This is a genomic window from Psychroserpens algicola, assembly GCF_014526325.1.
GTDB classification, from domain to species: domain Bacteria; phylum Bacteroidota; class Bacteroidia; order Flavobacteriales; family Flavobacteriaceae; genus Psychroserpens; species Psychroserpens algicola.
Window position 1 is genome coordinate 980099 of the sequence record NZ_JACNMJ010000001.1, and the last position, 57671, is coordinate 1037769.

The window sequence follows — 57671 nt, forward strand, 5'->3', positions numbered from 1 at the left end:
TGCTTTTGTTCCATCAGGCATCCAAATAAAACGTTTTTTATGAGCATAATCTGTAAACAATGGGGAATTTAAATCGTAAGGAATCACTCCAAATACAGGATCTAAATCTTTCATAACACCTTCAAAAAAGTTGTATTCTGAAAGTGTGGCATAAGGAATTTCACTTAAATCAAAATTAACAGGAGACACAGGAGTTACTGTTATGGTAACTGTTCCGGTAGCACAATTGTCATTAGCATCACATATGGTGTACTGTAAACTGTCTGTACCAACAAAATCTGTACTTGGTGTATATAAAACAACATCGTCAGATGGGTTATCTGGTGTGGTATTAGGATCTAAAACCTGAGTAGTTCCGTTTAGAGAGTTTTGAGCAGTAAGCGTTCCGTTATCTGGGATATTAGTATCATTTGATAGAACGTCTATAGTAAGAGAACTGTTTTGAGAAACCTCAACAGTATCACTATTAGCTTCTATCGAGATAGGAACATAGGTATTGTCATCATTACTACAAGAATAGAATGCAGCAAGTAGAGCTAGAATGCTAAATGATTTTAAGTAATTTTTTAACATTTACAGTAAAATTTGGATAGTAAATATAATTACAAAGTGCACATCTAAATAATTAATTAGTTGTAATACACTTTTTATCAGACAACAAGGCTCTAAATACAGAAAAACAGATTTGTTTTTTTGTATACTTATAGGCCATGTTACTTTCTACTATCTAAACAACTTTAATGCTTAAAACCCTACCCTTAAATGTAGAAATGTTTAAAGTAATTTACTTTTTAATAAATATTCGGCAATTTGAATGGTGTTTGTTGCAGCACCTTTTCTAAGATTGTCGCTTACAATCCACATATTCAAGGTGTTTGGCTGAGAACCATCACGTCTAATTCTTCCAACGAAAACATCATCCTTACCATTAGCATAAATTGGCATTGGATAGGTATTGACATCAATGTTGTCTTGTACAACAATTCCATCTGAAGCATTGAGTAATTGTTTTACTTCTGAAATATCAAAATCGTTTTCAAACTCAACATTTACAGATTCACTATGTCCACCTGAAGTAGGAATTCTTACTGCTGTAGCGGTAACAGCAATAGTGCGATCATCTAATATCTTTTGAGTTTCTCTTACCAGCTTCATTTCTTCTTTGGTATAGCCGTTTTCTTCAAAGACATCGCAGTGAGGAATAGCATTTTGGTGAATTGGATACGGATAAGCCATTTCGCCTTTAATGCCTGCAAGCTCATTTTCTAACTGCTTTACAGCTTTAACACCAGTACCAGTTATAGACTGATATGTTGAAACTACGATACGCTTGATTTTATATTTTTTATGAAGTGGCGCAAGAGCAACAACCATTTGAATGGTAGAGCAATTTGGATTTGCAATAATTTTATCTTCGGAAGTAAGATGATGCGCGTTAATTTCGGGAACAACCAATTGTTTTGATTGATCCATACGCCAAGCTGAAGAATTATCAATTACTGTGATACCAGCCTCAGCAAATTTTGGAGCCCATTCTAAAGAAGTTCCTCCACCAGCGGAAAATAATGCAATGTTTGGTTTTAAATTAATGGCATCTTGCATACCAACTACTTTATAATCTTTTCCTTTGTATGTAATCAACTTTCCTATAGATCGCTCTGAGGCTACAGGGATTAATTCTGAAACAGGAAAATTGCGTTCAGCAAGAACTTTCAACATAACTTCGCCAACTAAACCAGTGGCACCAACGACAGCTACTTTCATTTTAAAAAAAATTAGAGTGTAAAATTATAGTTTTTATTAAACTTAAATCGTTTTATTAGGCTCTTTTTTTGTTAAAAATCTAGAGGTTAAAACGGTTATTTTTTAATAAAGAAACTTTTTTTTATGAATTCAATAAAAAAACCGCCTCTGTGAAGAAGCGGTTAAAGTTAAAATATATAGTGTAGCGGTTACGTTACGACTTATTTTTTTAAAGCGTCTCTGATTTCAGTTAATAAATCAATTTCAGATGGTCCTGCTGGAGCTGGTTCTTCAGCTGGAGCTTTAGTTTTATTATATGCTTTTACAATCATAAATAATACAAAACCAACGATAATTAAATTAATGATTGCATTAATCCATTTACCATACATGATTGCATTTTCTGGAGTTGTAACAGTACCATCGGCTGCAACAACTGCTGGTGATAAAACATGCTTCATGTCTTCAAAGCTTACGCCACCTGTAAAGTGACCTACAATTGGCATCATAATGTCAGTAACAAATCCATTTACGACTAATCCCATTGCACCTGCTAGTAATACAGCAACTGCTAAATCAATGACATTTCCTGTCATTATAAAATCCTTAAATTCTTTTAACATAATGTTTAAATGTTTATTAGTTAGTTATATATAATAGGACTCTAATTTAGTTAAAAAGTCACAAAAGACACTAAATTTTTTTTAATTATCTATAAATGTACGTTTTACACGTTGAGAGATAGCTGTAATAATTTCATAAGAAATTGTATTGGCAGTACTGGCAAACTGAGATGCATCTGGTTGTTTTCCGAAGATAATAACTTCATCTCCTTCACTACAATTAATGTCTGTAATATTAACCATAATCATGTCCATACATACATTGCCTATAATTGGTGCTTTTTCACCATGAATTGTAACATATCCTTTTTGATTACCATACTGTCTGCCAATGCCATCAGCATGTCCTATAGGTATTGTCGCTGTTTTCTCTATACGTTCACTTTTATAAGCGCGATTGTAACCTACAGTTTCTCCTTTTTTAATATGATGTATTTGAGAAATTACAGATTTAAGTGTTGCTATGGGTTTTAGATGTGTATTTTCAGATTCAGAATTTCCAAAACCATATAAGCCAATTCCTGTTCTTACCATATCTAAATGGGCTTCGGGATAATTGAGAATTCCAGAGGTGTTTGCCAGATGAAGTATCGGCTTGTAATCAATTGCTTCGGTAAATTTTTCTGAAATTTTATTGAAACTTCCAATTTGGCTTTGAGTGAATTTCTTTTCCTCCAAATCTTCACTTGCGGCTAAATGAGAAAATATAGATTTAACTTTTATAGCTGAGGTGTTTTTTACTTTTGAAATAATACCATCGACCTCGTCTTCTCTAAAACCTAAGCGATTTAATCCAGTATTAAACTTAATATGCACAGGATAGTTGTGTTGTTGTTCTTTTGTAGCAATACTGATAAATTCATTTAAAATTTTAGTATTGTATAAACTGGGTTCTAAACAGCGTTCGATTAAGGTTTTGAAGTTTACTGCCTGAGGATGCAATACTAAAATGGGCGTTTTAATACCAGCATCTCTTAAAGCCACACCTTCATTAACATAGGCTACCGCAAAATAATCGACATTTAAATTTTGAAGATAATTAGCAATTTTACTAGCATCGCTTCCATAAGCAAATGCTTTGATTACTGCTAATAGTTTAGTATCACTTTTAAGTTTCGATTTTATATACTCAAAGTTATGTTTGAGCGCTTTTAAATCGATTTCTAAAACAGTTTCTTTAGCTTTGGGCATTGGACTTACTGTCTTTGTTAGAAATTTCTTGAGCGTCATTAACTTTCATATGTCGAATTTTATCACGCAACATTGCTTTATAATAAGCGGCACGACTTAACGGTTCATACTCATCAACTTCACCTAACAATACTAATGCTTCACTTGTTGTTTTTCGGTAACTGTATTGTGCAAGATTTCCAGTTCTTGTACAAATAGCATGCACTTTGGTTACATACTCAGCTGTAGCCATAAGATTTGGCATTGGACCAAATGGATTGCCTTTAAAATCCATATCTAATCCTGCAACAATTACCCGAATACCTTTATTGGCCAGGTCATTACAAACACGTACAATCTCATCATCAAAAAACTGCGCTTCATCAATACCTACCACATCACAACCATCTGCCAAAATAGGAATATTTGCAGCAGCAGGAACAGGTGTAGAGCGAATTTCGTTAGAGTCATGAGAGACTACCATTTCTTCATCATAACGCACATCAACAGTAGGTTTAAAAATTTCAACCTTTTGTCTGGCAAATTGCGCACGTTTGAGCCTTCGAATCAATTCTTCTGTTTTACCAGAGAACATTGAACCGCAAATGACTTCAATCCACCCAAATTGTTCTTTATGATTTACTGTATTTTCGAGAAACATTTTGTAATTTTAACACTAAAACCAACCTGAAGTTCGTTTTGTATAAAGGTGGCGTAAATTTAGTAAAAAACAAAAATCTATTTTAGATAAAATATAAAAGTTATGAAGAAGAAGTTGGAAGCAGAATTAATCAGTATTGCACACAGAATTTTGAAACTTAAAGGAAAGGAAGATGTTGTGAAATTACATGCTGAAGCTGGAATGTTATATGAAAAACTGAGTGTTTTAAAATTTGCTAATGAGAACTTTGAAGGAGATCTTCCAACAATAGGAAGTGATTCTTCTTTTTTTGGGATGCTAGATACTGCATTTAATAATAAAGTGAGTGATAATATTGAAGTTGAAGATAAAATATATGTCAACCTAGACGAGAAGGAAGATGATCATATTTATGAGCCTGTTATGGAAAAAATAAAAGACATGGTTGCTCAAATGCCTCAAGAATCTCAACACGTTGATAACATCGTTGAAACTGTAGTAGCTGAACCAAAAAGTCAAGAACATCTTGAAGATATTACTGCTGGCTTTGAAGATATTCCTGTATTTGAACCAGTAACTGAAGTTAATGAGAATTTCAGAAAATCCTTAAATGACAAACTCAAAAATGGCGGATTAAATATTGGTCTTAATGATAAATTAGCCTTTATCAAACACCTGTTTGATGGTAAAATTGAAGATTATGAACGCGTATTGTCTCAGTTAAAAACAACAAATTCATTTCAAGAGGCATCACATCTTATTAAGGATATCGTAAAACCTGATTACAATAATTGGGAAGGCAAAGAAGAATTTGAAGAACGTTTCTTAGCTGCTGTTGAGCGCAAGTTTCAATAGTAATTTAGTAGTTGAGATACACCCAGCCGATAATAGGTTTTTCACCGGTTTTTAAATCTAAAATATAAAAGTAAGTCCCAACGGGAAGTCGTCCTGTCGTAGTTGGCATTCCCATATTTGGTCTGCCATCCCAATCCCCTTTGTAATTTTTTTGTTCAAAAATCTGAACACCCAAACGATTATAAATTTTAATGAGATTATCGGGATACTCTTCGATACATTGAATATCAAAAACATCGTTTAAACCATCATCGTTTGGTGAAAACCCTTGAGGGATTAACAAACAAAAGTTCACGATCACCTCTGCATCATCTGTATTATTAGACTCATCTCTGTCTGGTTGACGCACATTATTTAACAAAACAACATTTAATAAATTACTACTAGAATCCACTTGAGCCACTATTGTCAAGGTTTCAGATTGACTACTTAATAGTGAATCAATAGACCAGGTAAATGTTGAGGCATCAAATGTGCCTTGTGTTGTCGTTGCTGAAATAAATGTCATTCCGAGAGGAAAAAAATCAAGGATTTCAATTTCTGTTCCTTCTGTAGTACCTAGATTGGTAGCTGTAATTTCAAAGGTTACTAGATCTCCAATAATTGCTTCCTCAGGAAATACACTTTTGAGTAATTCGATATCAACATCTGATGTGTCTTCTAACACCGTTAAAGTTGCGTTCGTTTGAGAAGTATCAATATTATTTTGTTCTATAAAATTAGTTGTGTCATTGAGATAAATTCCAGGAACATCTGATGTTACCACAACGCTAAAGCTACAAGAAGCAACACCTTCGGGAAACACCAAATCGGTTATACCTGCAAAATTATCACCCGTAGCTCCAATAAAAGTTGCAGTACATCCATTACTCATAATCCATTCTGGAGCTGATACAACGGTAATTTCTGATGGAAAAACATCTGTAAACGAAATATCGCTCTGTGCTGGATTTGATGGTAAATTTGAAATGGTAAATGTTAAGGTACTTTCTTCGCCAACAATTATAGTTTCAGGATCATAGTCTTTTAGAAGTTCAGGAGCAACAATTTGTACATTACTAATAGATGTGTTTGTTTCGGGTGAAATTTCTAAGTTATCATTTTCGTCAGGAGTTGCTACTGCAATATTGTTATAAGCACCTCCAAAACTTGGAGCAGTTACAGGAATTCTAATTTGTATGGTTGAAGCAGCATCCATATTGGTAATCGTTCCTGTTACCAGATTTCCAGTAGTAGTGATATTGGTAATGCAGGTAGCATTTCCGTTGGTAGCCACACATGTAGGAGTGCCAGCAATTGTAAACACATCGTTAACAGTGTCTTCAAATAAAATATTAATGGCATTAGAACTCGTTTCACTATTGGTAATGTCGATAATCCAGTCGAAATTTTGGTTGACATTAACTTGTGTAAACTCTGGGTAGGTTTGTACCACTAAGTCTACACATGGAGCAAAATATGTGGTAACACTAGCTTCATTGTTTATTGGATTATTATCAGATGTGGCGTTGCCATGACTAATTTCTACTAAATTAAAAACAGGAATTGCATCAATAGAACAATCGGTTTCCCATGCTACAGTAGCTTGAAATGTAACCGAACTGTTTGCTGGTAATATCCAGTTATCTTCTGGTGTGATTTGCCAAAACATATCATCAACACCATTCTCTGCAATACCATCAAGCGGCACATTTAAATTTGTATTATTGATTGTAAAACATTGAGCAGTTCCTGTTGATGAGATACATTCTACCGAAAGTAATGTACCTGTATAACTAACATTTCCGATGTTTTCAGTAAAGTCAATTAGCTCAATAATTGTGTCTTCATCACTAAAATTTGAAGCTGTAATTTCATAGGTAACATTTCCGGCTTGCGCTGGATTTCCAGCCGATCCACCTTCTGGTAAAACAGGATCAATTTGGGTTTTGGTAATTCCTAAATCACTGCTAGGACATTCCTCTACTGCAGGAAGCATGACATAATCACTCTGAGCGCTATTTTCAATAACATTATCAAAAATATCAGGCTCGAGTACATTCGTTCCGCTTCTTATATGAGCGAGAATAGGCTGCGAATTGAACGAACATTCAGGTTCAATAAAAACAACAACTGTGGTAATGGTAACAGTAGATCCTACAGGTAAAATAAAAGCATCACTTACCCAGAAAATCTCTTCAATATTAATGGTGACGTCATCGCAAGTAATAGTGCCTGTAGTTGCTGTACATGTTGCTGATAAAATATCCCATTCTACTCCTGACAAGTTTTGCAGAAAAAAGGCAATACTGGCATCTAGTGGCCCATTATTACACACTGTTGTTTCAAAAGTAACTTGTTGATTCCAGTTAACTTGTGTTAGAGGATCAGGATCAATTTGTACCGTATCAATACAGATATCTGTAACCTGGCATAGTTCACTTTCAAGTAAACTCGTATCGACTATGTTAGACACATTAGAGGATAGATTAGCATGAGATAAAGATATCGAAATCGAACTGGCAACTTCAATAGTATCTAAAACAACAGCACATGACGGATCTAAATACCGATATACAATTTCAAAGGTTGCTGAACCACCAGCCGTGTATAGGTGTGATGATCCAAAAACAAACATATCTACAGCACCACTAATTAAAAGTGGAGTTTGAGTACCAATACCTGATACGTCAGGACAATCGGTACCTCCTGTTGTACCAATACATGTAATAGATTCTAATTGGGCGTTAGGCCTTCCAAAGTCCAAATTAGACGTTCTAGCAAGCGTTCCTTTAAAACTGTCTAAAGGATAATCTATAGCGCTATTATTTGAAATCGTAAACCTATAGGTTACAGTGTCATTCCAAGCAGAAATCCCAGTGCCTTCAGCAGGTGAAATTTGAGAATGGGTTACAGTAAAATCAATATCAACGTCAATAACATCAATAGATATTAGCGATTGATTGTTAGATTCGTTGGTATCTGTAGTTCCGTTTGGAGGCGATATAATGGCATTAATGGCAATTCCACCTACAGTGGAAGGCGCTGTCACATCAATTTTTAATTCAACACTAGAATCTGTTGGTAAATTAGCAACACTACCCGTTAGAACTGTTCCGTTTAAGACCAGATTTGAGGCATTAGAGGCACCACCTGTATTATTTTGAGAGCTTATAGAATTGATGTCTAAGTTTTGTAAACTAGATGACATTGTAATGACAAAAGTGGCATCAGAAACAGGGTTTCCGGAGTTAATAATAGTAACTATATATTGAAAATCCTGAAAAATCTCAACTTGAGAAACACTCGTCCCGCTTGTGTTTTGTGCTTGAGCTACAATAGATAAATCTGTAGTTTGACTATGTAATTGGGTGCATACGAGAAAGAAAAAAAATAAGCGGCATAATTTCCCAATCATAAAGTAATAGTTTAAATAAAGTTTTAGCAATAAAAAAAGAATCTCAAGACTATAACAGTTAGATATAGAATTTTCCTACTACAAGACCTGATTTATTAAAAGATACCAAATATCATAAAAGGTTGCGTCAATATAATTAGAAACATTGTAAATTTGAAAAGAAACAACTTATAATGAGTAAACTCTATATTGTACCTACACCTATCGGAAATTTAAAAGACATGACCTTTAGGGCTGTAGACGTTTTAAAATCGGTCGATTTAATTTTAGCTGAAGACACACGCACTTCAGGAAAATTACTCAAGCATTACGACATTGGAACACAAATGCAAAGTCATCATATGCATAATGAACATAAGATGGTGGATCACTTAGTACAGAAACTAAAAAGTGGCATATCAATTGCCATGATTAGTGATGCAGGAACTCCTGCCATTTCAGATCCTGGGTTTTTACTCACAAGAGCTTGCGTTGAAAACCAGATTGAAGTAGAGTGTTTGCCTGGAGCTACTGCATTTGTACCTGCACTTGTAAATTCGGGACTCCCAAATGATAAGTTTGTTTTTGAAGGTTTTCTTCCAGTAAAAAAAGGACGACAAACACGACTTAAATTACTTGCTGAAGAACCACGAACGATTATCTTTTATGAAAGTCCGCACAAACTCATAAAAACACTTACTAATTTCTGTGAGTATTTTGGAGAAGACAGACTGGTTTCAGTATCTCGAGAACTCACAAAATTATATGAAGAAACTATTCGAGGAACTGCAAAAGAAGTTTTGGAGCATTACACCAATAAACCACCAAAAGGTGAAATTGTTATCATTGTAGGAGGACGTAAATAGCTTTTTATTACATCATGTCATTCTGAACTTGTTTAAGAATCTCATTATTATGGAAACACTTTTAAACGATATACGACAATGCCGAATTTGCGAAGCGCATCTGCCACTTGGTCCACGCCCAATCGCAACAGCTCATCAAAACTCAAAAATTGTCATTATTGGTCAGGCACCAGGAACTAAAGTGCATGCTTCTGGAATTCCTTGGGATGATGCCAGCGGAAAGCAATTACGCAAATGGTTAAATGTATCAGACGACGAATTTTATGACGATTCCAAATTTGCGATTATTCCGATGGGATTTTGCTATCCAGGAAAGGGAAAAAGTGGCGACTTACCACCACGACCAGAATGTGCACCACAATGGCATCAACCATTATTTGACCATATGAAAAATGTAGAATTAGTGATTTTAATCGGCATGTACGCTCAAAAGTATTATTTACAAGACAAAGCTGAGCGCACCTTAACCGAAACGGTTGCCAATTATAAAGCCTATTTACCTCAGTATTTTGTACTACCACATCCCAGTCCGAGAAACCGATTTTGGTTGAGTAAAAATCCTTGGTTTGAGACTGAGGTTTTGCCTGAGTTGGCACGTGTCATCCATAAAATTATATAGACATAATTGTCACGCCAGATCGTTGAAAAAAAAAGTTAAAGCAAATTTTTTCAATAAAACTGTCATATTTTTCTAATTTCTGTCACTAAAGTAATAGCGTATAAAACATACTAAGTGCAAAACCAAGATTTTCAAAAAGTACTGGAGAGTAATAAAGAAAAAATTTATAGAATTTGTCGTGTCTATGCGGTAAGTCCTATTGAACCACAAGATTTATTTCAAGAAGTTATATTTCAAATTTGGAAATCTTTTTCAAGTTTCAAAGGAAAATCTAATATAGATACTTGGGTATATCGTATTGCAATTAATGTTTGCATGCGATCAAAATTAAAGCTTGAAAAGCAAAGTAATAAAACACTGAGGTTTGAATCTATAAAGTATATGATTTCAGATACGCCTCCAGATGAATCCCAAGAAGAAAAATATAAACTTCTTAAAGCGTGTATTTTAACTTTAAACGAAAGTGATACCTCAATCATTATTTTGTATTTAGAAGATTTATCGTACAAAGACATAGCTATAATTACTGGTTTAACAGAAAATCATATTGCTGTAAAAATGAAACGCATACGCAAGCGTCTTTTTGATTGTATTAATCCAAAAATTAGTTGATATGAAAGAGCAGGATATAAAAAACATTTGGAAAAATACGTCACAAATGAAAGCTATAAAATTTGATATGGAACATTTATTAATAGACTTCAAAAGCGGTATGGAGTATAGAGAACGCATTGTACGTAATAGAGACCGAAGAGAAATTATTGTTGCATTTGTAGGTATAGTAGGTTTTTCTATCCTAGCTTTTTACTTACCTGTTTCGGTATCTACAATTGGTGTTGTGTTGACGATACTAACCTACATCAATATGATATATAAGTTGAGAAGTAATCGTAAAAGTAAACATACTCAAGAATTGTTTTTGCCAATCAAAGATCAGCTCCTACATCAAAAACAATTTATGCTCAATCAGGCAAAATTATTAGATACTGTTTTATATTGGATGGCATTACCTCTTTTTGTTGGAATTATGATATTTTTCTGGGGACTTGAATTCTCAGATTCATCAGATTTACTCTCAATTTTAACCTCGAGCTTTACAAGTAAATTACTATATAGTTTATTAGTTGGTGCCTGCTTTGCTTACATCGTTTGGACTAACAAAAAAGCCGTAAAAGTTAATTGGGAGCCACTCATTAAACAAATTGACACCATTTTAGATAGCCTAAAAAAAGAATAAAATATAACGGTCACATTTCTTACACTCTTGTCACTAAGATAGTAGAAACATAAAATAAAAGTAAAATGATAACACATTCAAATTTTAAAAGCAAAAGATTGATAAAAACATTACAGTTTGTTATTGCAATACTGATATCGTCTACTATCTCGGCACAAGATTACACAAAACAAATAGAGGCTTTTGCTCAGAGCTTTACAGAGAAAAACACAAATGCAATTCAACCTTATTTGAGTGATGAGCTTATGTTTGGAGAAATTCCGACGACAAATACACCTGCAATAATGAAAAATATCGTCACTAATCTTCCTAAACTTAATAGTATGACAATTATTAAAACTGAAAATGGGAAGGCTTATGTTGCATACGACTTTGAAACTTTAGGCAAAAGAAAATCTCATATTCATTTTAATACCGATGGAAAAATCATTAAAATAGAATTAATCGAAAACCTGATTAAAATGGAGCAAGAGGCTAGACGCCAACAACAGAGCGTTCAGTTGCCAAACCCAGGAGAATTAGGGAACAAACACCAATCAGAAACAATTGAATTTCCTTCTCAGGATGGATTAATTATCCATGGGAATCTTTACGAAGTAGCTAAGAATAAGCCTGTGATATTATTACTACATCAAGCAGGTTATAACAGGATGGAATATACCGATATTGCTCCAAAACTTAATGAACTTGGTTATAATTGCCTTGCAATCGATTTGCGATCTGGTGGACGTTTTGCCGAAACACCTAACTATACCAATCAAAACGCATTAGAAAAAGGACTTGAACCCAAAATGATAGATGCACAACAAGATATTGTAGCAGCGGTTAAATATTTAAACAAAAGATATGATAAAAAAGTAATTGTTTTTGGAAGTTCTTATTCATCGAGTTTAGCGCTTCTTGAAAGTGTAAATAATACTAAAATAAAAGCAGTTATCGGATGTAGTCCAGGAGATTATTTCCAAAATGACGCACCATCATTAGCAACCGTTTTTTCTAAAATTAAAACACCTTACTTAGTGACTTCATCTAAACAAGAAGCATCAACATTAAGTGGTTTAATTAATGGATCAAAATTACATATACATCAATATCAGTTTATACCAAAATCTGATGGTTTTCATGGTTCTAAAGCACTTTGGAACGGTCAAAAAGGCGCCGAAGATTACTGGAAAGCCGTAACAGAGTTTTTAACTAACATTAAGTAATATATAGGATTAATCCTAATGCGATACTGTTTAAGCTATCTTAATACTGCGAGCCATCATGTTTCCCAACCTCATAGCCATGCTTGCCTAAATACTTATTACCACTTTCTACAGCACCTTCTTCGATATCGGTTCCCATAGAATCATTCCAGCGGTTGAGGTAGCCAAATAGTGAAATAACACCTAACATTTCTACAATCTCACCTTCATCCCAATGCTCATATAAGCGTCTTTTAATATCGGCATTTACGGCATTCGGAACTTGAGAGGCAGCTAAGCTAAAGTCAAGAGCAGCACGTTCGGCATCCGAAAACGCTGCATGTGTTCTATATTCCCAGATGTTATCGAGTTGTTCTTGCTCAGCACCATAACGTTCCGCAGCACGAATAGCATGTGCCTGGCAATAGCGACAGCCGGTTGCATTACTAGAAACCCAGGCAATCATCCGTTTTAAAGCAGAAGTTACGCGGCCTTCATTAGCCATGACTGCTTTGTTTAAATTGATAAATGCTTTCGAAATCGCTGGGCGACGTTGCATCGTTAATACCGAATTTGGGCAAAACCCAAGCGTTTCATTAAAAAACTCAGCGAGTTGTTTTGTTTCTGGATCGTGTTCTGCAGATAAAGGAGTTACTAATGCCATATATTGTGATTTTTAGTGGTATTTTTGAGTTAACAATAAACGAAAAATTCTTTAGATATGTCTCATAAAGTAGTCACACATTGGAAAGGAAACTTACAATTTGAATCTGATAATCCGAGTGGAAAATTACTCACTATGGATACGTCGTCAGAACATGGAGGCCACAACTCAGGATTAAGACCCAAAGCAATGATGTTATCATCTCTTGCTGGTTGTTCAGGGTTGGATGTCGTGTCTATTCTTAAAAAAATGAAAGTTCCTTTTTCAGATTTTAGAATTGATACCTATGGTGAGTTAACCGATGAGCATCCAAAATACTATCACACTGTTTCGATTGAATATCATTTCTATGGCGCAAACCTCGATGAAACTAAAATTAAAAAAGCAGTCGATTTGTCTATTGATACCTATTGTGGTGTTATGGAAATGTTCCGAAGATTTGCAGATGTAAAAACATCGATTCATTATCATAATGTATAGCGAAAATTTTCTATATTAGTACATGCGTTGGACACTCAAACCAAAACCAGACTCTAAAACTGTTGAAGCTTTACAAAAGGCACTTCAGGTTGATGCAAGTGTTGCTACCTTATTGGTTCAAAGAGGTATCGAAACTTTCGAAGATGCTAAAACATTTTTTCGTCCGAGTTTTAAAGATTTACACGACCCGTATTTGATGAAAGACATGGACCTTGCTGTTCAACGTATTGAACAAGCAATGGCAAACGATGAAAATATATTAGTGTATGGTGATTATGATGTTGATGGTACAACCTCTGTGGCCTTAATGTCTTCCTATTTAAAAACAAAATCAAACCGTATTGCGACTTATATTCCTGATCGTTATGACGAAGGGTATGGTGTCTCTTTTAAAGGTATCGACTTTGCCCACGATAACGATTTCACCTTAATAATTGCTCTAGATTGTGGTGTAAAAGCTATTGATAAAGTAAACTATGCTTCGGAAAAAGGTATCGATTTTATCATTTGTGATCACCATAGACCTGGAGACGAACTTCCCAAAGCAGTGGCGGTTTTAGACCCTAAACGCGAGGAATGTGAATATCCGTTTAAAGAATTATGTGGTTGTGGTGTTGGGTTTAAACTCATTCAGGCTTTAGCATTAAAAGACCATAAAACAGTTGAAGATTTAGGGGAGTATTTAGATTTAGTCGCCACAGCTATAGGTGCTGATATCGTTCCAATTATTGGTGAAAATAGAGCATTGGCTTATTTCGGGTTACAAGTCATTAACAACAATCCTCGTCCCGGAATTAAAGCTATTATAGAGCAAACCAAAAAACCAGAACTCACCATTACTGACGTTGTTTTTATAGTGGCACCACGAATTAATGCCGCAGGTCGAATGAAACATGGTAATTATGCTGTGACCTTACTTACTGAAACAGACGATTATTTAGCTGAAACATACGCTAAAGAGATTAATGAATTTAATCTCGACCGACGAGAAGCAGATCAACAAATTACTAAAGAAGCCTTAGCCCAAATTGAAGACAATAACGAGCAAGACCGGTTAACTTCGGTGGTATATCATGAGTCGTGGCACAAAGGAGTTATAGGTATTGTGGCTTCACGACTAACCGAGACTTACTATAGACCAACGTTAGTATTTACCAAAAGTGGTGATATGTTAGCGGCTTCGGCACGATCGGTAAAAGGTTTTGATGTTTATAATGCGCTGCAAGCATGTAGTGAACATATTGAACAGTTTGGTGGCCATAAATATGCAGCAGGCTTAACTTTAAAAGCAGAGAATTATGAGGCTTTTAAGCAAGCATTCGAAGATGAGGTGTCAAATACCATTGACAGAAGTTTGCTAATTCCAGAAATTAAAATTGATGCTCAAATAGAAATAAGTGATATTACGCCTAAATTTTACAGGATTATTAGACAGTTTGCACCTTTTGGACCTAGAAATATGACACCAATATTTATGAGTCAAAACTTACAAGATACTGGGTATAGTAAATGCGTTGGAGAAGATGATAAACATTTACGACTATCAGTGAAACAAGGTGATAGTAAAATTTCAGGAATAGGGTTTAACTTAGGTGATAAATTAGAGATGATTAAAAACTCTAAGCCATTTGATGCGGTTTATTCAATTGATGAAAATCATTGGCAAGGACAAGTGAGTTTACAATTAAGATTACGAGACATTAAAGCTTAGATATGGAAAAGAAAGATCCCTACGCTGCATTGCGATATCGAGAATTTAATATGTTTCTGGTGGTGCGCTTTGCATTAATTTTTGGATGGTCTATGCAATTTGTCATTATTGAATGGCAAGTCTATAAGTTAACAAGCGATCCTTTATATATTGGATTAATTGGTTTGATGGAAATCATTCCTGCGTTAACAATGGCACTGTTTGCAGGTCATATTGTCGATCAAAAAGAAAAACGGAACCTCTTAGCAATTTGTATTGCTGCATTTTCATTAATTAGTTTTGGCTTGTTTTGGTTGACGTCAGAAAGCATCTCACAAAGTTGGTCTGTTAAAACCATTTTATACTGCATCTATGCACTCGTATTTTTTGGAGGCTTACTGCGTTCTTTTTTTAGTCCGACCATATTTTCATTAGTTGCCCTTATTGTTCCCAAAAAAATATATCCTAACGCAGCCACATGGAACAGTTCAACCTGGCAAATGGCTCGTGTTTTAGGTGTTGCTTTTGCAGGATTTTCAATTAGCTGGCTAGGTGGAGGCGTCGATGATCAGAGAGGTGTACATTGGTCCTTGTGTATTGTTTTTGGATTAGTTTTGTTTTCGTTACTTATGCTTTTTCAAATAAAACGAAAGCCTATTTTGAACCCTAAAATTGGCGAACCTGTCATGGAAAGTTTAAAAGAAGGTATCAATTTTGTGATTAAAACCAAAGCCATTTTAGGCGCATTAACTTTAGATATGGTGTCGGTATTATTTGGTGGTGCGATTGCTTTAGCAGCTGTTTTTGCTGAAGATATCCTAAAAGTAGGATCTCAAGGTTTTGGTCTTATCGTTGCTGCGCCTTCGGTTGGTGCATTTTTAACCATGTTGGTTACGGCTTATATTCCGATTAGTAAAAAGGCTGGTTTAAAACTTTTGGTTGCCATTTTTGGCTTCGGTCTGTGTATTATCATTTTTGGACTTTCTTCTGTGTTTTGGATTTCTGTAACGGCACTATTCTTTAGTGGTGTGTTTGATGGCGTGTCTATGGTGATTCGTCAAACCATTCTTCAGCTAAAAACACCAGATCATATGAGAGGTCGTGTGTCGTCTGTAAATTCTATGTTTGTTGGATCGTCTAACGAATTGGGTGCTTTTGAGAGCGGTGTTACAGCTAAATATATGGGAACTGTTAGTGCTGTTGTTTTTGGAGGAACTATGACTTTGTATACCGTTTTAATGACAGGAGTGGTTATTCCATCCTTTCCAAAATTAGACTTAACAAAGGATATCGAAGAACATGAAAAGGAAGATGAGGTTTAGTAGGTTTTTAATTCAAAACGCTCACCGTCAAACACACCATAGGTATAATATTGAATCCAGTCGCCCAGATTGATATAACGCGACCTGTCATTGAGGTCAATTTCCATCGGTAAATGCCTGTGACCAAACACAAAAAAATCGCGATGCTTGGTTTCTAGCTTTCGTTTACAATACTGTACCAGCCACTCGTTGTCTTCACCTAAAAATTTAGCATCTTCGTCACCAGAAATCATTTTGTTTTTTACCGACATATAATGTCCAATACGCATCCCAAAATCAGGATGTATCAAGCGTCTAAATAACCATTTACAAACAGGGTTTGTAAACACTTTTTTCATGCGTTTATAGCCTTTATCTCCAGGCCCTAAGCCATCGCCATGTCCAATAAAAAAAGTTTTGTTGTTAAATGTAAATTCTTTTGGCTTATGATATACCGGAATGTTGAGTTCTTCTTCAAAATAGCCATTCATCCATAAATCATGATTGCCAACAAAGTAGTAAATAGGAATTCCTGAATCTGAAATTTCGGCTAACTTTCCGAGGGTTCTTGTAAAGCCTTTCGGAACCACACGTCTGTATTCCATCCAGAAATCAAACAAATCGCCTAACAAAAAAATAGCAGCAGCATCTGTCTTAATTGCATCAAGCCAGGCAACAAATTTCTTTTCACGAGGTAATGACGCTTCTTTTGTTGGTGCACCTAAATGATTGTCTGAAGAAAAATAAATTTTCTTTCCCTTCGGAATGGTTATGTTGGTAGGACTAGTCATTATCTGAAGCAAACCACTGTGCATAAGAGGTTGCTGTTTCCTGTAACTTTAATGAATGTAATTTGATATTATGGGGTAAGCGTTGTTTTATTTTTTCAGCAAAATCAATCACCATCATTTCACTCGTTGGCTGATAATTTACCAAAAGCACATTATGGCCTCGATCTTCCAGTTCTTTGGCTAATTCAACATGAGGTGTATTTTTATTAAATACAGTAGCATGGTCAAAAACATCGACGATTTCTTCTTTCACGATTTTTTTTAGATCGCTAAAGTCAATCACCATCCCAAATTTCACATTAGAATGATCGCTTATAGGTTGTCCAATAACAGTAACATCCAATCTGTAGCTATGACCATGAACGTTTTTACATTTTCCGTCATAACCGTAAAGCGCATGACCAGTTTCAAAAGAAAACTGCTTTGTGATACGAATATTGCTCATTAGCGTCTTTTATTGCGGTTGTAGAAATAAACAATAACTAAAACGATTCCTAAAATAAGAAATAAACCGTTTCCACTTACAAATGACATGATGTCCATAGTACTAATTTTTAAAGTCGAATTTAGACCAAAGTTACGTCTTTTGTGAAAGGGACAAAAATAGTTGTCTGAATTTTATAATTAGTGGCACACCTCTGGCGATTATCCATATAGTTAAAGCAATAAAGACAGCATATAATTTCAGCTCAAAATAGTCTAGTAGAAATAAGATAGGTATAAACACCAAGCCTGTAGAGAGCAGCAGTAAGTTTCTTAAAAATTTCATTTTACCCATGCCTTTAAACATGCCGTCAAAAATAAAGGCGAGCGCACATAGAGGTTGCATGAGTAATACAATCCAGAATACCTTATAAAACTGTTCTAAAACAGCCTGTTCTTTAGTGAAAACACCTCCAATGCTATTATAAAAAAGGAAGCCAGTAATGGCCAGAAGGACTCCAACGCCAATACCACATTTAGTTAAAAACCGGCTTAATTCTATAAGTTTTGAATAGTTTTTTGCACCTAAAAGTTTTCCAGAGAGGATATTACCAGCACTGGCATAACCGTCGATAATAAAAGCGCCTAAAAACCATAAATTGATTGCAATGGTGTAGGCTGCAATATATTCTGTTCCGTAGGATGTTGCGAATCTGGTCGCAAAATAAAGTGTTGCATTAAGTGCTAAGGTTCTAACAAAAAGATTAAGAATCATGATAATGAAATTCTTAATTTCTGTATTAAACGGAAATGTAATACATAATGAAATATCTGTTTTTTTTAGCAAATAATAAGCAGAACATAATGCCATAACGATTTGAGCAATGACACTTGCCCAAGCGGCTCCTTTGATGTGCATCGGACTTACAATACCTTCAATTCCATAAACAAAAGCAAAATCCAGAACAATATTAACGACTGTACCAATGATGGCTATAATCATAGGATAAAAGGTATTTTGGAGCCCTCTGAATGTTCCGAAAATCGCAATCGTAAATAAGGTAAACGGAAATCCGAAAACACGAATACCATAATAATCAACACTATAATCCAAAATTAAACCTGAAGCATTGTAGAGTTTAAAAATTCCAGAAGCAAAAGGTAAGGTTGCTATAATGATTAAAATGCTAATTGATGTAATGATAAAAATGGCCTGAGCAGGAAGGTTTTTTACCTTATCTAATTGATTGGCACCTAAATGTTGAGACACGATTGAGGATATGGCGCTTCTGGTTTGCCCTAACACCCAAATGAGCATCGAAATAAAGGTTCCAACAATACCAACAGCAGCCAAAGATTCGGCAGCATTATAATCGACATTTCCAATAATAGCGGTATCGGTAAGCGACAAGATTGGTTCGGCGACTCCCGAAATTAATGCAGGAATGGCCAGTTTATTGATATTTTTTAACGTGATGTCTGTTTTCAAATGATTAATTCGTAGCAATAAAAAGGATGTTCACTTTGCTTCGGAAAATAAATATTTCCCAGGCGTTGATATCCTCGAAGTTCATAAAATATTTGGTTGCGTTTGTTTTGAGAAAATGTATCTAAACGAATAGAAGTCGCTTTTTGTTTTTTAGCAAGTCCTTCAGCAAAATCCATAAGCTTTTGAGCATAGCCTTGTCTTTGAAATTCAGGATGAATAGCTAAGCGATGGATGTACATATTATGCTCATTAGGCGTTAGCCATCTCACAGGACTATATTCTTCGTCCATTAAAGTTGACACAACCACACAACCTCTAATGGTGTCTTCTATATTTAGAACATAAAGTTCGTTTCTCTGAATATCATTTTCAAAAGCAGTCGGATTTGGATAGTGTTCGTTCCATTGAAAAATACCATTGCTTATCATATGTTTCGCACACGCTTTGGTCATATTTATAATATTCTCTACATCATTAAAAGTTGCTTTACGAATCATTTACAATTATAATAAAGTCATAATTAGTTACCTTTGCCCAATATTTATACAAAGTTACTTTTAAATATTTTATTATGAAGTCTATTCTTGTTCCTGTTGGTTCCTCTAAAAATGCCGAAAGTCATTTACAATATGCTGTTGATTTTGCTAGAGCTTTTGGTGCTAAATTATATGTTGTGCAGATATATAATGTTTATACTAAAGCTGGTACCATGATTAAGGTAGATCATATTTTAGAGCGTGAAAGTCTTGCCTTTTTAAAAGGACATGTTTCTAAAATAGACACCAAAGGCGTTGATGTTATTATTAAAACATTTAAAGGAAAACTTGTAGATACTATAGAATTGGCTTGTAAAGCTTTAAACGTAGACCTAATTATATTAGAGCCTAGAACCAACTCGATTAAAGATGAAGTGTATTTAGGTAAAACATCTGGAAAGATTGTAAAGCAAACTAATATACCTGCATTGATTGTTCCGGAAGGGTATGTTTATAAACCTATTGTTAAAATATTATTAGCGGTTAAATCGGCAGTTATAAAAAAAGAAAATGCTTTAGATCCGCTGAAAGCTATTAAAAATCAATTTAAAGCGGTTTTAAATTTACTATTAGTAAAGACACCATATCACAATGAAGGTGATTTTGATATTAACGACGACTTGTCCCGTTTAATCACGAATACTACTATTGCTGAAAATGCCACAACCTATCAAGGTGTTCTAGAACACTATAAAAATAATAACCCAGATTTATTATGTGTAGTGAGGCGAAAACGTGGGTTTTTCGTAAAAAAATGGGAAAAGAACACCATCTTAAAAAAAGATTTTAGTAGCGCTTTACCCGTTTTAGTTTTAGGCGGGTTAAAATAATATAAATTGGGGCATTAGCTCATTTGGCTAGAGCGCTACGCTGGCAGCGTAGAGGCGATCGGTTCGAATCCGATATGCTCCACAGTAAACAGATCACCTGAACATTTGTTCTAGTCTTTTTCATTTTGAAACGTTACTAGTATCATTTTATACAAGATGTTCTCCTTTCAGAAGCAAACAATTTCAAAACAACAATTATTATGTTGTGCTTTACAACAATTAAAATCAGCATGTCCAAGCTTGGTTTTGTATTCTTAAATCAAATACTTTTAAAGGTATTAGGGAGTAATTATTGTGTTTTTTTGCAGCAAGAAAATGAATTACATCCCATAAATAGGTGATTTGTCGATTTTTAGCCTATTAAAAAAGCTTAACTGTTTTTTTTCTCGTATGTTGTTCACAGTTAAATGCCCCAAACATGAAACTAACACTACTATTTACCTATTTATTAGGTCTTAGCGTTTATGCTCAAGACTTACCATTCAATCCGCAAAACAGTAAAGGTCAACTTTACGAGTACGCCGAATTTATTAACATCCAGGATCGTGAACTTAGTATCGATGAATTAATCGAAGATAGATCATTAGAATTTGCTACACTTCAGTCAGAAAATCAAAGTGTCGGATTTACATCTGATAATTTCTGGGTTCGATTTCAACTCGAAAATACGTCTGATGAACAAGAAACGTATTATTTAGAGACGGCAAGACCAATTACAGATATTGCAAATTTGTATCATGTTTCAGAATCTGAAATTGAAGTATTTAAAAGTGGCGATCAAATTAATTTTTCTGAACGCCAAGTAGCACACAGACTTACCGTTTTTAAAATTACGCTGCAACCCAATGCGGTACAAGAGTATTATTTGCATTTTAAAAGTGATGGAGAAACTATTAATATGCCTTTAAACCTTTATGACGAATCGTCTTTTTGGATGATGAATTATAAACAACAATTGTTTTTAGGACTGTTTTATGGACTACTCTTTTTGGCTAGTATTATTTACTTATTCTTTTATTCAAGCCTCAGAGAAAAAACCTTTTTATACTATGGTATTTATGTGTTTTCTATTGGATTAATGCAGGCAGCACTAGATGGTTTTATTTTTCAATACATATTACCAGAAGGCGGGTTTTTAAATAGTAGAGCTGTTCTGATTACAGCATTATCATCTAATTTTTTCCTATTAAAATACTGTGAGTATTTCTTAAAAATAGATATGCAACTGGCATCATTTAAAAGAGCCTATAATGTTATTTATGTCGTTTTAGCCGTTCTATTTGTAATGGTATTTATAAGTCCGAAAACATTAGAATTAGTTTACCCAATAAGTAATGTGAATGGTTTATTTAGCTTAATTCTAATTTTAGCAACAGTATTAAAAATGCGTTTTAAACGTATGTCTATTGATCCTTACTTTTCTGTTGGAATATTTTTCTTAGTACTTGGTTTATTAGGGTTTGTGATGAATAATTTAAGTTTAATTCCTAATAATTTCTACACTTTAAACAGTGCTAAATTTGGTTCTGGTTTTGAGGTCATTTTCTTATCCTTATCCATGACAAATTTACTGAGAAGATTACGGGAAGAAAAAGAGCATTCACAAGAAGAAGCTCTTCGGAAATCTGAAGAAATAAGTGAGTTAAAAACTTACTTTATGTCTAATATTAGTCATGAATTACGTACGCCTATAAATGCAATTATGGGCATTGCCGAATTAGAACTAAAAAGCCCCAAACATGCTTTAGAAGACAGAGAGCAATATCAAGTTATTAAAAATGCCTCATTAAGTTTATTGAGCAATGTTAATGATATTTTAGACTTTGAAAAGATAGAAAAGAATGAACTTAAGCTTAAACATGAAGTGTTTAACCCGTCGTTATTAGTGAATCAAATTAGTAATAACTGGAAATCTGAAGCAGAGAAAAAAGGCCTAAGTTATAAGTTTGATATCGATTATGAAATTCCTACTACAATTATTGGAGATGCTGAGCGCTTTATACAAATTATTAATAATGTGTTGAGTAATGCTGTAAAGTTTACTGAAAAAGGGCATATTAAGTTTAAATTAAAATGCTCTACCCAACCCAATCAGATCTCTCGTTTTTCAATTCAAATATCTGACACAGGAATTGGTATGGACGACAACAGTAAAAAGAACGTTTTTGATAGTTTCAATCAAATGCGTTTAAATCACAAGCGTCAATTTGGTGGTATAGGTCTGGGATTAACAATCGTTAAACATTTAGTTGAATTATTTGAGGGTTCCATTCAAATTGAAAGTAAATTAGAACAAGGAACCAATGTGTTTATTGAGTTACCATTACAGTATATAGAAGACGTTGAAGCACCTAATGCACAGATTAGTCAAAACGCTAAACTAAAGCAACATGTTTTAGTGGTTGAAGACAATAAGATGAATCAAATGGTGATAAAAAAGTTGTTGGCGACCAATTCTCAAATGAGCTTTTTTGTTGTAAATAATGGTCAGGAAGCATTAGAAGCATTAAAAAATGATGTTTTTGATATCGTATTAATGGATCTTCAAATGCCTGTAATGGATGGCTATGAAGCCACTAAAATTATTAGAAGCGGACAATTAGGTCTTACTATTAGTGAGATACCAATCATAGCTGTTACTGCTGATGCTACGGAAGAAACTCAGCAAAAAGTCATGGCTTTAGGTATGAATGATTATATGACCAAACCTATCAATAAAGACGTGTTATTTAAAAAGATGGAAGCCTGTCATGTACAACCGAAGCTTAAAATTGCTTAATTTTTAATAAAGCTGATACTTTCTTCAACCACGAGTTGTAAGGCTTCCGGCAGCTTATCTTGTGTCCATGGATGTCTAGCATCAAAGACGTGATTTGAACCTTCAATAGGAAAAAGGTTATGGTTAGAGTTACAGGCTTTTAAAATTTCAGCTTCGTCAAATGCTACCGTAGGATCCCCTTTTGCATGAATGATAAGCACTGGAGTTGTAATGCGTTTAACCGCTGCTTCTATATCCAAACGCTGTTCATTAGCTTTAAAATCTTCATAAAATTGATAGTTATGCGGCATGTGTTGTTTTGTCCTTCCGTTTAAAACGTACTTGACACCATCTTTTTTCCACTGTTCTAAACCTTCTGTTGTTGAGATTCGTTTTCCAAAGCTGCTGACACTTGCCCAAGTGATTAATCTAGTAATGCGTTGGTCTTCGGAAGTTTTTAATATCGCTATTCCGCCACCTCTGGAGTGTCCGATCAGTGTTATATCATTAATATTTATTTCATGATTAAATTCAAATGCTTCAGAAGCGATAAAGTTTAGCATGTCATCTAAGTCATCAAGTTCTTTTGAATAATTATTTTCAGCAAAAGCTTCTAAATCTGGAAAATCAATAGGATTGTCGACTGTTCCTCCATTATGAGAAAAGTTAAATTTTACAAAGAAAAAATCATGTTCACTAAAGCATTTAGCAACTAAGTCCCAGGCGCCCCAATCTTTGAAACCTTTATAACCATGACAAAATATAACAATGGGTTTTGGTGTTCCGTTAGATTTAAAAAATGCATCCCATACAATGGGCTTTTTATGGTCTCGATATAGAACTTGATTTTTTGTTTTCATCATACCTCTTTTTCAATAAAATCTATATCAGGATTATAAAGCTCTGAAATTAGTCTTTTGAGTTCTATTTCAAAAGCATCTAATGTTTCAGAAGTAATGGCATAATCTTTAGAATTACTTTGAGGAATCTTTTTAGCAAATTTTAATACTCCAGAACTTAAGCTTTTAAAAGAAATTATACCTGCTTCAACAGGTAAGGAAATGAAGTTACTTTTATACATCATATAAGCGTACATCAATACCTGAAAACTTTTACTGTATTTATCATAATCTGTAGTGATATCTTCCCAATTAGTGACATGAACTTTGCTTGGCTCAACCCGTCCTGTTTTGTAATCTATAATTCTTAAGGTGCCATCATATTCATCTACGCGGTCAACTTTGCCAGTTAGAGATACAGTTGTTGTGATATCATCTATATGTATAGCTACTTTGTTATTAGTTTCAATCGCTATAATTTTAATCGTATGACCTTGTTTGAGGTCATCAATTTCAAGGTTTAAAAAGTTCGAAATATAACGCTGAGCAATTTCAAAAATGATGAGGTTTTTGCCTCTTGTAATATCACCTTCTTTAAATTCGGCTTTGAAATGATGAGACACAGTTGCCGAAATTTTCGATTTCATACCTTTTATCAATTCTATACTGAGAAATTGTCCTTCTAATGGTTTATAGAAATCCTCAAGTGTATTATGAATAACAGTACCTAAAGTGTTGTAAGCGACATTTTCTTCAACCTCTTCATACTGCTTAATTCCTAAAATTTTATCGTAATAAAAATCGATTGGATTACGAATATAATTGGTTAATGACGATGGCGAAAATCCTTTTTCAGCCACTTTTTTTAGCGTGTTGATTATTTCAGGTGTTTTCTTAATTTGTCGCAATTTTTGTTCTATGGAAGGCACATGTGCTGAAATTATATAAGATTTTATATTGTGAATGTCTTCAACCTCTAATTGTGTTATAAATCTACTTTTTTCACCTCCATTTAGAACGTCAGGTTCGGTATTATATAGAATATAAGCTGTTTTAGCACGTTGTAAAAGATGATAAAAGTGATACGTATAAACAGCATCTTTTTCTTTATAAGTTGGCAATTTTTTTTCTAGTTTAACATCAAAAGGGATGAACGAATTATGACTTTTACCAGCAGGTAACACGCCTTCATTTACCGAGGTGATTATTACCGTTTCGAAATCTAAAACCCGAGATTCAAGCATCCCCATGATTTGTAAACCTTTAAGTGGTTCACCTTTAAAGTCTAAGGTTTCGCTTTTAAGGAGTTCACGGTAAATACTAAATAGTGTAGCAATTGTTGTTACATGAGAAAATGAGGCATTTAAAGTTTCTAATGTATTAAACACTTGCTGAAATCGGTATAAATACTCTAGTGGTAATAGATTATCAGATTTATTTTTATCCAGATTTGTTTTGAGTATAGCAATAAGCCTGATACAGTTTTGAATTGCTAATTTGGGTTGATTTTGCCATGAACCAAATAGTATTTCAATTAGTAATTTATAATTGGGAGATAATGATTTTAACTCTTCAAGTGTGAGGTAAACTTTATTTTGTTGTTGAATATGGTTTATAATATGTTCTGCCTCATTTGAGGTTTCAGTTTCAAAGACAGCATTGATATATTGGTTTGAAAGCACATCAATGACATTTTTGTAATACACTGTTGAAGATACTGACTTATGAATGTCAAATAAGGATTCAAATAAGGATGCTAAAGGAATTACTTTTAGCGGTAATCCCATGGTTATGTTGATAGCTCCTACATGTTTTGGTATTGAATTGAGTAGCGGTAATAAAAGCGTCTCATCGCCTAAAACAACAGCTGTATTTTGTAGCGTGTTTTTTTGTTTATAAATAGTACCAATGAGTTCTCCAATATATTTGACCTGACTTATATTTTTTGGTGCTCCAATGACATGGATGTCTTTATTTTCTGAATAATAATCAGTGATCCAGTTAAAATTTTGCTTTTCAAAGTATTTCCAATTAGATTTATGATACCTTGTAAAAAGTCCGGCATCATGAAACGAACTATCAATAAAGTGTTGGTCTATGTCCCAGTAAATGTGAGCCATATCCTGATGTAATAACTCTTGAATAATTAGTTCTTCAGCTTTATTTAAGGCGTTAAAACCAACAAATACAAATGTTGTATCCGCGTTGAGCGCTATGTATTGTTCTATAGCGTTGACGGCTTCTCTGTAAACCAGTCCTTGATATGCTTTTTTCTTAGTAGTTAATTGCTTTTGAAACTCGGTATAATAGACTTTTAAACGATTCCAGAATTGTAAATAATTTTTGATGTATTGGGTTGGTTCATCATCTAAAGACCAGTGATGATGTTCTATTTCTTTAATTGCAGTGAGATAATCAAACACCTCATTGGGAGGTATGAGATATCGATCTATTTCATTAAAGTCTTGTAATAGCAATTGTGCCCATTTAGAAAACTGATCAAATGATTCAATATGTTGTTTGGGTGTATGTTTGAGATAAACATCATAAAATTCAAAAAGTAATTCGGCATTTGTAGCATATTGAAAATCAGAAAGTGTTTCAACGAATTCTTCAATAGAGATTATTTCAGGAGAAAATAATGTTTTTTTAACGTGTTTAGGAATGGCATATTTAAGAAAAGTTCCTGCTCGTTTGCTGGGTAATACAAAGGTAAGTTGAGAAAGGTCGTGGTTCTTTTTTATTAAATCTAAAATGACGTCATCTATGAAAGTTCTCATAGTATAAAAATAAAAAACGCTCCGATAATTCGGAGCGTTTTTTTAGTTATTTATGTTTGAGAGTGAAACTTAATTATTTAAGTTTTACTTCTACACGTCTGTTGTTTTTTCTACCGTTTCTAGTTTTGTTAGAAGCGATTGGATAATCTTCACCGTAACCGTTAGCAGTTAATCTATCAGCGTTGATTCCGTTAGCAATTAAGTAATCTCTAACAGCGTTAGCTCTTCTTTCAGATAATAACTGGTTAGTAGATTTAGAACCTACACTATCAGTGTGACCATCGATAGAGAAATCAGCTTGTGGATATTCTTTGAAGATAGCAGTCATTGCAGCTAATACTTCCATAGACTCTTCTTTGAAAGATGCTTTACCAGTATCAAATAAGATAGTTCTAGCGTACTCATTTAATTGCTTCATTACTTCTTCAGTTGGAGCAACTTCTGGGCAACCATTGTTAGCAACAGTACCAGCTTCTTCTGGACATTGATCATCTTTGTCTAAGATTCCGTCACCATCAGTATCAGGCCAAGGACATCCTTTGTTAGCAGCAGGACCTTTTTCGTTAGGACAGTTATCATCTTTATCAGCAACACCATCGCTATCAGCATCTGGACAACCGTTTAAAGCTTTTAAACCAGCAACTGTAGGACAATCATCATCTTTATCAGCAACACCATCACTATCAGAATCTGGGCAACCGTTAAATTCAGCTAAACCAGCATCGTTAGGACAGTCATCTTTTGAATCTTCGATACCATCGTTATCAGAATCTGGACATCCGTTGAATGCTTCTAAACCAGGAACATCTGGACAAGCATCGTTTTTATCATAGATACCATCACCATCTGTGTCTTTTCCACCAAATTTGATAGAAACACCAATAGAGTGTTGCCAGTGCTTAGGTAAGTAATCTTCAAATGAGTGCTTGTATGAAGACTGAGCTGTTAAACCAACATTTTCAGAGAACCAGTAGTTAACTCCTACTGTTCCGTTTAATGTTCCAGCACCAATTTCATCAACCCAAGTGTAACCACCACCAACACCTAAGTAAGGGTCGATTGTTTTAGAGTTGATTAAATTCATCAATCCATAAGAAATAGTACCATCTAATCCATAGTAAGATAAATCATCAGCTGAAGAATCTCCAACTTTGTCAATTCTGTTAATTGTACCTGCAGCAGAAATAGTAAAACCATCGCTTAAGTATCTAGATACAGAAACTTTTGACAATGATGGTAAAAAATTCCAATGGTCAGTTACGTTATAGAATTCATCGAAGTACTCACCTAATGGAGCGTCTTCACCAACAGGATAGAGATCAACTGCATTAGCTCCAATCTCAATTTTCCATGGGTTGTTTTCGTCTTGTGCATTAACATTGAAGCTTACTACTAGCAACAAAGCGAAAAATAATCTGCTAAGATTTTTCATATTCTAAATAATTTTAATTTTAAGTGTTAATTAAAGGCAAAAGTAAGTTGTTAAATTTTATTAACAAAGACAAATATATAAAAATATTGATTACTTGTACTAAAAATAGGGAGTTTGGACTGATTTTAAATAACCTCCAGTGTTTTCCCTACCTTAATAAACGCAGCAATAGCTTTATCTAAATGGCTTTTCGTGTGAGCAGCAGATAGTTGTACTCGTATTCTGGCCTTTTCTCTCGGCACCACAGGAAAAAAGAAACCAATGACATAAATACCTTCATTAAGTAGCATTTTAGCCATAGTTTGCGATAGTTTTGCATCATATAACATTACAGGGACTATTGCAGAGTCTCCATCAATAATATCAAAACCTGCCTCTTTCATTCCTTTTTTGAAATAGGCTGTATTACTTTCTAAAGTATCTCTGAGTGCTGTGTCATTTGCTAGCATATCAAAAACCTTAATTGAAGCACCGACGATTGCTGGAGCTAAAGAATTAGAAAATAAATATGGCCTAGAACGTTGGCGTAAAATTTCAATAACTTCCTTTTTTGCCGTGGTGTAGCCACCCATAGCGCCACCCATAGCTTTACCTAAGGTTCCTGTAATAATATCTATGCGCCCTAATACACCTTTTTCTTCAAGTGTGCCTCGACCAGTTTCTCCTATAAAACCAGTAGCATGACACTCATCAATCATCACTAAGGCATCATATGTATCTGCTAAGTCACAAATTTTATCTAAAGGCGCTACTAATCCGTCCATTGAAAACACACCGTCGGTTACTATAATTTTGAATCGCGCACCGTTTTCATTGGCAGCAATAAGTTGCTGCTCTAAATCATTCATGTCATTATTTGCATAGCGGTAACGTGCTGCTTTACACAAACGAACGCCATCAATAATTGAAGCATGATTTAAAGAGTCTGAAATAATAGCATCTTCTTTTCCTAAGAGCGGTTCAAAAACACCACCATTAGCGTCAAAAGCTGCAGCATATAAAATAGTGTCTTCAGTGCCATAGAAATCAGCAATTTTTTGTTCTAATGTTTTGTGTATGTCCTGTGTTCCACAGATAAAACGTACAGACGACATCCCAAATCCATGGGTGTCCATCGTGTCTTTTGCTGCCTGAATCACATCTGGATGAGACGATAAGCCCAAATAATTATTAGCGCAAAAGTTTAAAACGGTTTCACCTGTATTTAAAGTGATTTCAGCACCTTGAGGAGACGTTATTATTCGCTCTTCTTTAAAGAGACCATCATTTTTGATAGTGTTAATTTCGTTTTGTAAGTGTTCTTTTATTTTTCCGTACATAGTTGGTTTCGTTTATACAAATTTAAAATTCTTTTATCACAATGTCATCATTGATATAAATAAGAACTTTTTTAACCACATCAAATCCCATCTCTTCTAAAACGTATTGATAATCGAAGAGTTGTTCTTTGTGTTTAGAATCTTTAAGTCCTGTTTTATAATCTATAATAGTAGCTTCGTTGTTGGTGTTTATAACAACACGATCTGGTCTTAATATTTTACCTTCTTTGGTAATGATATCCTTTTCGTTATAAACTTTAAGATTGGTAGCAAAATAGGGCCTAAGATTTTTATGAGTGATCAGATCGTTAATTATTGGTTGTAATGCTTCAAATTGAGTTGCATTGATATGCCCAGCACTTAAAAAGTGTTCTAAAGCAAAATCTATATCGTTTTCAGTTTTTATAAATGACATTATATGATGAACCAAATTACCTTGAGCTATCGCTTTCTCTTGAGCGGTATCCCATAAATACCCAGAACTTGTTAAAATATTGAGGTTGTGATCTTCTTTTTGTGTAGAAATAAAATCAACTTGCTCGATAGTTTGAATGGTATCTTTTTTGTCTTCGGAAGGCGCAGCGGCAGTCCCAAAACTATATACCATGTTTTGCTCATCCCATTTCCCTAGAAACTTTAAATGATTGATAAATAAATCGGAATAATGAGTTGAAGTATCTTTTTGATTTTTAGTATTGTCATATTCTGAAATGATATACAACTGTTCTACAGCTCTAGTCAATACTACATAGAGTAAATTAAGACTGTCTAACTCTAATTGCGAACGATAGTCACCATAAATTTGAGTTCCTAAATCATTAAGTTCTTCTAAATCCTTATTCATATTAAGATAGAGGTTTGAAAACCCATTAAACACTGCTTTATCGACAGGAAACCAGACTTTAGGAGTTATATCAGAGTAAATGTCTTGATTAGCATAAGGAAATATAACGACTGGGAATTCTAAGCCTTTAGATTTATGTATGGTCATGATTTGAATAGCATCTTTCCCTAAAGGAGATACGATACTCAGTTTGTCTTTTTTACGATCCCAGAATTCTAAAAACCCAGAAAAGCTGGCATTGTACTTTTGAGAGTAATCAAACACTTCATCCAAATAAAATTGAATGTAAGCATTAGAATGTTCATTTAAATGAAATGCTCTAATCACACTTTCAACTGCTTCGTAAATTGGTAAGTGCAAAAACAAATCAAAATTAAAATCGAAACCAAACGTACGTAAAGCTTCAAATAAAGCTTTTGGTTTCAAATGAATCATACGTTCTAAAAAATTGTGGGTATCGTCTAATTGTAATTTCTCTTCCGCTAAAAAACTTAGAAGTTGCACTTTAATTTCATCATTTAAAGGCTGTAAGCTTAAGGTTATAAGTTGATTGATAAACTGCACCTCTGGAGCGTTTTTGAGCAGTAAGGTTTCCGAAGAAATAATAGCTATACCTTGATCGCTAAGGTATTCTGCAATAGCAATACCTTCTTTTGTTTTTCTTACAATAATACATATGTCTTTTTTCTTAAAACCATTGGCTTCAGCTTTGACAATGGTATCAAAAACAGCTCTGCTATACAATTCGTTTTTATCTTCATCTTTAGTGTTTAAAAACGACAATTCTACATAGCCTTCCTCTTCAAAAAAAACATTTTGTTTGGCGTTTTTATAAATATATTGATGCTTCGGATTGGACAATGCAAAATCGGCAATATGATCAAAAAACTGATTATTAAATTCTACTATGGTTTTATGACTCCTATAATTTGTAGGAAGGTTTTCAATTTTCTGACGTATAGTAAATGGCTTTGCAGTTTCAGAATATAAATCGATAAACTGTTCGGCACGTCCACCTCGCCATCTGTAAATGGCTTGTTTTGCATCACCAACAAGCATTAAGGATCCTGTTTCTCCTTTTAGGTTTTCACCAGAAAGAGCATTATCTATTAACGGTATTAAGTTACACCACTGTAAGCCAGACGTATCTTGAAATTCGTCAATGAAATAGTGCTTAAACTTTTCACCAATACGTTCGTAGATAAAAGGCGCAGGTTGTTCTTTAATTTCCTCACTGATTAAGTTATTAAACTCAGAAATCAGTAAAATGTCGTCCTCGTCTTTAAGGTCTTGAAGCGTCTGTTTTATAGCGCTCAAAACAGATAAAGGTGTGATGTTCTTTAAAGCATTACTCAAAAACTTTGAGGTGTAAACTAATTGTTTTATAGCGAGATAGTTGGTTTCAATTTGAGGCAATAAATCTTCAATAGCTGCAGCTTTTTCGGCGTCTAACTTTTTGCTGTAAATTTTGGTTCTTTCGGCTAAATTCTCTTGTAATTTGTTGCTGTAGAGTCCGCTAAAATTTAAGTCACTTGCTTTTTTAAAATGATTAGGAAGTGTTCTATAATTAAAATCTGAAAATTCTAAATTATGTCTCCCGATGAGGTCTAGAGTACTTTTTGCCAAGTCTATAATTTGCTGCTCAACCTCTTTTTGCTGTTTTTGAAGATTTGTTTTTAAGGCTTTAAAATCTGATAACGTTTTGCCTTTTAGCTGGTCTAGAAACGGAATTTCATTTTCGTTAACTAGTAATTTTGCAATACTATTAAAATCATAAGTAATATCCCAGCTTCGGTCGTCATCTGTTTTTTCAATTGCAAAATCTACCAATACTTTTGTAAGCTCTTCGTCATTTCCTGCTTGATCTATAAGCCTGTCTACAGCTTTTCCTAGTATGGTCGTCGTATCTAATTCTACTTCAAAATTTACTGGAAGTTTAAGATCATAGGCAAATGTTCGAATGAGTTTATGATTAAACTTGTCAATAGTAGAAATGTCAAAAGCAGCATAATTATGAATAATAGTTTGTAATAAAATCTTTGAACGTTCATGAAGGAGTTGAGGTTTTATATCAAGCTCTTCAGTTAATACCTTAAACATACTATTTGGTGTATCTAGTATGTGTTCTTCAGAAAACATCTTAAGCATTAGGATAACACGCTCTTTCATTTCGCCAACGGCTTTATTAGTAAACGTGAGAGCCAAACTATTTCTAAAAGCCAGTTTGCTTTTTGATTCAAATAAAATTTTAAGATATTCTTTTACTAATGTGAAGGTTTTCCCACTTCCAGCAGAGGCATTGTAAATTGTAAAAGGTGATTGTTTTTGCACGCTTAAAATTATAAAAACTATCTATGAGTTCATAGGTATTTAATATTTTTAATTGCGCAGTTTTATCCTTAAATTTGGTATCATTAATTATTAACATTAAAAAACTAAATATTATGGCTTTCGAATTACCGAAATTAAAATACGCATACGACGCATTAGAACCACATATCGATGCGCGCACAATGGAAATACATCACACAAAACATCATAATGGTTACACAACAAAACTAAATGCTGCTATTGAAGGTACCGATTTAGAAGGGAAATCTATAGAAGATATTTTAGGAAACCTTGATATGAATAATAAAGGTGTGCGAAATAATGGAGGTGGTTTTTATAATCATTCATTGTTTTGGGAGGTGATGAATCCTGAAGATAAAGGTTACCTTTCTGGAGATTTAAAAGATGCTATTGAAGCAGAATTTGGATCAAAAGATGCTTTTGTAGAAGCATTTAGTAAAGCTGCTGCAACTCAATTTGGATCGGGATGGGCATGGTTATGTGTTCACAAAGGTGGAAAAGTAGAGGTTTGTTCTACGCCAAATCAAGATAATCCATTAATGCCTGGTGTAACTTGTGGAGGAACACCAATATTAGGATTAGATGTTTGGGAGCATGCTTATTATTTAAACTATCAAAACAGAAGACCAGATTATATAGACGCTTTCTTTAAGGTTGTTAACTGGAATGAAGTAGAACGTCGTTACGCTGAAGCGAAATAAAAAATACGTCTAAGATTTAAATTTAGAAAGCAAACTCATTTGGGTTTGCTTTTTTTTGCTTCGGAAATTTTAGAATTTTATAGGGTGAGCCAAAAATGAAAAAAGCCGGACGAGAGTCCGACTTTTTTGCCCCAAATCTACCATAAACTTAACCTACTTATGTTATGGTGAAACAAATATAACAGCACTTTTATTTAATAGTTTAATTTTTTAGACCAACGACGAATAAATTGGCTTAAACGGAAAAAACACAGATTCATGGGCTTAAAGAAGAGCAAATAAACTTTAACTACAAGTAAGGATGTAAAAGAATTGATTAACAACTCCTTATAATAAACTTAAAAGATAAACTGACTATTAGAAAAGAAGAGACCTTATTATAATAAAAAAGAGTGAACAGAAGTTCACTCTTTTTTGCCCCAAATCTACCATGAACTTAACCTACTTATGTTATGGTGATACCAATGTATGCGTTTATTATCTAAGGTTTGTTAAATATTAGATGAAATGCATTTTTATCGGATTAAAAGCACTTTTTTTAGGATAAAGTGCCAAAAATCAACCGTTTATCTAGTAAGCTCTGGCTTTATTTCCTTCATAAAAATTAACGAATGCCCTGTTAACCACTCGGTTACCACCATCGGTAGGATAATTTCCAGTGAAATACCAATCTCCTAAATTTTTCGGACAGGCTTTATGTAGATTTTCTATAGGTTGAAAGATTGTTTTTACTTTAGCCTTAACAGTATCATCAGAAATTAATTCAGCAATCTTATCAGAAATTTCATCTGCTGTAAATTCACTGTATAAGTCTTTGACAAAGTTTTTAACCTCACTATCTTTTAATTCTAGTTGAGCTTTACATTTATGATAGACCTCTTCAACTAAATGGTATTTGTCACGCTCTTTTAAAAGTTCCAGCATGGCTCTAAAAGCGATAAGGCTTTCAAGGTTAGCCATATCGATTCCGTAGCAATCAGGATATCTAATTTGTGGTGCCGAGGAGACTACAACGATTTGTTTTGGGTTCAAACGATCCATCATTTTAATGATACTCTTTTTGAGCGTGGTTCCTCTTACAATACTATCATCGATAATGACTAAATTGTCTGTTGATTTGATGACACCATAGGTTACATCATAAACGTGAGCAACTAAGTCGTCACGACTACTGTCTTCGGTAATAAACGTACGAAGCTTAACATCTTTAATTGCAATCTTTTCAATGCGTGGTCGTTCTGAAAGAATTTCAGTGACACGTTCTGCGGAGAGTTTACCATTACCATCTAAAATCGCTTGTGTTTTCTTTTCGTTCAAATGCTCTTCAACGGTTTCTATCATTCCAAAGAAGGATGTTTCCGCAGTATTTGGAATATAAGAAAATACGGTATTCTTAGTGTCGTTATCGATCGCCTCTAATACTTTTGGCATTAATAATTTACCAAGGTTTTTACGTTCCTGATATATTTCGGCATCACTTCCGCGGGAAAAATAAATACGTTCGAAGGAACAGGCTTTTCGTTCTAAAGGCGTTATGATTTCTTCAATATAGACCTCCCCAGATTTTTTAGTAATGATGGCATGGCCAGGAGTAAGTTCTTTAACGTCATCAAAACTGACATTAAAAACGGTTTGTATGACTGGTCGCTCTGAGGCGACAACAACAATCTCCTCATCTTCATAATAATAAGCAGGTCTAATGCCAGCCGGATCTCTTAATACAAACGAATCGCCATGACCTAAAAGTCCTGCCATAGCATAACCACCATCCCAGTTTTTTGATGATTTTTTTAATATTTTAGCAACATTAAGGCGCTCGGCAATTAGTGGCGAACACTCATTTTTATTATAGCCTTCTTTTTTAAGCTTTTTATAAATCTTAGCAACAGCATCGTCCAAAAAATGACCAATTTTTTCCATTATAGTAATGGTATCAGCCTTTTCTTTTGGGTGCTGACCTAATTGTACCAAACCATCAAATAGCTGATTTACATTTGTCATATTAAAATTACCAGCTACGATAAGATTTCTATGCATCCAGTTATTTTGTCTTAAAAAGGGGTGAACGCTTTCAACACTGTTTTTTCCAAACGTTCCATAGCGTACATGTCCTAAAAGTAATTCGCCAACATAAGGGATGTGTCTTTTTTGTAAGGCTACATCGTTTTGATATTCGGGATGTTCGGTAAGTTCATCATTTATACGCTCATTAATTTGAGCAAAAATATCTTGTATAGGTTGCTGCGCAATAGAGCGTACACGACTTATATAACGCTCTCCAGGTTTGGTGTCTAATTTTATGCTTGCAAATCCAGCACCATCTTGTCCGCGATTGTGCTGTTTTTCCATCATGAGATACATTTTATTAACGCCGTAAAATGCACTGCCATATTTTTCTTTATAATACTCTAATGGTTTTTTAAGTCTTATGAGTGCAATTCCGCATTCATGTTTTAAAGCATCGCTCATTGTTGTGTTGTTGTTTTTGCGTGTACCAAAATTATAAAATTTCGGATTTAGTATTAATTAAAAAACGCGCTCGATGTTGAGCGCGTTGGTTTATGATAATTCAATATTAAACTGTGTAAGTCGTTTGAACTCTTTTAATCGGTATTCGACATCATCTTTAGATATGTTTTGCATACGCTCTGTGCCAAATTTCTCGACACAGAATGAGGCTAATGTGGAGCCATAAATGACAGCGTTTTTCATGTTTTCAAACGAATAGTCTTCTGTTTTTGCTAAATAACCCGCAAATCCACCAGCAAAAGTATCTCCTGCACCTGTTGGGTCAAATACTTCTTCTAACGGTAAGGCTGGAGCATAAAACATATGGTCATTATGAAATAATAAAGCACCATGCTCCCCTTTTTTAATCACGACATATTTTGGTCCCATATCATGAATTTTACGTGCAGCAACCACCAAAGAGTATTCTCCTGTAAGTTGTCTGGCTTCTTCATCGTTAATGGTAATCACATCAATATTTTTTATAACCGCATGTAAATCGTCAAGCGCAATATCCATCCAGAAATTCATCGTGTCTAAAATAGTAAGCTTAGGCTTCTTGGTCATTTGATCAAGTACACTTTGTTGTGTAAGCGGATGTAAGTTTCCGAGCATTACTACTTCAGCATCTTGATAAGCTTCTGGAACGACAGGATTAAAATGCTCTAAAACATTCAACTCGGTAGCTAGCGTATCTCTCGAGTTCATATCGTTATGATATTTCCCACTCCAGAAGAAGGTTTTGCCGTCTTTTACGATTTCAACACCTTCAATATTAATGTTTTTGTTTACTAATAAATCTAAATATTCCTGAGGAAAATCACCACCAACAACTGAAACTGCTGCTGCATCTACATCAAAATGAGAAGCCGCTAAACCAATAAAGGTTGCAGCACCACCAAGAATTTTGTCTGTTTTTCCAAAAGGGGTTTCGATAGCGTCAAAAGCGACCGTACCTACTATAACTAATTTGCTCATAAAGCGTTTAAAATTTGCTGCAAATATACATTTTTTAAGGACTAAAAAACGAATTTATTTTCGACCAAAATCTGCAGGAATTTCACCCCAAGCTTTGGTTTCCCATTTTACAATGGTTGTGTTGTATGTATTGTTTTTTAACCAATCTACGGCACGATCAACTAAATCGAATAAGGTTTTATTTTTTGCATTACGCTCTAGTTTGGTATTGCAGGTTTTTTTCCGCACCCAACTCATCGCAGTTTTTGAGTCGGTATAAATGATATAGTCACTGTTTTTCTTTTTCAAAAAAGCCAATCCATGTACAATAGCTAAAAATTCACCAATATTATTAGTGCCTTCTTCAAAAGGGCCTTGAATAAATAACTGTTTTTTTGATTTCGTTTCTACGCCACGATATTCCATTTTACCAGGATTACCTGAAGAGGCAGCATCAACTGAGATAGATTTATAATTAGGCTGACCAATTTTTTTGAGTTGAGCTTCGGAAAGTTCGCTGGTAAACTTTTTATGTTTCCCAATATAATCTTTATAGCTGCCTTTTAAGGCTTTTTTTGCAGCGTCAAAAGTGGCAAAGGATTTGTACTGTGCTCCTTGAAAATCCTTGATTTGTGCTTTACAATCCTCCCAAGATTCAAAAACACCAGTGTGGTGTCCTTTCCAAACCGTATAATATTTTTTCTTTTTTTTACTCATCTTTAGCACTCACGAAAGTGGGTGTCTCTTTATATTATTTTGGACTTCATAGCATCTCGACTCTGCTTGATATGACAGTCATTTATTTTAAAAGCTTTTCCACAACCTTCGGAAAATGCTCCATCTCCAATTCATGAATTTTATCAGCGACATCTTCAGCAGTATCCGTTGCATTTACTTTACATTTCGACTGAAAAATAATCGCTCCTTCATCATAATGTTCATTTACATAATGAATGGTAATTCCGGTTTCAGACTCGTTGTTAGCAACAATAGCCTTGTGAACATGCATGCCATACATGCCTTTTCCGCCATATTTTGGAAGTAACGCTGGGTGAATGTTAATCACTTTATTAGGAAACTCTGCCAAAATGCTTTCAGGAAATTTCCAGAGAAAACCGGCTAAGACAATTAAATCAGGCTGTGCAGCTTTCAGAATATTAAGGACATCACTAGTTTCGGTAAATGCTATTTTGTTGAATGACAGTGCGCTAACCTTTAGTTTTTTGGCGCGATCTAAAACTTTGGCATGAGGATTGTTAGTGAGTACCTGAATAACAGAAGCATTTTCTCTGTTGTGAAAAAACTTAATTAAATTTTCAGCATTGGTTCCACTTCCGGACGCAAAGATTACAATACGTTTCATTTACAGACAATCAGTTACTATTATTCAGAACAAAAAAAAGAATAATAATTAACAATTAGAACGCAAAAGATAAAATCTTCAAAGTAATTTTAGTAAATTACAGACACATTTTTAAACTAAAGGTGTGTATTGAAATAAAGTTTTTTTATTTTTGCGACCTAATTAAAACTTAAAATTAAAAAATTATGTCAGACATTGCATCAAGAGTAAAAGCGATTATCGTAGACAAATTAGGAGTTGATGAAAACGAAGTTGTAACTGAAGCTAGTTTCACTAACGACTTAGGAGCAGATTCATTAGACACTGTTGAATTAATCATGGAATTTGAAAAAGAATTCGATATTCAAATCCCAGACGATCAAGCTGAAAATATCGCAACAGTTGGTCAAGCTGTATCTTATATAGAAGAAGCAAAATAAGAACTTTATTTTATGGAATTAAAGCGAGTAGTAGTTACCGGTTTAGGCGCACTTACACCTATAGGCAATACCAAAGATGAATATTGGAATGGACTTGTTAGTGGAAAAAGTGGTGCTGCGCCTGTGACGCATTTTGATGCTGAAAAGTTCAAAACGCAGTTCGCTTGTGAAGTAAAAAACTTTGAAGTTACTGACTTTATTGATAGAAAGTTAGCTAAGCGAATGGATAAGTTTTCGCAGTATGCGATGGTGGCTTCAGATGAAGCTATTGTAGACTCAAAACTAGATCTTGACGCAGTAGACAAATTAAGAGTAGGTGTCATTTGGGGAGCAGGTATTGGTGGCTTAGAAACATTTCAGGAAGAAGTGTTAAACTATGCTGCTGGTGATGGTACTCCTCGTTTTAACCCATTCTTTATCCCAAAAATGATTGCAGATATAGCACCAGGAAACATATCAATTAAATACGGTTTCATGGGTCCTAATTACACAACAGTATCTGCTTGTGCATCTTCAGCCAATTCAATGATTGATGCCTTAAACAATATACGTTTAGGACATTGTGATGTCATTATTACTGGAGGAAGTGAAGCAGCAGTTACTATTGCAGGAATGGGAGGCTTTAATGCTATGCACGCTATGTCAACTCGTAATGATAGCCCAGAAACAGCTTCAAGGCCTTTTGATGCAAACCGAGATGGTTTTGTATTAGGTGAAGGTGCGGGAGCTATTGTTCTAGAAGAGTATGAGCATGCTAAAGCAAGAGGTGCTAAAATTTATGCTGAAGTTGTAGGTGGCGGATTATCATCTGACGCTTACCACATGACAGCGCCACATCCTGATGGAATTGGTGTTGTTGCAGTTATGAAAAATTGTTTGCAAAATGCTGGGCTAAATCCTGAAGATGTAGATCATATAAATACACACGGAACATCAACCCCTTTAGGTGATGTTGCAGAGTTAAAAGCTATATCTGAAGTATTTGGTAGTCATGCTAAAAACATAAATATTAATTCTACTAAATCTATGACTGGTCACTTGTTGGGAGCTGCTGGAGCTATTGAAGCGATTGCTTCAATTTTAGCAATGGAGCATGGGATTATTCCTCCAACAATCAATCATGAGACGGTTGACGAAAACATAGATCCAGAATTAAATTTAACACTCAATAAAGCTCAAAAAAGAGATATTAAAGTTGCTATGAGTAATACCTTTGGATTTGGCGGTCACAACGCTTGCGTATTATTCAAAAAAATAGACTAAATCCCGAATGAGCTTCATTCGTAACATATTAAATAATTCCCGTTCTGATCAAGACGGGAATTTTTTTTTATTACTCAACGATATTTTAGGCTACAAGGTCAAAGATAAATCCCTTTATATTAAAGCATTCACGCATCGTTCTATGAATATTAAGGACAAAAAAGGAAATGCGATAAATTATGAAAGGCTTGAGTTTGTCGGTGACGCTATGCTAAGTGCAGTGATTGCTGCCTATCTATTTGAAAAAGTACCTCATGGCGATGAGGGCTACCTTACCAAAATGCGTTCGAAAGTTGTAAGTAGAGAACATCTTAATGAATTAGGTAGAGAGTTAAACCTTATTGATCTGGTAGAAAGTAAAATCCCTAAATCTAATTTTGGAAATAATATTCATGGCAATTTATTTGAAGCCTTAGTCGGTGCAATTTATTTAGATAAAGGCTTTAAATACTGTGATAAATTTATCTACAAACGTGTTATTAAGCCACATGTCGATATTGAGACTTTAGAAGGCCGCGTTATTAGTTATAAGAGTTTATTAATTGAATGGTGCCAAAAGGAAAAGAAGACCTTCGATTACAATGTGTATGAAGACACCGGAAATGATGATTTAAAGCATTTTTCAGTTAAATTGTCTATTGATGAAAAAGTAATAGCTAAAGCAAGAGCAACATCTAAGAAAAAGGCTGAAGAAAAAGCGTCAAAGCGCGCATTTTTTGCGTTTCAAAAACAAATAAGTAAAGCCTTTTAAACCTGCCTGACACATTTCATTTTAAAACTTACGAACTACAACGTTTTCGTTAAAATAGTGTCCTAAGATTAACCAAAACTTCACAATTTTATAGCTTTTATATGTTATATTTACAACTTGTAGTTGATTAATTATGGCATTACACAAGTTACTTGTTGACGATTTTTATGATGCTTCTTTTTCGCTTATAGCTATTCATTGTAGGCTAGAGGATTATCGATTGGCTTATCTTCTCAATAAACATTTAGGACTAAATTTAGAACGTAAACCACAAGATTTAGATTACAATTATTTTGCAGCGTCGTTTTCTATTTACGAATGGGAAAATACAAAATTTGATACCATTTGGAATCTGGTTTCAAATATTTGTAAAAAAGAAGAAGCCTCATTACAAAGCTCAGGATCGTTATTTGAAAATTCAACAACAGTAACAAGGACGCATAATTTGCTCCCAGAATTAAAAACAGTTGATTATCTACTAAAAGTTTCAAATGAGCATCGACATTTTAACGAGAAACATATACTTAATACAATTCAATCGATACCACAGGTTATTACAAGTTATACCGTAGATATCGATCAAATAAAATATAAAGACCACCTAATTTTTGACTAATGTTAAGAACTAAGAAAACCAAAATTGTAGCCACATTAGGACCCGCTACAAGTACAAAAGAAGTCCTCAAAGGCATGCTTGAGGAAGGCGTAAACGTATTTAGGATTAATTTTTCACACGCCGATTATAAAGATGTCGAAGCTCGTGTTAAAATGATTAGAGACCTTAATAAGGAATTTGGCTTCAATGCTGCAATCTTAGGAGATCTTCAAGGACCAAAATTAAGAGTTGGTGTCATGAAAGGTGAAGTTGTGGTTAATGAAGGTGATGAAATTATATTTGCTACTGGCGAACGTTTTGAAGGCACAAAGGAGCGCGTATATATGACTTACGATAACTTTCCTCAAGATGCTAAACCAGGAGAACGCATTCTTTTAGACGATGGAAAATTAATTTTTGAAGTTGTTTCTACCGATAAAAAATCTGAAGTAAAAGCACGTGTCATTCAAGGAGGACCACTGCGTTCAAAAAAAGGTGTGAATCTTCCAAATACGAATATCTCACAACCAGCATTAACTGAAAAAGACATTGAGGATGCTATTTTCGCTTGTAGTTTACAAGTCGATTGGATTGCCTTATCCTTTGTAAGACATGCAGAAGATTTAATGCAACTTGAAGAATTAATTAAAGAACATAGCGATCATAAAATCCCGATTATTGCCAAAATTGAAAAACCTGAAGCTGTAGAAAACATCGATAAGATTGTTGCCTATTGTGATGGTTTGATGGTTGCCCGTGGAGATTTAGGTGTTGAAATTCCGGCAGAAGAAGTACCGCTTATTCAGAAAAAATTAGTGTTACGAGCTAAGCGTGCCAGAATTCCTGTCATCATTGCTACTCAAATGATGGAAACTATGATTACCAGTTTAACACCAACACGTGCTGAGGTCAATGATGTTGCCAATTCGGTAATGGATGGTGCCGATGCTGTGATGCTTTCTGGAGAAACATCTGTAGGAAATTATCCTGTACAGGTTATACGTCAAATGGCTAATATTATTAGAAGTGTAGAAGATTCTGAATTAATTAAAGTGCCACAATCGCCTCCACACATTCGTACAAAACGATATATCACGAAATCTATTTGTTATCATGCCGCCAACATGGCAAATGAAATTAGTGCCAAAGCGATTTCAACACTAACCAATTCAGGTTATACGGCATTTCAAATTTCGGCATGGCGACCAAGTGCACATATTTTAGTGTTTACTTCTAATAAGCGAATTTTAACGCAATTAAGTATGCTTTGGGGTGTTGAAGCATTTTACTATGACAAGTTTGTAAGTACAGATGAAACCATAGAAGATGTTAATGCTATAGCATGTAAAAAAGGCTATCTCGATGTTGGCGACATGCTTATCAGCTTAGCAGCAATGCCTATTCAAGATAAAGGAATGGTGAATACCTTAAGAGTCACTGAAATTACGAGTTGTAGTTTTTAGAATTTGGGCGTTACCCAAGGGGTCGCGCTTTCAGTAGTCGCTCTCTTTGAGGAGCTCCAACAATACTTTAATCGCTAACGCAAAAAAACCTTGCTAATTAATTTTAGTGAGGTTTTTTTATTGAAATTAATCATATAAAACAAATGTTTAAATTTGTTTTGTTATATTACAAAATATTTATATTTTTGTATTCCTATTGAAATGTTCTAGACGTTTTAATTCTTTCCGTGTGATGAATAAATACTTTATGTATTTGGTATTCATCAAAAATTCAAATCAAACATAATCATAAGTTGCATTTAGTAATATGTTATTGTTACAGACATACTTATGCTTAAAATTTAAAATCCATAATATAATGACACAAGAAGAATACAATAAATTGATAGAGCAATGTCAACCTCATCCAGTTTTTAATAGAACATGGAAAAGTTATAGTTCTGTAGATTATGCCGCTACTTTTTTATTTAAAGTAAAGGGTCAAATTGATGAAAGCACATATGTTTTTGATGGTGCAAATTTGTTTACAAAAATATCTAGAACAAAAAACAAAGTTTTAACTTTTGGAAATTTTCCTGAAGTACTTAATGTGAAGTTCTATTCATATCCAAAAGGGGTTGATGCTGATATAAAGAGCAACCTAGTAATACCTTCTAAAAATGAAATATGTGCATTCATGATTGCTAATATTGATGATAGCATTTCTTTCAAACTTAAGTTTGGAGACTATTTTAGGATGTTTTTAAATGATAAAAAGTACAACACCAATACTATTGAAAATTCAAGTTTTCCATTTACGATAAACGAAGTACAAGAGAACTTAGAGCCAGAGTTATCACATGATTCTCTAATGCGATTTGTATTAAAAGCGATAGGTGTTAAAGAGACTTATAATTTAAAAGAAAAACTATTACAAGGGCTAAGAGATGCTTTTGATGTAATAAAATTAAAATTCCCAGCAGGTTTTAATCATAGTAAAAAGCATCCCAATGCATTTGGTCATGGCGATATAGAACTAAAAGCATTAACCCAAGCAGGTTATAGTAAAAAGCAAATCTACCAGATCTATTATGGTAATTGGTTACGTGACTATTCTCAAGTTATAGTTCCCGAAACAGTTGGTTTCAATGAAAGAGATTATAAATATTTTAAAGCTCCAGCTTTTTCAAGAAATAAAGTTATCCAAAAATTTTTACCATCAATGAGAAATAAGCCATCTCAAGAAAAATGGGTGGAAGTTTTGCATATTTTGGCCGTAAAAGAATTTGTCTACAATCTTAAGATGAAGAAAGGTAAGGTTCTTTCTCAAAAATTTAGCACTTATAAAGACGAATTTAAAAGACTTTATGGTGATTTTAATAAAAATGTTTTAGGACTTTACCGTCCAGAAGAACACCTAGATAATCCAAAAGGACTCAATGATTATAGAATTTTTAGTGATGAAAACTTAGAGAATCCTATTGTTTATAAGTACGAATACCCAAAAGGAAAATTCACTACTAAAAAATTGTATGCGGGAACAAACCCTGCATCCTTGCAGATAGATGACATGAGTCAAATGAAGCGTTACCTTTTAGAGGATTTAGATGATGGCTTGCGACCATCGGCTTTTACCTATTTTGAGCAACAACTACGTTTGGCAAGACAAAAAGGTACAAATAGAGAGGGCTTTCGTCATTTTGGAGCAGCTTTACATGTATTAGAAGATTATTTTGCACATAGTAACTTTATTGAAATTGCATTAATTAAAAATGGTTATACTAAAGTATTTCCTTGGGTGCAATTGCCTCAAGAGATTGTCGATATAGAAAAAGGAAAAGATAGAGCTCCTAAAATACCTGTAGTTACAGGATTATTCGGAACAGATGATACTTTGGCTAGTATTGCGCCCAAATTAGCAGACGAATTATTTCCAAAAGATTTTGAAGCTTATTATAGTATAAAGCCTTTAGAGCGTACTTTTTTTGATGCCTTATTTACAACATTGTTAGAGGGTGTTGCCGAAAATCAAAAGAATGTCCCAGAAAAAGATAAGTTAAGATATTTAGGATTGAGTGTTCAAAATATTTTAGATATGTATAACAACTATTTAGGATGGCGAGATGAATGGGCGAAACAAAAAGAGAATCCATATTACGGTTGGATTATAGAGGGAATTAGTCGCGCACTTCATTTTCTTGGTCAGTCGATTCAATTCTATAATAATATTTTATTTAATATTATTTTAAGTACAGTTGAAGATGGAATAAAGGAAGAACAAACAAGAACGAATCAAAATTTTGGGACAGATCCAACACATACGCAAATCGCAAAAGATGCTTTTGACCACCCTTTAAACCCATTAGCAGGTAACTTGGCTGTAATGGCTGTTTATGATATTGGAAGAAGAATGAAAACGGGAATGCCAATAGATAGCTTAGTAAAATATGCAAAAAAAACGTATTTTAACCATCCAAGCCGAGTAACATGGATGGATTCAACAATAGAGTCTTGGGCAAAACAAAATGTTGAAGCTGTCAAAGAAGCACAAAGTAAGACCAAAGTATATCATCATGAAAAACAGGTTAAACGAACTCTTGAACAATTCGAGAAAGAACTTGAAGAGCTTAAAAACCCTCCTAAGAATTAGTATTGTATTTACAGTATTATGTTTTTATTCATGTGAGGAACGTTGTAGTTCTGAAGAATTACAAGTTTTAAGTGCTGCTGAAAATGCAGATATTAATGCTATTAAATCTTATTTTGAAAATGGAGGTGATGTGCTTTTGGAGTGTTTAGATGCTTCTTCTGAAGGAGGACGATATGGTTCTGCTAAAGCTTTGATGTTTGCTGTTTGTAGATCAAAATCTAAAGAACTTATAACCTATTTTTTAGAACAAAATCCACCTCAATATATAAAAAACGATATGCTTCATTTTTTTCTTGCAGAACAAAATGAAGCATTATTTAGATTTATGATAAAAAACAATGGCCATATTACTTATGGAAAAGACTGTTTTGGAATAGATGTATCTGATAATTTAGAATTATTTAAAAAAGCAGATTATAATTTTAATTGGATAAATCCTGTTGATGGAAATACTATCTTAATAGATTATGCTTTATGTGAAGCAACATATGAAGGCGCAGATGATGAGATTTTAAAAACAATTAAGTTTTTGGTTGAAGAGGTTGGTGTACGAACAGATATAAAAAACAAAGATGGTAAAACGGCTAAAGAGCTTGCTGTAAATCCTAAGATTAAAGCCTATTTGGAAAGTTTATAATCTATAAATAATTAAAATAATTTTAAAAAAACTCGATGAACTTAAAAACCCTCCTAAAAATTAGTCCTGTAATTATTGTATTGTTTTTTTCTTCTTGCGATAAAAGGTGTAATAGAGAAGAATTAAAAGTTTATAAAGCAGCTGAAGAAGGTAATTTGGAAGTCGTGAAAAATTATCTTGAAAATGGAGGAGATCTACTTTTAGATTGTTATGATGGTACTTCCGGAGGAAAGTTTAATGTTTATGGCGTAGAATTATATATTCCAATATGTAAATCGGGTTCAAAGGAATTAGTTACTTATTATTTAGAACAAGATATACCTCAACATATAAAAAATGATATGCTTCATATTTTTCTAGCGGATAAGAATGAAGTATTATTAAGAGTAATGATAGAAAATGAAGGACGGTTAGTCTATGGTAAAGAATGTTATGCCATGAGCCTGTCGGAGGAATTATTACCTCTTACTAAAACAGATTATGACTTCAATTGGATAGATTCAAATGGAAATACTATTCTTATGAATTATGCTTTATGTGAAAAGGTTTTTGAAGGAAATGATGCATTTTTAGAAACGATAAGGTTTTTAGTTGAAAATGCTGGAGTAAGAACAGATATAAAAAACAAAGATGGTAAAACAGCTAAAGAGCTTGCTGTTAATCCTAAGATAAAAGCGTACTTAGAAAGTCTTTAAAACTCAAATTTCAATTGTACGCTCACAGGTTTTTCTTTAATTTTTTGTGCTTTGTTTTTTGAAATTTCCGTGTTTAAATTTGATAATGAAATACCTAATAATCGAACCGAATTATTAAGCTTTTCCTGATACAATAAGTCTTTAGCTGTGTCTAGAATGATATGTTTATCACTTATAAAATAAGGTAAAGTTTTGCTTCGGGTTTGAAGTGTGAAATCACTATACTTAATTTTAAGTGTTACTGTTTTTCCGGCGACCTTACTTTTATAAAGTCGTTTTGCAACTTCATCTGCAATATGATCTAGCTTTTCGAGCATAAAAATTTCCGAGGATAAGTTTTTACTAAAGGTACGTTCGGCAGCTAGTGATTTTCTAATGCGATTGGGTTTTACTTCACTATTATGAATCCCTCTGACAATATAATAGTAGTAGCGTCCCGATTTTCCGAAATTTTCATCGAGGTATTCTAGCGACTTTGCTTTTAAATCTTTACCAGTAAAAATGCCTTTTTGATACATTTTTTCGGCGGTCACTTTTCCTACACCATAAAATTTTCTAATATCTAAGTCCTCTAAAAACTGAAGGACTTCTTCAGGGTTAACTGTTTTTTGTCCGTTAGGTTTATTGTAGTCACTGGCAACTTTTGCTATAAATTTATTAATAGATATTCCGGCAGAAGCTGTTAAACCAATCTCATTAAAAATGCGAGTTCTTATCTCTTGAGCAATTAATGATGCGCTCGGATTTCCTTTTTTATTTTCGGTAACGTCGAGATAAGCTTCGTCAAGAGACAAGGGCTCTACCAAATCGGTATAGTCATAAAATATGTGACGTACCTTTTTAGATATTTCAGTATAACGTGCAAAATCAGTTCGAACAAAAATGAGTTCCGGACATAATTTTATCGCTAACCGTCCAGACATAGCGCTTTTGACTCCAAATTTCCGAGCCTCATAACTAGCAGCGCTAATGACTCCACGTGTCCCACCACCACCTACAGCAATAGGTTTACCTTTTAATTCGGGATTATCCATTTGCGCAACAGACGCATAAAAGGCGTCCATATCGACATGAATAATTTTTCTTATTGGTAAATCGTCTAGCATAGTGTAAATTTAGACATTAAATGTCTTTTTTTCATGATAGAAATAGAACGTAAATTTTTAGTTATTTCAGAAGATTTTAAAAAAGAGTCTCACTCTAAAACCAGAATTATTCAAGGGTTTTTAAATACAAATCCTGAACGAACAGTGAGAGTGCGATTAAGAGGTGATACAGGGTTTTTAACTGTAAAAGGTAAGTCAACAGACGATGGACTTAAACGTTTTGAGTGGGAAAAGGAAATTTCAAAACGTGATGCTGAAGCGCTATTACTATTGTGTGAAAAAGGTGTTATTGATAAAGTTAGATACGACATTAACGTTGGCGAGCATACATTTGAAGTCGATGTGTTTTCTGAAGACAATAAAGGATTAATTCTTGCTGAGGTTGAATTATCACATCAAGATGAGATGTTTGAAAAACCTGAATGGTTAGGTATAGAAGTTACAGGAGATAAACGCTATTACAATTCGACATTAAGTAAAAACCCATTTACCACCTGGATATAAAAAAACCACTTGATTTAAGTGGTTTTGTATAAGTATGTGTTTAAAACTTATGCTTTTTTAGCACAACATTCTTTTTTACAGTCATCTGCACAAGCCATTTTCTTAGCATCCTCTGTTTTAGCTGCACAACAAGCTTTAGTACAGTTGGCTTCGCAATCATGTTTTTCATCAGAAAACGATGTTACTGTTTTCATGTCTTTTACCTTGTAAGTCTCACCAGCTTTTGCCACAGCCTCTTCTAAAGTTTGTGGTGTTACCATAGCTTCATCATATTCGACCATAGCTAATTCTTTGTCAAAGTCTACCTTAGCAGATTTTACACCATCCATTTTAGCGATTTTCTTTTCGATTGTTTTTGCACAACCCATAGCACATGTCATACCTTCAATACCAAATTCTGCTTTAGCATATGTAGCATTTGGATCTAGCTTTTTTGCAGCGTTTGTATTAATTTCAGTTTTAGATTCTACCGTTTTTACTTCTGGCTCTTTATCAGTTTTACAAGCAATCATTGCAACAGAGATAAACACTATAGCTAATAAATTTTGTAATGTCTTCATAGTTATTTTAAATATAAATTTGAACAAACTTAATAAATATTGATGTTCCTTGTATGAAAATTAACGAATTTTGTGAATTAGTTTAGAAGCTATATGGGGAAAACTGATATTAAATGGATATACTTACTTGCTTTATCAATTATATGGGGAAGTTCGTTCATTTTAATTAAAAAATCATTACTCGGTCTCACACCTTACCAATTGGGTGCCTTACGAACCATCATCACAGGAATCTTTTTATTTTCGGTAGGCTTAAATAGTCTAAAATCTATAAAGAAAAGAGAATGGAAATGGGTGATACTGTCTGGGTTTTTAGGATCATTTATTCCTGCTTTTTTCTTTGCTATAGCTGAAACAGAAATTGACAGTGCTATTACGTCTGTTTTAAATTCTTTGGTCCCGTTGAATGCTATTTTATTAGGATTTGCAATCTTTAAAATAGGCTTTACCAGACGACAGCTATTAGGAGTTATTATTGGATTTATAGGAACAAGTATTTTGATTTTTAAAGGAGCAGATTTAAACCCAAATCAAAACTACCTCTATGCAGGTTTTGTAATTGCTTCAACCGTAATGTATGCGCTTAATGTAAACATTATTAAAAAGTATCTTCAAAATGTCAAACCCTTAAGTATAGCGACAGGAAATTATGTCGCCATTATACTTCCGGCTATAATCATTTTGGTGTTTACAGATTTTTTTTCAGAAAGTACTTATAGCCATCCAGATTTTAAGATGTCAGTAGTATATGTTACTATTCTTTCTTTTTTTGGGACAGCACTTGCCAAAGTGTTATTTAATACTTTGGTTCAAATTTCTACACCTGTATTTGCGTCATCAGTAACCTATTTAATGCCTGTTGTGGCTCTAGTTTGGGGTTTGTTAGATGGTGAAGAATTTGGATTTTTACAAATCTTTGCTAGTGTTATAATTCTGATTGGTGTGTATCTTGCCAATAAGAAAAAAGCATAAAAAAATCCGAAGCAATTGTACTTCGGATTCTTTTAATTAAACTCTTATTAATTTAGTCAAAATCGGCATCACTAACACCTTCATTAACTTTAATTTCTTTAACGTTAAAATCAAAACGACGAGGACCAGCAGTTTGCGATAATTTAAATGGAAATTTAATTCCTCCTACGTCTTTATATTCTGAATAAAACATAGATTGTGCGCCTTGAGGAGTCGTTTCAACTTGTTTAATTTTTAAACCAGTTTCAACACTATAGTACAACGACTTATTATCTCCAACATTAATTTTATAAGCATTTTGTCCTTCAATGTTTTCAATTTTTTCTAGAGTTGCACCACCATTTAAGTAGTTTACTTCTGGGAATGGCGATGATTCTACTACAGCGTCTTTAAGTTCCTCTGGAGTCATATCTTTACGTTGCCCTTGTACAACAACATATCCACCTTCACCATCGACAACAGATTTCATAAAAGATTGTCCCATTGCAGTAACCTCAGACATTGATTGGTTTTTAGATGTTTTCTTCAATTCTAGATTCATCATCACACCAGGTTGTAATTCGGCTTCAGCAGTCATATAAACAGAGTTAACCTTGTCTAAAGCTGCTTTTCCTCCAATAGCATCGATATAGGACTGCATTACTTTTGTAGCATCCATATCTGCTGGCATTTCTATCTCATAGCTAGGTTTTTCAGTTTCAGTTGCATACTTGTCGTAGTATTTAATTGGAATACCTGTTTTTTCTAAGTTCTCTAAAACTTCACTTCCTTTACCAACAACAACGATACGTGCATTTTCAGTTTTAAAGTACTTATTAGCGACACGGTTAACGTCATCTGCAGTAACTGCATTTATTTTTTGTAAATACGTTGTATAGAAATCATCTGGAAGATCATTTAATTTAATATTTAATGCATATCTGGCAATCGTTTGCGGACTTTCTAAAGCGAGTACAAAGTCACCAACATATTTTGCTTTTGCATTTTTAAGAGCATCTTGCTCTACAGGTTCTGTTTTAATTCGGTTAACTTCTTTTAAGGTTTGAACCACAGCACTATCAGTTACCATATTTCTTACAGCTGCACCAGCTCTAAAACGAGACGCATATTTATCTGTACCAATACTAGAACGAGCACCATATGTATAACCGTGTGCTTCACGAAGATTCATGTTTAAGTAACTGTTAAAACCACCACCTAATATTTTATTGGCGATTAATACAGAATGGTAATCATCATCTTTCATTTCTAAATCTACATTATTAGTTAATGAGATATTAGACTGTACAGCATTAGGCATATCTACAAAATTGATTTGCGTATACTGAGCATTTGGAGCTTCATTAGGAACGGTGTAATCAATTCCTACCGATTTTTCCCATGCACCAAAATGCTTTTCAATTTGTTTTTTCACGTCTTTATATTCTACATCACCAACAACTACTAGATATGCATTGTTAGGGTTGAAATATTTTTCATAAAAGGCAACAGCATCTCCAAAAGAAACATTTTGAACAGTTTCTTCAGTTGTAAATTCGCCATAAGGATGCTTTTTTCCGTAAGCTAAAGCAGAACCAACACGACCTGCAACGGCATCTACACTTTTTTCTTCAGTTTTTAAACCATCGATAAGTTTGGCTTTTTCTTTTTCGAATTCTTCTTCTGTTAATAAAGGATTGATCGCTGCATCAGCCATTAATTCTAAAATACGATCTGAGTATTTTGATAATGAACTAGCAAAACCACCACTAAATCCAAAGTTGAGTCGTGCACCAAGGAAGTCAACTTCTTCGTTAAACTCATCTTTTGAAATATTCTTTGTCCCGTTACCTAACATTGCACCAATTAAACTTTCAACACCTGCTTTTTCACCAACAGTCATTGGTTTGTTGTCAATAGTAAGAGAGTAAGATACACGAGGTAATTTATGGTTTTCAACCACTAATACGGTTAGTCCATTTTTTAATTTAAACTCTTCAGGTTTTTCTAAAGAGATTTTTGGAGCTGGTCCAGGTTCAGGCATTTGTGATCGGTCAAGCTGTGCAAATGTTGTTGCCGACATTAAAAATGCTACTATTAATACTGATATTTTTAATTTCATTTTCATTTAATTTTTAGTTGTCACTTTTCTCTTTAGGTAAGTATTCTAATTCAACACGTTGGTTAGGATTCAAGTATTTTTTTACAACATCCTGAATTTCTTGTCTTGTGATTGACCTATAGATTTCTATTTCATTATTAATTAAATTAATATCATCATATAACATATAGTTTCTTACCAAAGAGTTCGCAATACCTTGAACACTAGAATTTGAGTTTACAAATCTGTTTTCAAACTTGTTTTGAAGTTTTTGATAATCTTTTTCTGAAATTAATTCGTTTTGCATTTTTACAATTTCTTCATCAATTTCTGAAAGTAAATCTTCTAATGAAGTGTCTCCTAACGGAAGTCCGTAAACGGCATAAATACTATAGTCCATTTGATCGATATTGATAGCTCCAACCTGAAGAGCCATTTTTTTATCATCAACAATTTTCTTGTATAACTTAGATGTTTTTCCATCACTTAAATACGCTGAAACCATACTCAGTACATAGGCGTCTCTATCTTTAAATCCAGGAGTTCGGTAAGCAGTAATGATTGCTGGTATTTGAATGTTAGGATCGTAAAATTTTGCTTTAATAGTTTCAGTGATCGGCTCTTCTTTTGGAAAACTTCTTGTAGGAACTGGTCGACTAGGAATGTCTTTAAAGTACTTTTCTACTAATGCTTTAGCTTCAGCACTATCAATATCTCCAGCAACAACTAAAGCTGCATTATTTGGACCATACCAATCTTTAAAATACTGTTGAAATTCTTCTAGAGTAGAAGCATCTAAATCAGCCATTTCACCAATGTTTTTGTTTTTATAAGGGTGAGCTTTAAATAGATTTTCACTTACAGCAAATAAAAACTGACCATAAGGTGAATTATCATAACGCAGGCGTTTTTCTTCTTTTACAACTTCGTTTTGAGTATCAACACCAACTTGATCAATCACTGGGTGTAACATACGCTCAGACTCCATCCATAGTCCTAATTCTAAATTATTAGATGGGAACACTTCGTAGTAGTACGTTCTGTCTAAAGAGGTGTTAGCGTTATTGCTTCCACCGTTAGAAGATACAATAGTAAACCATTCTCCTCTGTCTATATTTTTAGTGCCTTCAAATAATAGGTGCTCAAAAAAGTGAGCAAAACCTGTGCGAGGCGCTTCAGAGCTACCTCCTAAATCTTTTCCTCCAACATCATACATAACACCAACAGTAACTACTGGAGCAGTATTGTCTTGGTGTAGGATAACATGAAGTCCGTTATCTAAATCAAATTCTTCAAATTCAACTTTTTGGGCATTGGCAGTAAAGCCAAAAAACACCAAAGAAGCTAAAAGAAATAAGCATTTTTTCATTGTGAGTTCGTTTTAAATTAATTGTGAGTTTGTTTTAATTGTATTCAACTTGTGACATTAGTGTAATATTTATACCAAATGTTACACGCAATTTCCACAAAAATAGCGAATAGCATTACTTTTTTAATGGTTTTTGATGTAAAAAAAATCTTAAATAGTGCGAATATGACTTTTTTTTTCACGAACTTTAGTAATCTTTCAAATTATAATACAGTAAGTTATGAATACTTCATTTTCGGTTGCATTAAAATACGGACTGTTTATCGCCATAAGTTTAATAGCCTATTTTTTAATTTTGAGATTATTTAACCTACACGAAAATCCATGGCTACGTTTGCTTAATGGCGTAGCAATGTGTGCAGGAATTTACTATGCTATAAAGTACTATAAACTTATCTCAGGAACTAATTTCTCATATATAAATGGGATGAAAACTGCCCTAATCACAGGGTTTATTGCGACAGTAATATTTACAGCTTTTATGTCTATTTACATGTTTCATTTAGATCCAGCATTCACAGAAAAGATTCTCGGTGAATGGTTTGAAAACTATGGTACTGGTGCAGGAATTCTGGTTTTTATAATTCTAATTGAAGGACTAGCATCTACCGTCGTACTGTCATTAGCGTTTATGCAACTCTTCAAAAAAAGCTATAATATCTCTCAAAAAGCATAAATCGTTTGTAGATTAAGAATTTAGACGTATATTTGCACTCATTTTTTGAACAAATTAATTAATAAAAACGTTACGCTATGTACGCAATTGTAGAGATAGCAGGGCATCAATTTAAAGTTGAAAAAGACCAAAAAGTTTTTGTTAACCGTTTAGCAACAGAAGAAGGTAAGAAAGTTTCTTTCGATAACGTTCTTTTAATAGGCGATGGTAACAATGTAACTTTAGGCGCCCCAGCTATAGACGGAGCACAAGTAAGTGCAAAAGTCTTAAAGCACCTAAAAGGTGATAAAGTGATAGTTTTCAAAAAGAAAAGAAGAAAAGGTTACCGTGTAAAAAATGGACACAGACAATCTTTATCTGAAATCGTAATTGAATCTATCGTTTCTTCAGGAGCTAAGCCAGCAAAGGAAGCTGCTCCAAAGAAAGAAACTAAAAAAGCTGAACCAAAAGTAGAAGCAAAAACTGAAGCTAAAAAGGCCGCACCAAAAGCTGCAGCTAAAAAAGCGACAGGAAAGGCCGACGATTTAAAGAAAATTGAAGGTGCTGGACCAAAAGCTGCTGAAGCATTGGTAAATGCTGGATATGAAACTTTTGCTAAAGTTGCAAAAGCAAAACCAGAAGAATTAAGCGCTGTGTTATCTGAAGCAAGTTCAAGATTAGCACACATCGTTACTGATACTTGGCCAAAGCAAGCTAAATTAGCTGCTGATGGTAAGTGGGACGAGCTTAAAGAATTACAAGACAGATTAGATGGTGGTATTGAAAAATAAATTTCAATAACACTTAAGTATAACAATATAAAACCTTAAGACAATGGCTCATAAAAAAGGAGTAGGTAGTTCTAAAAACGGTAGAGAATCAGAATCGAAACGCTTAGGTGTTAAGATTTTTGGAGGACAAGCAGCAATCGCTGGAAACATTATCGTAAGACAAAGAGGTAATACACATCACCCAGGTGAAAATGTGTATGGCGGAAAAGACCACACTTTACATGCTAAAGTTGATGGTGTAGTAAAATTCACTAAGAAAAAAGATGGTAAGTCTTTTGTTTCTATTGAGCCTTTTGAAGCTTAATCGAATTTTATCTCTAAAATTTTTAAAACCCATTCTGAAAAGGATGGGTTTTTTGTTTTATACAATCTCCATTTTCTTCAGTAGAAAACTTGCATTCATATTTTGGCAGATGCCTTTTTTTAGCCTATAGTCAAAATAGAGTTCATCATTAACAATTTCGGCATCAAAATAATAGTTTTTAACCTCCTGGAGTTCTTCAGAAATTTCACAAAGACTCAAATCATGTGTTGCAATAATTCCTGTAGTATGGCCTGCAACCAGTTTTTCAACAAATTTTCGTGAACCTATGGCCTTATCTGTGCTATTGGTGCCTTTTAGTATTTCATCCAGTATAATAAAATAAGGTTCTGTTTCAATAGCATCTACTATAAATTTTAATCGTGTTAACTCAGAAAAGAAGTAACTACTGTCATCAGTTAGTGAATCACTAGTACGCATACTTGTAATTAACTTAACAGGTGAATATGTACTGGATGAAGCGCAAACAGGTAAACCTACATTTGCCATGACAATATGCAAAGACACTGTTCTTAAAAAGGTACTTTTTCCTGCCATATTTGCGCCAGTAACAATAAAGAATTCTTGATTATTTATCGTCATATCGCTGTCAATCCGTTTGGCAGGCTTAAGTAAAGGGTGACCTAACGATGTTGCTTTGATTACCGAATTGCCTTCTGATATTTCAGGAAAAACATGCTCAGGATGATTATATGCATAAACCCCTAAACTGTTATAAGCATCAAAAAAGGAAACGACTTCAAACCAGTCTTCAACTTTATGACCATATTGGGCAATCCATTGCTCGACCTTAAACGCATTTTTAATATCTGATAAGAGATATCCGTTTCCAAATATGGCTCCTATCAAGTTATTCCTGTTATCTAAAGCGTCCAGATGCTTTGAGAATTCAGAAAATATTTCGGATGCTTTTTTGTCTTCAGATTGAATTTGCTGTTGTTTTTCTAAAAGTAATGCAGATTCAAACGTTTGATTTTCAATTTGAAGTAAAAGCGAGGCATACTGTTTAAAGGTCTCTTTTGTTTTATCTGAATTTGTTGCTAAAGTATTGATGGGTTTTAAATACGATCCAGTAATCATCAAACCTGCAAATAACCAATAACCAAAAAAGCTAATATCAAGTAACTTAAAAAGTGCTAATACCAATAAGCTTGCAGAAACCAAAGTGAACAGCCAAGGTAGCCATTTCATACGTTTTGGGAGTTTGGATTTGTGTTCTTTTAACCATTGGATAATCGTTGGTGCTGGTGTTTCAGTTTCTATCAAACTCGCAGTAGCAGCATAACGTTGCGCCCACTTGATATTTTTAGACAGTTCTCTGGTACAGTTCTGACGATCTTCAATATGTGTAATTTGATTGGATTTCAGTGCTTTGCTAAGTTGTTCTTGACCTTCGGCAGTACTGGTTCGGTTGATGTATTGAAAGAAGGATCCTTTTCCGAAGAGATCGATATCTAAACTATAAAAGTGATTTGGGTCTTGATAGTGTAAACCTGTATCTCTGTCATGAAAATCGCCATCAGCAATTTTCAACTCATCTTGATTAATTTGAAAAAGGGCTTGATGTAGTTTTCGTTTAGCTTTAATGTCGGTATATCTGGATAATAAGAATAGAAATACAATACATCCAGTAATGCCAATAACAGTAGCGATTTGCCAATTTGTACGTGTTAAATATATGCCTGTTACGGTTGCAATAAATATTGATAAGCGCAACGTACTTAATAGTAGAATTCTTTTCTGAAGTGTGTTTACTTCGGTTTGGTGCTTTGTTATTTCGGATTTATAAAATGATAAGGGAGTATCCATGTTCTTGTTTGAAGTATAAAGAAACGAAAAAACCCAAGTCACTACAACTTGGGCTTAAAATATATTTAGAATTTGGTTAGATTAGCCTTTTAGAGAAGCTTTTAAATACTCTTGATTCATACGAGCAATGTTTTCTAAAGAAATGCCTTTAGGGCATTCTACTTCACAGGCGCCAGTATTTGTACAGTTACCAAAACCTTCTTCATCCATTTGCTTAACCATATTTAAAACACGATCAGTAGCTTCGACTTGTCCTTGTGGTAACAATGCAAATTGAGATACTTTTGCTCCAACAAATAGCATAGCACTAGAGTTTTTACAACTCGCTACACAAGCACCACAACCAATACAAGTGGCAGCACTAAAAGCATCATCTGCATCATGTTTGTTGACAGGAATAGCGTTAGCATCAATGGTGTTTCCTGAAGTGTTAACAGAGATAAATCCACCAGCATGCTGGATGCGATCAAAAGAACTTCTGTCTACAACTAAATCTTTAATGACAGGAAAGGCCTTAGCTCTAAACGGTTCAATATAAATGGTGTCGCCATCCTTAAATTTACGCATGTGTAACTGGCAGGTTGTGACACCTCTATCAGGTCCATGAGCTTCTCCATTAATATATAATGAGCACATTCCGCAAATACCTTCACGACAATCGTGATCAAAAGCAACAGG

The 57671-nt window shown here is 34.0% G+C and carries 51 protein-coding genes and 1 tRNA gene (2 of these 52 running past the window's edge); 26 read left to right on the forward strand and 26 right to left on the reverse strand.

Going from position 1 to position 57671, the window contains the following annotated elements; all coding sequences use genetic code 11:
- The 5 genes from H7350_RS04080 to H7350_RS04100 form a co-directional block, all read right to left on the reverse strand.
- Positions 1–573, reverse strand: the beginning of a protein-coding gene (locus tag H7350_RS04080; protein WP_204344588.1) for an Ig-like domain-containing protein. 798 nt of this gene lie to the left of the window's left edge; only the first 573 of its 1371 coding nucleotides appear in the window; its start codon is at positions 571–573; its stop codon lies off the left edge, out of view.
- Positions 574–774: 201 nt separating this feature from the next.
- Positions 775–1764 (reverse strand): aspartate-semialdehyde dehydrogenase, encoded by a 990-nt coding sequence (locus H7350_RS04085; protein ID WP_204344589.1) that lies wholly within the window; start codon positions 1762–1764, stop codon positions 775–777.
- A gap of 200 nt (positions 1765–1964) precedes the next feature.
- Positions 1965–2366 (reverse strand): large conductance mechanosensitive channel protein MscL, encoded by a 402-nt coding sequence (gene mscL / locus H7350_RS04090; RefSeq protein ID WP_204344590.1) that lies wholly within the window; start codon positions 2364–2366, stop codon positions 1965–1967.
- An 81-nt stretch (positions 2367–2447) separates the two neighbouring features.
- On the reverse strand, positions 2448–3557 hold the full coding sequence (gene alr / locus H7350_RS04095; RefSeq protein WP_204344591.1) for an alanine racemase: 1110 nt from the start codon (positions 3555–3557) through the stop codon (positions 2448–2450).
- A complete protein-coding gene (locus H7350_RS04100) occupies positions 3544–4197 on the reverse strand; it encodes a thymidine kinase (RefSeq protein WP_204344592.1) in 654 nt (217 codons plus the stop codon). Before H7350_RS04100 ends, alr begins: the two co-directional genes overlap by 14 nt.
- Positions 4198–4299: 102 nt before the next feature.
- Here H7350_RS04100 and H7350_RS04105 point away from each other — a divergent pair, with 102 nt between their 5' ends.
- Positions 4300–5031 carry a hypothetical protein gene (locus H7350_RS04105; RefSeq protein WP_204344593.1) on the forward strand — a complete coding sequence of 244 codons (732 nt, stop codon included), beginning with the start codon at positions 4300–4302 and terminating at the stop codon, positions 5029–5031.
- A 4-nt stretch (positions 5032–5035) separates the two neighbouring features.
- Here the strand turns inward: H7350_RS04105 and H7350_RS04110 are convergent, their stop codons facing one another.
- Entirely contained in the window at positions 5036–8428 is a 3393-nt protein-coding gene (locus H7350_RS04110) for a DUF7933 domain-containing protein (RefSeq protein ID WP_204344594.1), read from the reverse strand.
- A gap of 173 nt (positions 8429–8601) precedes the next feature.
- On the opposite strand from H7350_RS04110, the gene rsmI reads away from it, so the two are divergent.
- The 5 genes from rsmI (at position 8602) to H7350_RS04135 (ending at position 12337) form a co-directional block, all read left to right on the forward strand.
- Entirely contained in the window at positions 8602–9273 is a 672-nt protein-coding gene (gene rsmI / locus H7350_RS04115) for a 16S rRNA (cytidine(1402)-2'-O)-methyltransferase (RefSeq protein ID WP_204344595.1), read from the forward strand.
- 49 nt (positions 9274–9322) lie between these two features.
- Positions 9323–9892 (forward strand): uracil-DNA glycosylase family protein, encoded by a 570-nt coding sequence (locus tag H7350_RS04120; RefSeq protein WP_204344596.1) that lies wholly within the window; start codon positions 9323–9325, stop codon positions 9890–9892.
- Positions 9893–10006: 114 nt separating this feature from the next.
- Positions 10007–10504 (forward strand): sigma-70 family RNA polymerase sigma factor, encoded by a 498-nt coding sequence (locus H7350_RS04125; protein WP_204344597.1) that lies wholly within the window; start codon positions 10007–10009, stop codon positions 10502–10504.
- 1 nt (position 10505) lies between these two features.
- The gene (locus H7350_RS04130; protein WP_204344598.1) at positions 10506–11129 is read left to right on the forward strand and encodes a hypothetical protein; all 624 of its coding nucleotides are present in this window, start codon (positions 10506–10508) and stop codon (positions 11127–11129) included.
- Between the two features lie 65 nt (positions 11130–11194).
- Complete coding sequence (locus H7350_RS04135) at positions 11195–12337, forward strand: dienelactone hydrolase family protein (RefSeq protein WP_204344599.1); 1143 nt, start codon at positions 11195–11197, stop codon at positions 12335–12337.
- A 40-nt stretch (positions 12338–12377) separates the two neighbouring features.
- Here the strand turns inward: H7350_RS04135 and H7350_RS04140 are convergent, their stop codons facing one another.
- Positions 12378–12980, reverse strand: coding sequence for a carboxymuconolactone decarboxylase family protein (locus tag H7350_RS04140; protein WP_204344600.1), 603 nt, complete (start codon positions 12978–12980; stop codon positions 12378–12380).
- A 57-nt stretch (positions 12981–13037) separates the two neighbouring features.
- Here H7350_RS04140 and H7350_RS04145 point away from each other — a divergent pair, with 57 nt between their 5' ends.
- Genes H7350_RS04145 through H7350_RS04155 form a run of 3 tightly spaced genes read left to right on the forward strand, consistent with a single transcriptional unit; the run spans position 13038 to position 16472 of the window.
- Positions 13038–13460, forward strand: a complete 423-nt coding sequence (locus tag H7350_RS04145; protein ID WP_204344601.1) for an OsmC family protein — start codon at positions 13038–13040, stop codon at positions 13458–13460.
- A gap of 22 nt (positions 13461–13482) precedes the next feature.
- Complete coding sequence (recJ, locus tag H7350_RS04150; RefSeq protein ID WP_204344602.1) at positions 13483–15171, forward strand: single-stranded-DNA-specific exonuclease RecJ; 1689 nt, start codon at positions 13483–13485, stop codon at positions 15169–15171.
- 2 nt (positions 15172–15173) lie between these two features.
- Positions 15174–16472, forward strand: a complete 1299-nt coding sequence (locus H7350_RS04155) for an MFS transporter (protein WP_204344603.1) — start codon at positions 15174–15176, stop codon at positions 16470–16472.
- On the opposite strand, the gene H7350_RS04160 is transcribed toward H7350_RS04155, so the two are convergent.
- From H7350_RS04160 to H7350_RS04175, 4 genes are all read right to left on the reverse strand, one after another.
- On the reverse strand, positions 16469–17224 hold the full coding sequence (locus tag H7350_RS04160) for a metallophosphoesterase (RefSeq protein ID WP_204344951.1): 756 nt from the start codon (positions 17222–17224) through the stop codon (positions 16469–16471). The genes H7350_RS04155 and H7350_RS04160 overlap by 4 nt on opposite strands.
- Positions 17225–17234: 10 nt before the next feature.
- Positions 17235–17687, reverse strand: a complete 453-nt coding sequence (locus H7350_RS04165; RefSeq protein ID WP_204344604.1) for a 6-pyruvoyl trahydropterin synthase family protein — start codon at positions 17685–17687, stop codon at positions 17235–17237.
- A gap of 132 nt (positions 17688–17819) precedes the next feature.
- Positions 17820–19154, reverse strand: coding sequence for an MATE family efflux transporter (locus H7350_RS04170; RefSeq protein ID WP_204344605.1), 1335 nt, complete (start codon positions 19152–19154; stop codon positions 17820–17822).
- Entirely contained in the window at positions 19151–19651 is a 501-nt protein-coding gene (locus H7350_RS04175; RefSeq protein ID WP_204344606.1) for a GNAT family N-acetyltransferase, read from the reverse strand. The genes H7350_RS04170 and H7350_RS04175 overlap by 4 nt, the downstream gene beginning before the upstream one ends.
- Before the next feature lie 74 nt (positions 19652–19725).
- Between H7350_RS04175 and H7350_RS04180 the strand changes: the two genes are divergently transcribed.
- The 3 genes from H7350_RS04180 (at position 19726) to H7350_RS04190 (ending at position 23299) form a co-directional block, all read left to right on the forward strand.
- Positions 19726–20520, forward strand: a complete 795-nt coding sequence (locus tag H7350_RS04180) for a universal stress protein (RefSeq protein WP_204344607.1) — start codon at positions 19726–19728, stop codon at positions 20518–20520.
- A gap of 8 nt (positions 20521–20528) precedes the next feature.
- A tRNA-Ala gene (locus H7350_RS04185) sits at positions 20529–20602 on the forward strand.
- A gap of 336 nt (positions 20603–20938) precedes the next feature.
- Positions 20939–23299, forward strand: a complete 2361-nt coding sequence (locus H7350_RS04190) for a hybrid sensor histidine kinase/response regulator (protein WP_204344608.1) — start codon at positions 20939–20941, stop codon at positions 23297–23299.
- Here H7350_RS04190 and H7350_RS04195 read toward each other — a convergent pair.
- From H7350_RS04195 to H7350_RS17075, 5 genes are all read right to left on the reverse strand, one after another.
- Positions 23296–24138: an alpha/beta hydrolase family protein gene (locus H7350_RS04195; protein ID WP_235989254.1), complete on the reverse strand. Its 843-nt coding sequence runs from the start codon at positions 24136–24138 to the stop codon at positions 23296–23298. The two genes, H7350_RS04190 and H7350_RS04195, sit on opposite strands and share 4 nt — an antisense overlap.
- Positions 24138–26897, reverse strand: a complete 2760-nt coding sequence (locus tag H7350_RS04200) for a PD-(D/E)XK nuclease family protein (RefSeq protein ID WP_204344610.1) — start codon at positions 26895–26897, stop codon at positions 24138–24140. Before H7350_RS04200 ends, H7350_RS04195 begins: the two co-directional genes overlap by 1 nt.
- 73 nt (positions 26898–26970) lie before the next feature.
- Positions 26971–28329 carry an OmpA family protein gene (locus H7350_RS04205; protein ID WP_204344611.1) on the reverse strand — a complete coding sequence of 453 codons (1359 nt, stop codon included), beginning with the start codon at positions 28327–28329 and terminating at the stop codon, positions 26971–26973.
- Between the two features lie 125 nt (positions 28330–28454).
- Positions 28455–29648: a glycine C-acetyltransferase gene (gene kbl, locus H7350_RS04210; protein WP_204344612.1), complete on the reverse strand. Its 1194-nt coding sequence runs from the start codon at positions 29646–29648 to the stop codon at positions 28455–28457.
- Between the two features lie 22 nt (positions 29649–29670).
- Positions 29671–32823: a UvrD-helicase domain-containing protein gene (locus tag H7350_RS17075; protein WP_204344613.1), complete on the reverse strand. Its 3153-nt coding sequence runs from the start codon at positions 32821–32823 to the stop codon at positions 29671–29673.
- A 113-nt stretch (positions 32824–32936) separates the two neighbouring features.
- Here H7350_RS17075 and H7350_RS04220 point away from each other — a divergent pair, with 113 nt between their 5' ends.
- Positions 32937–33545 carry a superoxide dismutase gene (locus H7350_RS04220; protein ID WP_235989255.1) on the forward strand — a complete coding sequence of 203 codons (609 nt, stop codon included), beginning with the start codon at positions 32937–32939 and terminating at the stop codon, positions 33543–33545.
- A 570-nt stretch (positions 33546–34115) separates the two neighbouring features.
- On the opposite strand, the gene H7350_RS04225 is transcribed toward H7350_RS04220, so the two are convergent.
- The 4 genes from H7350_RS04225 to purN all read right to left on the reverse strand — a co-directional run bounded on the left by H7350_RS04225 (position 34116) and on the right by purN (position 38373).
- Complete coding sequence (locus H7350_RS04225) at positions 34116–36014, reverse strand: amidophosphoribosyltransferase (RefSeq protein WP_204344614.1); 1899 nt, start codon at positions 36012–36014, stop codon at positions 34116–34118.
- A gap of 90 nt (positions 36015–36104) precedes the next feature.
- A complete protein-coding gene (locus H7350_RS04230) occupies positions 36105–37031 on the reverse strand; it encodes a PfkB family carbohydrate kinase (protein WP_204344615.1) in 927 nt (308 codons plus the stop codon).
- Between the two features lie 54 nt (positions 37032–37085).
- The gene (locus tag H7350_RS04235; RefSeq protein WP_204344616.1) at positions 37086–37727 is read right to left on the reverse strand and encodes a ribonuclease H1 domain-containing protein; all 642 of its coding nucleotides are present in this window, start codon (positions 37725–37727) and stop codon (positions 37086–37088) included.
- An 82-nt stretch (positions 37728–37809) separates the two neighbouring features.
- Positions 37810–38373, reverse strand: coding sequence for a phosphoribosylglycinamide formyltransferase (purN, locus tag H7350_RS04240; RefSeq protein WP_204344617.1), 564 nt, complete (start codon positions 38371–38373; stop codon positions 37810–37812).
- Between the two features lie 185 nt (positions 38374–38558).
- On the opposite strand from purN, the gene H7350_RS04245 reads away from it, so the two are divergent.
- The 8 genes from H7350_RS04245 (at position 38559) to H7350_RS04280 (ending at position 46825) form a co-directional block, all read left to right on the forward strand.
- The gene (locus tag H7350_RS04245) at positions 38559–38792 is read left to right on the forward strand and encodes an acyl carrier protein (RefSeq protein ID WP_013750595.1); all 234 of its coding nucleotides are present in this window, start codon (positions 38559–38561) and stop codon (positions 38790–38792) included.
- 12 nt (positions 38793–38804) lie between these two features.
- On the forward strand, positions 38805–40055 hold the full coding sequence (gene fabF / locus H7350_RS04250; protein ID WP_204344618.1) for a beta-ketoacyl-ACP synthase II: 1251 nt from the start codon (positions 38805–38807) through the stop codon (positions 40053–40055).
- Positions 40056–40062: 7 nt separating this feature from the next.
- Entirely contained in the window at positions 40063–40806 is a 744-nt protein-coding gene (gene rnc, locus H7350_RS04255; protein WP_204344619.1) for a ribonuclease III, read from the forward strand.
- A 133-nt stretch (positions 40807–40939) separates the two neighbouring features.
- On the forward strand, positions 40940–41422 hold the full coding sequence (locus tag H7350_RS04260; protein WP_204344620.1) for an IPExxxVDY family protein: 483 nt from the start codon (positions 40940–40942) through the stop codon (positions 41420–41422).
- Positions 41422–42864, forward strand: coding sequence for a pyruvate kinase (gene pyk / locus H7350_RS04265; protein WP_204344621.1), 1443 nt, complete (start codon positions 41422–41424; stop codon positions 42862–42864). The genes H7350_RS04260 and pyk overlap by 1 nt, the downstream gene beginning before the upstream one ends.
- A 358-nt stretch (positions 42865–43222) precedes the next feature.
- Positions 43223–45493 (forward strand): HET-C-related protein, encoded by a 2271-nt coding sequence (locus H7350_RS04270; protein WP_204344622.1) that lies wholly within the window; start codon positions 43223–43225, stop codon positions 45491–45493.
- Positions 45462–46130: a hypothetical protein gene (locus H7350_RS04275; RefSeq protein ID WP_204344623.1), complete on the forward strand. Its 669-nt coding sequence runs from the start codon at positions 45462–45464 to the stop codon at positions 46128–46130. Before H7350_RS04270 ends, H7350_RS04275 begins: the two co-directional genes overlap by 32 nt.
- Before the next feature lie 35 nt (positions 46131–46165).
- Positions 46166–46825, forward strand: a complete 660-nt coding sequence (locus H7350_RS04280) for a hypothetical protein (RefSeq protein WP_204344624.1) — start codon at positions 46166–46168, stop codon at positions 46823–46825.
- Here the strand turns inward: H7350_RS04280 and dinB are convergent.
- A complete protein-coding gene (gene dinB, locus H7350_RS04285) occupies positions 46822–47931 on the reverse strand; it encodes a DNA polymerase IV (protein ID WP_204344625.1) in 1110 nt (369 codons plus the stop codon). The two genes, H7350_RS04280 and dinB, sit on opposite strands and share 4 nt — an antisense overlap.
- Before the next feature lie 33 nt (positions 47932–47964).
- Here dinB and H7350_RS04290 point away from each other — a divergent pair, with 33 nt between their 5' ends.
- Positions 47965–48435, forward strand: a complete 471-nt coding sequence (locus H7350_RS04290; protein WP_204344626.1) for a CYTH domain-containing protein — start codon at positions 47965–47967, stop codon at positions 48433–48435.
- Positions 48436–48482: 47 nt separating this feature from the next.
- Here H7350_RS04290 and H7350_RS04295 read toward each other — a convergent pair whose 3' ends face one another.
- A complete protein-coding gene (locus H7350_RS04295) occupies positions 48483–48995 on the reverse strand; it encodes a heavy-metal-associated domain-containing protein (protein WP_204344627.1) in 513 nt (170 codons plus the stop codon).
- Positions 48996–49088: 93 nt separating this feature from the next.
- Here H7350_RS04295 and H7350_RS04300 point away from each other — a divergent pair, with 93 nt between their 5' ends.
- On the forward strand, positions 49089–49967 hold the full coding sequence (locus H7350_RS04300) for a DMT family transporter (RefSeq protein ID WP_204344628.1): 879 nt from the start codon (positions 49089–49091) through the stop codon (positions 49965–49967).
- 52 nt (positions 49968–50019) lie between these two features.
- On the opposite strand, the gene H7350_RS04305 is transcribed toward H7350_RS04300, so the two are convergent.
- Both H7350_RS04305 and H7350_RS04310 read right to left on the reverse strand, forming a co-directional pair.
- Complete coding sequence (locus tag H7350_RS04305) at positions 50020–52068, reverse strand: M16 family metallopeptidase (protein ID WP_204344629.1); 2049 nt, start codon at positions 52066–52068, stop codon at positions 50020–50022.
- Positions 52069–52081: 13 nt separating this feature from the next.
- The gene (locus tag H7350_RS04310; RefSeq protein ID WP_204344630.1) at positions 52082–53416 is read right to left on the reverse strand and encodes a M16 family metallopeptidase; all 1335 of its coding nucleotides are present in this window, start codon (positions 53414–53416) and stop codon (positions 52082–52084) included.
- Positions 53417–53636: 220 nt separating this feature from the next.
- Between H7350_RS04310 and H7350_RS04315 the strand changes: the two genes are divergently transcribed.
- The 3 genes from H7350_RS04315 to rpmA all read left to right on the forward strand — a co-directional run bounded on the left by H7350_RS04315 (position 53637) and on the right by rpmA (position 55166).
- On the forward strand, positions 53637–54092 hold the full coding sequence (locus tag H7350_RS04315) for a DUF4199 family protein (protein WP_204344631.1): 456 nt from the start codon (positions 53637–53639) through the stop codon (positions 54090–54092).
- 77 nt (positions 54093–54169) lie between these two features.
- Positions 54170–54862, forward strand: a complete 693-nt coding sequence (rplU, locus tag H7350_RS04320; RefSeq protein ID WP_204344632.1) for a 50S ribosomal protein L21 — start codon at positions 54170–54172, stop codon at positions 54860–54862.
- Positions 54863–54905: 43 nt separating this feature from the next.
- Complete coding sequence (gene rpmA / locus H7350_RS04325; protein WP_204344633.1) at positions 54906–55166, forward strand: 50S ribosomal protein L27; 261 nt, start codon at positions 54906–54908, stop codon at positions 55164–55166.
- Between the two features lie 57 nt (positions 55167–55223).
- On the opposite strand, the gene H7350_RS04330 is transcribed toward rpmA, so the two are convergent.
- Complete coding sequence (locus H7350_RS04330; protein ID WP_204344634.1) at positions 55224–56993, reverse strand: MutS-related protein; 1770 nt, start codon at positions 56991–56993, stop codon at positions 55224–55226.
- An 81-nt stretch (positions 56994–57074) separates the two neighbouring features.
- Positions 57075–57671, reverse strand: the 3' portion of a protein-coding gene (locus tag H7350_RS04335; protein ID WP_204344635.1) for a succinate dehydrogenase/fumarate reductase iron-sulfur subunit. Its footprint extends 150 nt past the window's final position; only the last 597 of its 747 coding nucleotides appear in the window; its start codon lies beyond the right edge, outside the window; its stop codon occupies positions 57075–57077.

Bases quoted from the DNA above. Each gene is read 5' to 3' on its own strand.
- purN (WP_204344617.1), bottom strand. From the start codon at position 38,373: ATGAAACGTATTGTAATCTTTGCGTCCGGAAGTGGAACCAATGCTGAA.
- H7350_RS04245 (WP_013750595.1), top strand. From the start codon at position 38,559: ATGTCAGACATTGCATCAAGAGTAAAAGCGATTATCGTAGACAAATTA.
- dinB (WP_204344625.1), bottom strand. From the start codon at position 47,931: ATGCTAGACGATTTACCAATAAGAAAAATTATTCATGTCGATATGGAC.
- H7350_RS04180 (WP_204344607.1), top strand. From the start codon at position 19,726: ATGAAGTCTATTCTTGTTCCTGTTGGTTCCTCTAAAAATGCCGAAAGT.
- kbl (WP_204344612.1), bottom strand. From the start codon at position 29,648: ATGTACGGAAAAATAAAAGAACACTTACAAAACGAAATTAACACTATC.
- H7350_RS04110 (WP_204344594.1), bottom strand. From the start codon at position 8,428: ATGATTGGGAAATTATGCCGCTTATTTTTTTTCTTTCTCGTATGCACC.
- rsmI (WP_204344595.1), top strand. From the start codon at position 8,602: ATGAGTAAACTCTATATTGTACCTACACCTATCGGAAATTTAAAAGAC.
- H7350_RS04300 (WP_204344628.1), top strand. From the start codon at position 49,089: ATGGGGAAAACTGATATTAAATGGATATACTTACTTGCTTTATCAATT.
- H7350_RS04190 (WP_204344608.1), top strand. From the start codon at position 20,939: ATGAAACTAACACTACTATTTACCTATTTATTAGGTCTTAGCGTTTAT.
- H7350_RS04225 (WP_204344614.1), bottom strand. From the start codon at position 36,014: ATGAGCGATGCTTTAAAACATGAATGCGGAATTGCACTCATAAGACTT.
- H7350_RS04330 (WP_204344634.1), bottom strand. From the start codon at position 56,993: ATGGATACTCCCTTATCATTTTATAAATCCGAAATAACAAAGCACCAA.
- H7350_RS04135 (WP_204344599.1), top strand. From the start codon at position 11,195: ATGATAACACATTCAAATTTTAAAAGCAAAAGATTGATAAAAACATTA.
- H7350_RS04235 (WP_204344616.1), bottom strand. From the start codon at position 37,727: ATGAGTAAAAAAAAGAAAAAATATTATACGGTTTGGAAAGGACACCAC.
- mscL (WP_204344590.1), bottom strand. From the start codon at position 2,366: ATGTTAAAAGAATTTAAGGATTTTATAATGACAGGAAATGTCATTGAT.
- H7350_RS04200 (WP_204344610.1), bottom strand. From the start codon at position 26,897: ATGAGAACTTTCATAGATGACGTCATTTTAGATTTAATAAAAAAGAAC.
- H7350_RS04205 (WP_204344611.1), bottom strand. From the start codon at position 28,329: ATGAAAAATCTTAGCAGATTATTTTTCGCTTTGTTGCTAGTAGTAAGC.
- alr (WP_204344591.1), bottom strand. From the start codon at position 3,557: ATGCCCAAAGCTAAAGAAACTGTTTTAGAAATCGATTTAAAAGCGCTC.
- H7350_RS04105 (WP_204344593.1), top strand. From the start codon at position 4,300: ATGAAGAAGAAGTTGGAAGCAGAATTAATCAGTATTGCACACAGAATT.
- H7350_RS04295 (WP_204344627.1), bottom strand. From the start codon at position 48,995: ATGAAGACATTACAAAATTTATTAGCTATAGTGTTTATCTCTGTTGCA.
- H7350_RS04270 (WP_204344622.1), top strand. From the start codon at position 43,223: ATGACACAAGAAGAATACAATAAATTGATAGAGCAATGTCAACCTCAT.
- pyk (WP_204344621.1), top strand. From the start codon at position 41,422: ATGTTAAGAACTAAGAAAACCAAAATTGTAGCCACATTAGGACCCGCT.
- recJ (WP_204344602.1), top strand. From the start codon at position 13,483: ATGCGTTGGACACTCAAACCAAAACCAGACTCTAAAACTGTTGAAGCT.
- H7350_RS04130 (WP_204344598.1), top strand. From the start codon at position 10,506: ATGAAAGAGCAGGATATAAAAAACATTTGGAAAAATACGTCACAAATG.
- rpmA (WP_204344633.1), top strand. From the start codon at position 54,906: ATGGCTCATAAAAAAGGAGTAGGTAGTTCTAAAAACGGTAGAGAATCA.
- H7350_RS04315 (WP_204344631.1), top strand. From the start codon at position 53,637: ATGAATACTTCATTTTCGGTTGCATTAAAATACGGACTGTTTATCGCC.
- H7350_RS04310 (WP_204344630.1), bottom strand. From the start codon at position 53,416: ATGAAAAAATGCTTATTTCTTTTAGCTTCTTTGGTGTTTTTTGGCTTT.
- H7350_RS04195 (WP_235989254.1), bottom strand. From the start codon at position 24,138: ATGAAAACAAAAAATCAAGTTCTATATCGAGACCATAAAAAGCCCATT.
- H7350_RS04305 (WP_204344629.1), bottom strand. From the start codon at position 52,068: ATGAAATTAAAAATATCAGTATTAATAGTAGCATTTTTAATGTCGGCA.
- H7350_RS04260 (WP_204344620.1), top strand. From the start codon at position 40,940: ATGGCATTACACAAGTTACTTGTTGACGATTTTTATGATGCTTCTTTT.
- H7350_RS04230 (WP_204344615.1), bottom strand. From the start codon at position 37,031: ATGAGCAAATTAGTTATAGTAGGTACGGTCGCTTTTGACGCTATCGAA.
- rnc (WP_204344619.1), top strand. From the start codon at position 40,063: ATGAGCTTCATTCGTAACATATTAAATAATTCCCGTTCTGATCAAGAC.
- H7350_RS04165 (WP_204344604.1), bottom strand. From the start codon at position 17,687: ATGAGCAATATTCGTATCACAAAGCAGTTTTCTTTTGAAACTGGTCAT.
- fabF (WP_204344618.1), top strand. From the start codon at position 38,805: ATGGAATTAAAGCGAGTAGTAGTTACCGGTTTAGGCGCACTTACACCT.
- H7350_RS04290 (WP_204344626.1), top strand. From the start codon at position 47,965: ATGATAGAAATAGAACGTAAATTTTTAGTTATTTCAGAAGATTTTAAA.
- rplU (WP_204344632.1), top strand. From the start codon at position 54,170: ATGTACGCAATTGTAGAGATAGCAGGGCATCAATTTAAAGTTGAAAAA.
- H7350_RS04175 (WP_204344606.1), bottom strand. From the start codon at position 19,651: ATGATTCGTAAAGCAACTTTTAATGATGTAGAGAATATTATAAATATG.
- H7350_RS04100 (WP_204344592.1), bottom strand. From the start codon at position 4,197: ATGTTTCTCGAAAATACAGTAAATCATAAAGAACAATTTGGGTGGATT.
- H7350_RS04120 (WP_204344596.1), top strand. From the start codon at position 9,323: ATGGAAACACTTTTAAACGATATACGACAATGCCGAATTTGCGAAGCG.
- H7350_RS04145 (WP_204344601.1), top strand. From the start codon at position 13,038: ATGTCTCATAAAGTAGTCACACATTGGAAAGGAAACTTACAATTTGAA.
- H7350_RS04140 (WP_204344600.1), bottom strand. From the start codon at position 12,980: ATGGCATTAGTAACTCCTTTATCTGCAGAACACGATCCAGAAACAAAA.
- H7350_RS04280 (WP_204344624.1), top strand. From the start codon at position 46,166: ATGAACTTAAAAACCCTCCTAAAAATTAGTCCTGTAATTATTGTATTG.
- H7350_RS04085 (WP_204344589.1), bottom strand. From the start codon at position 1,764: ATGAAAGTAGCTGTCGTTGGTGCCACTGGTTTAGTTGGCGAAGTTATG.
- H7350_RS04220 (WP_235989255.1), top strand. From the start codon at position 32,937: ATGGCTTTCGAATTACCGAAATTAAAATACGCATACGACGCATTAGAA.
- H7350_RS04155 (WP_204344603.1), top strand. From the start codon at position 15,174: ATGGAAAAGAAAGATCCCTACGCTGCATTGCGATATCGAGAATTTAAT.